This window comes from Methylobacterium sp. E-065, assembly GCF_022829605.1.
In the GTDB taxonomy this organism is placed as follows: Bacteria; Pseudomonadota; Alphaproteobacteria; order Rhizobiales; family Beijerinckiaceae; genus Methylobacterium.
On the sequence record NZ_JAKSYD010000114.1, the window covers coordinates 280,066 to 335,779 of the forward strand.

Annotated in this window: 55 protein-coding genes and 1 tRNA gene (2 of these 56 running past the window's edge); 18 read left to right on the plus strand and 38 right to left on the minus strand. The window is 69.1% G+C overall.

Features of this window, described 5'->3' with window-relative positions; all coding sequences use genetic code 11:
* A protein-coding gene (locus MKK84_RS15560) for an alpha/beta hydrolase (RefSeq protein WP_243921138.1) crosses the window boundary here: on the minus strand, positions 1–258 show its beginning. Its footprint begins 750 nt before the window's first position; the window shows 258 of its 1,008 coding nt (coding positions 1–258); the start codon lies at positions 256–258; its stop codon lies beyond the left edge, outside the window.
* Positions 259–337: 79 nt separating this feature from the next.
* Positions 338–1,699, minus strand: a complete 1,362-nt coding sequence (locus MKK84_RS15565) for an RsmB/NOP family class I SAM-dependent RNA methyltransferase (protein ID WP_409566509.1) — start codon at positions 1,697–1,699, stop codon at positions 338–340.
* Between the two features lie 151 nt (positions 1,700–1,850).
* On the opposite strand from MKK84_RS15565, the gene MKK84_RS15570 reads away from it, so the two are divergent.
* A complete protein-coding gene (locus MKK84_RS15570; protein WP_243921140.1) occupies positions 1,851–2,036 on the plus strand; it encodes a hypothetical protein in 186 nt (61 codons plus the stop codon).
* A gap of 11 nt (positions 2,037–2,047) precedes the next feature.
* On the opposite strand, the gene panE is transcribed toward MKK84_RS15570, so the two are convergent.
* The 3 genes from panE to MKK84_RS15585 all read right to left on the minus strand — a co-directional run bounded on the left by panE (position 2,048) and on the right by MKK84_RS15585 (position 5,550).
* On the minus strand, positions 2,048–2,992 hold the full coding sequence (gene panE / locus MKK84_RS15575; protein WP_243921142.1) for a 2-dehydropantoate 2-reductase: 945 nt from the start codon (positions 2,990–2,992) through the stop codon (positions 2,048–2,050).
* 7 nt (positions 2,993–2,999) lie between these two features.
* A complete protein-coding gene (gene guaB / locus MKK84_RS15580; RefSeq protein ID WP_243921144.1) occupies positions 3,000–4,493 on the minus strand; it encodes an IMP dehydrogenase in 1,494 nt (497 codons plus the stop codon).
* 166 nt (positions 4,494–4,659) lie between these two features.
* Positions 4,660–5,550: a DUF3313 domain-containing protein gene (locus MKK84_RS15585; protein ID WP_243921146.1), complete on the minus strand. Its 891-nt coding sequence runs from the start codon at positions 5,548–5,550 to the stop codon at positions 4,660–4,662.
* A 217-nt stretch (positions 5,551–5,767) separates the two neighbouring features.
* Between MKK84_RS15585 and MKK84_RS15590 the strand changes: the two genes are divergently transcribed.
* Positions 5,768–7,216, plus strand: coding sequence for an MFS transporter (locus tag MKK84_RS15590; RefSeq protein WP_243921148.1), 1,449 nt, complete (start codon positions 5,768–5,770; stop codon positions 7,214–7,216).
* Positions 7,217–7,231: 15 nt separating this feature from the next.
* Here MKK84_RS15590 and MKK84_RS15595 read toward each other — a convergent pair whose 3' ends face one another.
* The 4 genes from MKK84_RS15595 to MKK84_RS15610 all read right to left on the minus strand — a co-directional run bounded on the left by MKK84_RS15595 (position 7,232) and on the right by MKK84_RS15610 (position 10,925).
* Entirely contained in the window at positions 7,232–7,759 is a 528-nt protein-coding gene (locus tag MKK84_RS15595) for a DoxX family protein (protein ID WP_243921150.1), read from the minus strand.
* Between the two features lie 71 nt (positions 7,760–7,830).
* Positions 7,831–9,102, minus strand: coding sequence for a multidrug effflux MFS transporter (locus MKK84_RS15600; protein WP_243921152.1), 1,272 nt, complete (start codon positions 9,100–9,102; stop codon positions 7,831–7,833).
* Positions 9,103–9,188: 86 nt separating this feature from the next.
* Positions 9,189–10,475, minus strand: a complete 1,287-nt coding sequence (locus MKK84_RS15605) for an MFS transporter (protein WP_243921154.1) — start codon at positions 10,473–10,475, stop codon at positions 9,189–9,191.
* A 30-nt stretch (positions 10,476–10,505) separates the two neighbouring features.
* Entirely contained in the window at positions 10,506–10,925 is a 420-nt protein-coding gene (locus MKK84_RS15610; RefSeq protein WP_243921156.1) for a MarR family winged helix-turn-helix transcriptional regulator, read from the minus strand.
* A 248-nt stretch (positions 10,926–11,173) separates the two neighbouring features.
* Between MKK84_RS15610 and MKK84_RS15615 the strand changes: the two genes are divergently transcribed.
* The gene (locus MKK84_RS15615; protein ID WP_243921158.1) at positions 11,174–16,018 is read left to right on the plus strand and encodes an NAD-glutamate dehydrogenase; all 4,845 of its coding nucleotides are present in this window, start codon (positions 11,174–11,176) and stop codon (positions 16,016–16,018) included.
* Positions 16,019–16,125: 107 nt separating this feature from the next.
* Here the strand turns inward: MKK84_RS15615 and MKK84_RS15620 are convergent, their stop codons facing one another.
* Together MKK84_RS15620 and MKK84_RS15625 are read right to left on the minus strand one after the other, a co-directional pair.
* On the minus strand, positions 16,126–17,301 hold the full coding sequence (locus tag MKK84_RS15620; RefSeq protein WP_243921160.1) for an MFS transporter: 1,176 nt from the start codon (positions 17,299–17,301) through the stop codon (positions 16,126–16,128).
* Between the two features lie 230 nt (positions 17,302–17,531).
* The gene (locus MKK84_RS15625; RefSeq protein WP_243921162.1) at positions 17,532–18,056 is read right to left on the minus strand and encodes a MucR family transcriptional regulator; all 525 of its coding nucleotides are present in this window, start codon (positions 18,054–18,056) and stop codon (positions 17,532–17,534) included.
* Positions 18,057–18,338: 282 nt separating this feature from the next.
* On the opposite strand from MKK84_RS15625, the gene MKK84_RS15630 reads away from it, so the two are divergent.
* Positions 18,339–20,180: an outer membrane beta-barrel protein gene (locus MKK84_RS15630; RefSeq protein ID WP_243921164.1), complete on the plus strand. Its 1,842-nt coding sequence runs from the start codon at positions 18,339–18,341 to the stop codon at positions 20,178–20,180.
* Between the two features lie 6 nt (positions 20,181–20,186).
* Here the strand turns inward: MKK84_RS15630 and MKK84_RS15635 are convergent, their stop codons facing one another.
* Both MKK84_RS15635 and MKK84_RS15640 read right to left on the minus strand, forming a co-directional pair.
* Positions 20,187–20,891, minus strand: coding sequence for an SDR family NAD(P)-dependent oxidoreductase (locus tag MKK84_RS15635; protein WP_243921166.1), 705 nt, complete (start codon positions 20,889–20,891; stop codon positions 20,187–20,189).
* 49 nt (positions 20,892–20,940) lie between these two features.
* Positions 20,941–21,414: a nucleoside deaminase gene (locus MKK84_RS15640; RefSeq protein ID WP_243921167.1), complete on the minus strand. Its 474-nt coding sequence runs from the start codon at positions 21,412–21,414 to the stop codon at positions 20,941–20,943.
* Between the two features lie 141 nt (positions 21,415–21,555).
* Between MKK84_RS15640 and MKK84_RS15645 the strand changes: the two genes are divergently transcribed.
* The 4 genes from MKK84_RS15645 (at position 21,556) to rsmD (ending at position 24,663) form a co-directional block, all read left to right on the plus strand.
* A complete protein-coding gene (locus tag MKK84_RS15645; RefSeq protein ID WP_243921169.1) occupies positions 21,556–21,747 on the plus strand; it encodes a CsbD family protein in 192 nt (63 codons plus the stop codon).
* Positions 21,748–21,825: 78 nt separating this feature from the next.
* Positions 21,826–22,002 carry a DUF1328 domain-containing protein gene (locus tag MKK84_RS15650; protein WP_010683547.1) on the plus strand — a complete coding sequence of 59 codons (177 nt, stop codon included), beginning with the start codon at positions 21,826–21,828 and terminating at the stop codon, positions 22,000–22,002.
* Positions 22,003–22,159: 157 nt separating this feature from the next.
* Positions 22,160–24,109 (plus strand): pseudouridine synthase, encoded by a 1,950-nt coding sequence (locus MKK84_RS15655; protein WP_243921171.1) that lies wholly within the window; start codon positions 22,160–22,162, stop codon positions 24,107–24,109.
* Positions 24,106–24,663, plus strand: coding sequence for a 16S rRNA (guanine(966)-N(2))-methyltransferase RsmD (rsmD, locus tag MKK84_RS15660; protein WP_243921173.1), 558 nt, complete (start codon positions 24,106–24,108; stop codon positions 24,661–24,663). Before MKK84_RS15655 ends, rsmD begins: the two co-directional genes overlap by 4 nt.
* Positions 24,664–24,667: 4 nt before the next feature.
* Here the strand turns inward: rsmD and MKK84_RS15665 are convergent, their stop codons facing one another.
* The 4 genes from MKK84_RS15665 to MKK84_RS15680 all read right to left on the minus strand — a co-directional run bounded on the left by MKK84_RS15665 (position 24,668) and on the right by MKK84_RS15680 (position 27,408).
* Positions 24,668–25,006: a cupin domain-containing protein gene (locus tag MKK84_RS15665; protein WP_279599556.1), complete on the minus strand. Its 339-nt coding sequence runs from the start codon at positions 25,004–25,006 to the stop codon at positions 24,668–24,670.
* A gap of 80 nt (positions 25,007–25,086) precedes the next feature.
* A complete protein-coding gene (locus MKK84_RS15670) occupies positions 25,087–25,530 on the minus strand; it encodes a helix-turn-helix domain-containing protein (protein ID WP_243921175.1) in 444 nt (147 codons plus the stop codon).
* Between the two features lie 388 nt (positions 25,531–25,918).
* Positions 25,919–26,866 (minus strand): alpha/beta fold hydrolase, encoded by a 948-nt coding sequence (locus MKK84_RS15675; protein ID WP_243921177.1) that lies wholly within the window; start codon positions 26,864–26,866, stop codon positions 25,919–25,921.
* A complete protein-coding gene (locus tag MKK84_RS15680; RefSeq protein WP_243921179.1) occupies positions 26,863–27,408 on the minus strand; it encodes a phasin family protein in 546 nt (181 codons plus the stop codon). Before MKK84_RS15680 ends, MKK84_RS15675 begins: the two co-directional genes overlap by 4 nt.
* 200 nt (positions 27,409–27,608) lie before the next feature.
* On the opposite strand from MKK84_RS15680, the gene MKK84_RS15685 reads away from it, so the two are divergent.
* Positions 27,609–29,273, plus strand: a complete 1,665-nt coding sequence (locus MKK84_RS15685) for an AMP-binding protein (RefSeq protein WP_243921181.1) — start codon at positions 27,609–27,611, stop codon at positions 29,271–29,273.
* 20 nt (positions 29,274–29,293) lie between these two features.
* Here the strand turns inward: MKK84_RS15685 and MKK84_RS15690 are convergent, their stop codons facing one another.
* The 12 genes from MKK84_RS15690 to MKK84_RS15745 form a co-directional block, all read right to left on the minus strand.
* Positions 29,294–29,617 (minus strand): DUF6285 domain-containing protein, encoded by a 324-nt coding sequence (locus MKK84_RS15690; RefSeq protein WP_243921183.1) that lies wholly within the window; start codon positions 29,615–29,617, stop codon positions 29,294–29,296.
* 2 nt (positions 29,618–29,619) lie between these two features.
* Positions 29,620–30,630 carry a phosphotransferase family protein gene (locus MKK84_RS15695; protein WP_243921184.1) on the minus strand — a complete coding sequence of 337 codons (1,011 nt, stop codon included), beginning with the start codon at positions 30,628–30,630 and terminating at the stop codon, positions 29,620–29,622.
* A gap of 3 nt (positions 30,631–30,633) precedes the next feature.
* Entirely contained in the window at positions 30,634–31,401 is a 768-nt protein-coding gene (locus MKK84_RS15700; protein ID WP_243921186.1) for an SDR family NAD(P)-dependent oxidoreductase, read from the minus strand.
* A 1-nt stretch (position 31,402) separates the two neighbouring features.
* Entirely contained in the window at positions 31,403–32,581 is a 1,179-nt protein-coding gene (locus MKK84_RS15705; RefSeq protein ID WP_243921188.1) for an acetyl-CoA C-acyltransferase family protein, read from the minus strand.
* Positions 32,582–32,597: 16 nt separating this feature from the next.
* A complete protein-coding gene (locus MKK84_RS15710) occupies positions 32,598–33,803 on the minus strand; it encodes an acyl-CoA dehydrogenase family protein (RefSeq protein WP_243921190.1) in 1,206 nt (401 codons plus the stop codon).
* 163 nt (positions 33,804–33,966) lie between these two features.
* Entirely contained in the window at positions 33,967–35,916 is a 1,950-nt protein-coding gene (gene mutL / locus MKK84_RS15715; RefSeq protein WP_243921192.1) for a DNA mismatch repair endonuclease MutL, read from the minus strand.
* Between the two features lie 50 nt (positions 35,917–35,966).
* Positions 35,967–36,320, minus strand: a complete 354-nt coding sequence (locus MKK84_RS15720; protein ID WP_243921194.1) for a hypothetical protein — start codon at positions 36,318–36,320, stop codon at positions 35,967–35,969.
* A gap of 94 nt (positions 36,321–36,414) precedes the next feature.
* Positions 36,415–37,401, minus strand: a complete 987-nt coding sequence (locus MKK84_RS15725; protein ID WP_243921196.1) for a branched-chain amino acid ABC transporter permease — start codon at positions 37,399–37,401, stop codon at positions 36,415–36,417.
* 22 nt (positions 37,402–37,423) lie between these two features.
* On the minus strand, positions 37,424–38,311 hold the full coding sequence (locus MKK84_RS15730; protein WP_243921198.1) for a branched-chain amino acid ABC transporter permease: 888 nt from the start codon (positions 38,309–38,311) through the stop codon (positions 37,424–37,426).
* A 28-nt stretch (positions 38,312–38,339) separates the two neighbouring features.
* A complete protein-coding gene (locus tag MKK84_RS15735; RefSeq protein WP_243921200.1) occupies positions 38,340–39,557 on the minus strand; it encodes an ABC transporter substrate-binding protein in 1,218 nt (405 codons plus the stop codon).
* 93 nt (positions 39,558–39,650) lie between these two features.
* Positions 39,651–40,394, minus strand: a complete 744-nt coding sequence (locus MKK84_RS15740) for an ABC transporter ATP-binding protein (protein ID WP_243921202.1) — start codon at positions 40,392–40,394, stop codon at positions 39,651–39,653.
* On the minus strand, positions 40,387–41,145 hold the full coding sequence (locus MKK84_RS15745; protein ID WP_243921204.1) for an ABC transporter ATP-binding protein: 759 nt from the start codon (positions 41,143–41,145) through the stop codon (positions 40,387–40,389). Before MKK84_RS15745 ends, MKK84_RS15740 begins: the two co-directional genes overlap by 8 nt.
* A 215-nt stretch (positions 41,146–41,360) precedes the next feature.
* On the opposite strand from MKK84_RS15745, the gene MKK84_RS15750 reads away from it, so the two are divergent.
* The 3 genes from MKK84_RS15750 to MKK84_RS15760 all read left to right on the plus strand — a co-directional run bounded on the left by MKK84_RS15750 (position 41,361) and on the right by MKK84_RS15760 (position 44,137).
* Entirely contained in the window at positions 41,361–42,239 is an 879-nt protein-coding gene (locus MKK84_RS15750) for a 2-dehydro-3-deoxygalactonokinase (protein WP_243921206.1), read from the plus strand.
* Positions 42,236–42,871 carry a 2-dehydro-3-deoxy-6-phosphogalactonate aldolase gene (locus tag MKK84_RS15755; protein WP_243921208.1) on the plus strand — a complete coding sequence of 212 codons (636 nt, stop codon included), beginning with the start codon at positions 42,236–42,238 and terminating at the stop codon, positions 42,869–42,871. Before MKK84_RS15750 ends, MKK84_RS15755 begins: the two co-directional genes overlap by 4 nt.
* 99 nt (positions 42,872–42,970) lie before the next feature.
* Entirely contained in the window at positions 42,971–44,137 is a 1,167-nt protein-coding gene (locus tag MKK84_RS15760) for an alanine racemase (RefSeq protein WP_243921210.1), read from the plus strand.
* 34 nt (positions 44,138–44,171) lie between these two features.
* Here the strand turns inward: MKK84_RS15760 and MKK84_RS15765 are convergent, their stop codons facing one another.
* The 4 genes from MKK84_RS15765 to MKK84_RS15780 form a co-directional block, all read right to left on the minus strand.
* Positions 44,172–44,345 (minus strand): hypothetical protein, encoded by a 174-nt coding sequence (locus MKK84_RS15765; RefSeq protein ID WP_243921212.1) that lies wholly within the window; start codon positions 44,343–44,345, stop codon positions 44,172–44,174.
* A gap of 166 nt (positions 44,346–44,511) precedes the next feature.
* Entirely contained in the window at positions 44,512–45,438 is a 927-nt protein-coding gene (locus tag MKK84_RS15770; protein ID WP_243921214.1) for a histone deacetylase, read from the minus strand.
* A complete protein-coding gene (locus MKK84_RS15775) occupies positions 45,435–46,376 on the minus strand; it encodes an NAD(P)/FAD-dependent oxidoreductase (RefSeq protein ID WP_243921216.1) in 942 nt (313 codons plus the stop codon). Before MKK84_RS15775 ends, MKK84_RS15770 begins: the two co-directional genes overlap by 4 nt.
* 187 nt (positions 46,377–46,563) lie before the next feature.
* Positions 46,564–46,648, minus strand: a tRNA-Leu gene (locus tag MKK84_RS15780).
* A gap of 126 nt (positions 46,649–46,774) precedes the next feature.
* Here MKK84_RS15780 and MKK84_RS15785 point away from each other — a divergent pair.
* Together MKK84_RS15785 and MKK84_RS15790 are read left to right on the plus strand one after the other, a co-directional pair.
* Entirely contained in the window at positions 46,775–47,356 is a 582-nt protein-coding gene (locus MKK84_RS15785) for a YqaA family protein (RefSeq protein ID WP_243921218.1), read from the plus strand.
* Positions 47,357–47,358: 2 nt separating this feature from the next.
* On the plus strand, positions 47,359–47,847 hold the full coding sequence (locus tag MKK84_RS15790) for a disulfide bond formation protein B (RefSeq protein ID WP_243921220.1): 489 nt from the start codon (positions 47,359–47,361) through the stop codon (positions 47,845–47,847).
* A gap of 52 nt (positions 47,848–47,899) precedes the next feature.
* On the opposite strand, the gene MKK84_RS15795 is transcribed toward MKK84_RS15790, so the two are convergent.
* The 4 genes from MKK84_RS15795 to cpdR form a co-directional block, all read right to left on the minus strand.
* The gene (locus tag MKK84_RS15795; RefSeq protein WP_243921222.1) at positions 47,900–48,349 is read right to left on the minus strand and encodes a DUF1178 family protein; all 450 of its coding nucleotides are present in this window, start codon (positions 48,347–48,349) and stop codon (positions 47,900–47,902) included.
* 17 nt (positions 48,350–48,366) lie between these two features.
* Positions 48,367–49,224 carry a carbon-nitrogen hydrolase family protein gene (locus MKK84_RS15800; RefSeq protein ID WP_243921225.1) on the minus strand — a complete coding sequence of 286 codons (858 nt, stop codon included), beginning with the start codon at positions 49,222–49,224 and terminating at the stop codon, positions 48,367–48,369.
* On the minus strand, positions 49,217–49,486 hold the full coding sequence (gene grxC, locus MKK84_RS15805; RefSeq protein ID WP_243921227.1) for a glutaredoxin 3: 270 nt from the start codon (positions 49,484–49,486) through the stop codon (positions 49,217–49,219). Before grxC ends, MKK84_RS15800 begins: the two co-directional genes overlap by 8 nt.
* A 122-nt stretch (positions 49,487–49,608) precedes the next feature.
* The gene (cpdR, locus tag MKK84_RS15810) at positions 49,609–49,965 is read right to left on the minus strand and encodes a cell cycle two-component system response regulator CpdR (protein WP_003603128.1); all 357 of its coding nucleotides are present in this window, start codon (positions 49,963–49,965) and stop codon (positions 49,609–49,611) included.
* A 206-nt stretch (positions 49,966–50,171) separates the two neighbouring features.
* Between cpdR and MKK84_RS15815 the strand changes: the two genes are divergently transcribed.
* Positions 50,172–51,074, plus strand: coding sequence for an N-formylglutamate amidohydrolase (locus tag MKK84_RS15815; protein WP_243921229.1), 903 nt, complete (start codon positions 50,172–50,174; stop codon positions 51,072–51,074).
* A 272-nt stretch (positions 51,075–51,346) separates the two neighbouring features.
* Here the strand turns inward: MKK84_RS15815 and MKK84_RS15820 are convergent, their stop codons facing one another.
* Positions 51,347–52,216 carry a UTP--glucose-1-phosphate uridylyltransferase gene (locus MKK84_RS15820; RefSeq protein ID WP_243921231.1) on the minus strand — a complete coding sequence of 290 codons (870 nt, stop codon included), beginning with the start codon at positions 52,214–52,216 and terminating at the stop codon, positions 51,347–51,349.
* A 331-nt stretch (positions 52,217–52,547) separates the two neighbouring features.
* Between MKK84_RS15820 and galE the strand changes: the two genes are divergently transcribed.
* From galE to MKK84_RS15835, 3 genes are all read left to right on the plus strand, one after another.
* Positions 52,548–53,540 carry a UDP-glucose 4-epimerase GalE gene (gene galE / locus MKK84_RS15825; protein ID WP_243921233.1) on the plus strand — a complete coding sequence of 331 codons (993 nt, stop codon included), beginning with the start codon at positions 52,548–52,550 and terminating at the stop codon, positions 53,538–53,540.
* A 4-nt stretch (positions 53,541–53,544) separates the two neighbouring features.
* Positions 53,545–54,732, plus strand: a complete 1,188-nt coding sequence (locus MKK84_RS15830) for a lytic murein transglycosylase (protein WP_243921235.1) — start codon at positions 53,545–53,547, stop codon at positions 54,730–54,732.
* 105 nt (positions 54,733–54,837) lie between these two features.
* A protein-coding gene (locus MKK84_RS15835; protein ID WP_243921237.1) for a DUF459 domain-containing protein crosses the window boundary here: on the plus strand, positions 54,838–55,714 show its 5' portion. The gene runs 548 nt beyond the window's last position; only the first 877 of its 1,425 coding nucleotides appear in the window; its start codon is at positions 54,838–54,840; the stop codon falls past the right edge of the window.

A 55,714-nucleotide genomic window follows, 5' to 3' on the forward strand; every position in this document is an offset into this window, starting at 1 on the left:
CCGCGCCACCCGCGTGATGTCGCCGACGGCGCCCTCGACGTAACGGTATCCATCCGCATCGGGTCCCGGGCCGCCGCCCGGGAGATCACCCGGCCAGAGATCGATCACCTCGAGATCCGCGCCGGGCAGGGAACGCGGCAGGGCCTTGATCGCCTCGTGCGGCGCGGGCTCCGGCGGCCCGTCCGTCGCGGCCGTTGCGGGTTTCAGGCCGACGAGGCTCCCGAGGCCGGCGAGCAGGAGACGGCGGTCCAGGTGCAAGGGCGACTCCTGGCGGTGGGATCGATCGAGCCGCGGTTCCAACGCGGCCGGGCGCAATGGGGTCCCGCGACCGCGCGACTCAGGCGTTCCGGGCGATTACCGCAACGTAGAAGCCGTCCGTGCCGGTCCGGTGCGGGCTCAGCTGGATCCCGTGGGTCGTGATCCGGACCGCCTCCCGCAACGAGGCCGGGCCCGCAGCGAGGACCTCGGTCGCCGCAATCACGGTGAACCGCCCGCGCCAGCGCGACAGCAGGCCGTCAACGGCCGCATCGTTCTCGACGGACAGGAGCGAGCAGGTCACGTAGACGATGCGCCCGCCCGGCCTGACCAGCCGCGCCGCCCGGTCGAGAACCTGGGTCTGTTCGGCCGTGCGAAGCGCGAGGCTGCCCGGGCGCAGGCGCCACTTGGCATCGGGATTCCGTCGCCATGTGCCCGATCCGGTGCAGGGCGCATCGACCAGCACGCGGTCGACGGTGCCGTCGAGATCCTCCAGCACGTCGATACGCGCCCGTCCGCCCCGCGGCGAACGCACCTCGGCCCCGGCGCCCGATCGGCGCAGGCGTTCATGGATCGGCGCGAGGCGCCGCGGATCGCCGTCGGTGGCGATCAGGTGAGCGCCGTTCCCGGTCTCGGCCGCGAGCGCCAGGGTCTTGCCGCCGCCGCCCGCGCAGAGATCGACGATGGTCTCGCCGGACTGCGGTGCGGCGAGCAAAGCCGCGAGCTGTGAGCCCTCGTCCTGGATTTCGTACCAGCCTTCCAGGAACTCGGCCTCGACATGGAGCGCCGGACCGCGCCCGTCCGCACCGATCGGGATCCGCAGGCCCTGGGGTGCGTGCGGCGTCGGCTCCGCGCCGAAGGCCGCGAGCGCCGGTAGGATCTCGTCCCGCGGGCCGCGCAGGGTGTTGACGCGGATGTCGAGCGGCGCGCGGCGCGCAAGCGCCTTGAGCTCCGGAATCAGGTCGTCGCCGAGCGTGACCGCAAGGTCCGACAGCACGAAGGCGGGGGCATCGCCGGCAACCTCGGGCGGTGCGTCCTGAAGCGTCGCGGTGTCGAGCCGCGCGCGCTCGTCGTCGGTCAGGGGCTCCGGTGCGAAGCGCTCGCCCGAGAAGAGCGCCGCGACCGAGGCTGCGGCGAGGCCCTGCTGCAGCCGCAACGCTCCGATCAGCACCGCACGCGGCGAATCGGAACCCATGATCCAGGCCGCCGAGGAACGGCGCCGCAGGGCGTCGTAGACGAGGCTGGCGATCCCGGCCCGATCTCCCGAGCCGGCGAACCGATGGGCGAGGCCCCAATCCTTCAAAGCATCGGCGGCCGGCCGGCGGCGCTCGGCGATGTCGGTGAGTACCTCGATGGCGGCGGAGCAGCGGGCGGCGGGTGTCAGCGGTCTGATCCTTTGGAATGAGTCGACGGCGTCGCGAAACGGCCACGCTTGCCCCGCGATGCCGCCATCTTACGGCCGAGCTTCAGGCGCGATCCCGGTCCAGACCACGCGACGTGCGGTCCGCTAGCGGCCTGCAGCGTGTCCTATGGCATCCATCGGCGGCGGACCAGGGTGGTTCGACGCCAGTTGCGTTCCGGAAGGCCCCCAGCCCATGTCGTCGTCCGTCTCGTCCGCCGTTCGTCTCGCCCTCGCAGGCCTGGTCGCGGCGTCGCTCGCTGCCTGCGCCAGCGCCCCCGCCGCCCAGCCCGATTTCTCGCCGCCGCCGCGCCGGCCCGTCGATGCCAAGACGCAGCTCGAATACGGCAACCCGCCCGCGCCGCCGCCCGGCCGTTACTAAGAGGCGGCGGCTCAGGCCGCCTCCCGCCCCCGCCGCGCCTCGTAGGCCTTGAGGCCGGTATAGACGAGCGTGAGCAGGGGGAAGGCCGTCTCCGGCGTGAGCCGGCGGCCGCGGGCGATCAGGTCGCCGATCACGTGATCGGCCTCGATCCGCCCGCCATTCTCGATGTCGCGCAACATCGAGGCCGTGAAGGTCGATCCCGCCGCCGTGAGCTGCGCCCGCGCCCGCTCCGCAACTGCGGCTCGTGGTGCGTAACCGCTCGCGGTGGCGACGGTCGTGCATTCGGTATGAAGTGCCGCCATCAGATCTGCGCCACGGGGCGCCGCCACGATGTCGCCGACCGCGGCGCGCATCAGGGTTGTGGCCCCGGCAAGCGTCGCCAGGAAGACCCACTTCTCCCACATCTCCAACAGGATCGATTCGCTGAGGCGCGGCTGGAACTTCAGACCGCGCATCAGGGTGTCGACCGCCTCGATCCGGGCCGAGCGCGACCCGTCCCGCTCGCCATAGGTGATGCTGCACAACTCGCTCATGTGGCGGATCGTGCCGTCGGGGGTCAGCGTCGCCGCGATGGCACAAGAGCCGCCGAGCACGCGCTCGGCCCCGAACCGAGCATCGAGTGCGTCCAAATGGGCGAGGCCATTCAGCAGGGGCAGGATCGCCGTCCCCGCACCGACAGCGGGCGCAAGGTCCGAGATAGCGCTGTCGAGGTCGTAGGCCTTGCAGGACAGAACGATCAGATCGAACCCACCGGCCTCGGCCAGCCGGTCGGCCGTGACGGTCGGCGGGCGCGGGATGTGCAGGTCGCCGAGCGGTGAGCGAAGGTTCAGCCCGTCCGCGGCGAGCTTCGCCGCCCGGGCCGGCCTCACGAGGAACGTGACATCGGCGCCGGATTCAGCGAGCCGCGCGCCGTAATAGCCGCCGGTCGCACCGGCTCCGACGATCAGCGTGCGCATCAGATCCTCAAGTCCGCGACGGATAGTTCGGGCTCTCCCGCGTGATCGTCACGTCGTGGACGTGGCTCTCGCGCAGGCCGGCATTGGTGATGCGGATGAAGCGGGCGCGCTCCTGGAATTCCGGAATGGTCGCGCCGCCGACATAGCCCATGGCGGCGCGCAGGCCGCCGGCCAACTGGTGCAGGACGTTCCCCACCGGCCCCTTGTAGGGCACCTGACCCTCGATGCCCTCCGGCACGAGCTTGTGGGTGTCGTTGACCTCGGCCTGGAAATAGCGGTCGGCCGAGCCCCGGGCCATGGCGCCGACCGAGCCCATACCCCGGTACGACTTGTACGAGCGGCCTTGATACAAAAAGACCTCGCCGGGCGCCTCATCGGTGCCGGCGAGCAGCGAGCCGAGCATCGCCACGGAGGCGCCGGCCGCGATCGCCTTGGCGAGGTCGCCGGAATACTTGATGCCGCCGTCGGCGATCACCGGGATGTCGGCCTCGCCCGCGGCTTCGACGGCCTCGATCAGGGCCGTGAGCTGGGGGACGCCGACGCCCGCCACGATCCGGGTCGTGCAGATCGACCCCGGGCCGATGCCGACCTTGATGGCGTCCGCCCCGGCATCGATCAGCGCCTGCGCGCCCTCGCGGGTGGCGACGTTGCCGGCCACGACCTGTACGGCGTTGGAGAGCTGCTTCACCCGGGCGACGGCGTCGAGCACCTTGATCGAGTGGCCGTGGGCCGTATCGACCACGATCACGTCGCAGCCGGCATCGATCAGGCGTTCGGCCCGCTCGAAGCCGCTGTCACCCGTGGTCGTGGCGGCGGCGACCCGCAGGCGGCCCTGCTCGTCCTTGACGGCGAACGGGTAGGTGACGCGCTTCTCGATGTCCTTGACGGTGATCAGGCCGATGCAGCGGTAATGATCGTCGACGACCAGGAGCTTCTCGATCCGGAACTGGTGCAGCAGGCGCTTCGCCTCGTCCTGAGTCACGCCCTCGCGGACGGTGATCAGGCGATCCCGGGTCATCAGTTCGGCAACCGGCTGGGCGGAGTTGGTGGCGAAGCGCACGTCCCGATTGGTCAGGATACCGACGAGCTTGCCCCGCGAGCCGTTCGGCCCCCGCTCGACCACCGGAATGCCGGAGATGCGGTTGCGCTTCATCACCTCGAAGGCGTCGGCCAGGGTCTCGTCCGGGTGGATGGTGATCGGGTTCATCACCATGCCGGACTCGTACTTCTTGACGAGCCGGACCTGCTCGGCCTGCTCGGCCGGCTCGAGGTTGCGGTGGATGACGCCCATGCCACCATTGGCCGCCATGGCGATGGCCATGGGCGCCTCGGTCACAGTGTCCATCGCGGAGGCGAGGATCGGCAGGTTGAGCGGGATGCTGCGGGTGAGCCGGGAGGCGACGTTGACCTCGGTCGGCATCACCGAGGAGGCGGCAGGCCGCAAGAGCACGTCGTCGAAGGTCAGACCCTCGATGATCGATGCGGTTTCAATACGGGCCATGCCAACTTTCCTCGGACGGCGGCGCTACGGGTCGCGCTGCGGGATCGGGTTGGCAAGTGCCAGTATCACGGGCTCCCCGATGGCGCCAATGCGCGCATGCCGCGGCGCAACGCGAAAACACGCATGGCTCACGGGTATTTTCGGGCTGCCGGGATGCGCCGCCGGCTCAGCGTACCGCGGGGGCGCGGGGTCCCTTGTCGGTGTATTCGGGCGGCAGGCCGATATAATCGCCAAGGATGCCGTCGATCCCGGGCGCCCGGCCGAAGGCCTCGCAATCCGGATCGAGGGGGGCCTCGCCGAGCGTCGTGATGCGGATGCGGTCCCAGGTCGGCAGGGTGTTGGGCGCCGTGAACGGATCGTCACCGGTCGCCAGCATGTAGCCGAAATCCTGCCCGAACTCGCCCGCGAGATCGTAGGCGTCGCTCGCACGGGAGAAGCGCGGCTGGCTGGTGAAGGAATTCGCGGCCCCGCCCCACACCATGGCGGCACGCTGCTCACGGCGCCGGTCGAGCGCCTCGGCCTCCACCGTCAGGCTCCCGAGCCCGATCGGAATGCGCGGGATCGGGATGCGCCCAATCCCCTCGGCGACGCTCAAGCCGAACTGCGAGGCGACCGTTACGCCGGCCGAGCCCGCGATGGTCGCGCCGGCCCCGAGGAGGTCGGTCGGATCGACCCGCGTCACCTGCGCCCGGACGGTCAGGTCCGCGTCGCGGCCCGACACGATGTCGTACTTCAGGGACAGATCGTAGCAGAGCGCCCGGTCGGCGGCGTTGGCGATCAGGCGCCGCTCGGCTGGCGTGAGTGGGCCTGCTCCGGCTACGTCAGCGTGGAACGCTGTCGGGATGATGCGCACCGTCCGCACCCGGGTGAGCGCTGGCCGGTCCACGTAGATCCGCGACGCGGAGGCGACCTGATCGCTCGCCTTCAGACGGTCGTAGCGCGTCAGCGAGCCGCGATCGTTGAGCAGAACGGTGCCGCAGGCCGCCACCATCGAGAACAGGGCGACGCCGACGGCGATCCGCGGCAGGAAGCGGGCCTTGCTGGGGCTGGACGGCATCGAACTCCTCGCGGCCCGTCCCGGGGACGAAACCTCTTCACAGACCGATCTCACGGCCGCGTGAAACAAACGTAGCCATTAGGCCCCGCTTACAAAAGGTGCCGTCGCTTACCGACACAACTTCTGTGGCAAGATAGATACATTCGCGAAACACCCGGATGCGAGTTCCGCGCCGCCATCGTGCAACCGGCACGGCGTGATGCGCGTCTGCCCTCCGATGTCCTCCCCCACTCAAAGACCGTTCTGGATCGTCCCGCTGACGGTCGCCACCGCCCTGTTCATGGAGAACACCGATTCGACGGTGATCGCCACGGCGCTGCCCAGTATCGCGGCGAGCCTGAACGAGGATCCGATCGCCCTGAAGCTTGCCCTGACGTCCTATCTGGTCAGCCTCGCGATCTTCATCCCGGTGAGCGGCTGGATGGCCGACCGCTACGGCGCACGCACCGTTTTCCGCGCGGCCCTGGTCGTGTTCATGGCGGGCTCCCTCGCCTGTGCGGCTGCCAACGGGCTGGCGTGGTTCGTCGCCGCGCGGTTCCTGCAGGGCATGGGCGGCGCCATGATGGTGCCGGTCGGGCGGCTGGTCGTGCTGCGCAGCGTGCCGAAATCGCAGCTCGTCACGGCACTGGCCTACCTGACGTTCCCCGCCCTCGTGGGCCCCGTGCTCGGGCCGCCCGTCGGAGGGCTGATCACCACGTGGTTCGACTGGCGTTGGATCTTCTTCATCAACCTGCCGATCGGCTGCGCCGGCATCGTGCTGGCCACTCTCTACTTCGAGGATGTCCGCGAGGCGGAGCGGCCCCCTCTCGACATCCTGGGCTTCCTGCTGCTCGGCTCGGGGCTCGCCGCGCTGATGCTCGGCCTCGCCTCGATGGGTCGTCACCTGCTGCCCGCCACGGTCTCGTGGGGCTGCCTCGCGGGCGGTGCGATCCTGCTGCCGCTCTACTGGGCCCATGCGCGGCGGGTCGCCAACCCGATCGTGCGGCTCGACCTGATGGAGCGGCCGACCTTCCGGGTCGCCATACTCGGCGGCAGCCTGTTCCGGATCGGCACCGGGGCGATCCCGTTCCTGCTGCCGCTGATGTTGCAGGTCGGGTTCGGGCTCGACGCCCTGCATTCGGGGCTGATCACCTTCGCGGCGGCCGCCGGCGCGATGTTCGTGAAGACGTTGGCGCCGAAGATCCTGCGCCGCACGGGTTTTCGGACTTTGATGACGTGGAACGCGCTGGCGGCGGCGGCCTTCCTGGCGGTGAACGCTTTCTACACGGCGCAGACTTCGCACTGGATCATGGTGGCGCTGCTGTTCGTCGGCGGCTGCTCACGCTCGATCCAGTTCACCTGCGTCAACGCCATCGCGTATGCCGATCTCGAATCGCGCGAGATGAGTGCGGCGACGAGTTTTGCGAGTGTCTGCCAGCAGCTCTCCTTGAGCCTCGGCGTGACGCTGGGCGCCCTGGCCCTTGAGGGGACTGCCGGCCTGCATGGCCGGACCCAGATCGAGGCGGGCGATTTCGGGCCGGCCTTCTTCGCGGTGGCAGTGATTTCGGCGGCGTCCGTCTTGGCCTTCCGCAACCTGTCGCCGGATGCCGGTTCCGAAATCTCCGGCCGCCGGATGGTCGCCCAGACGCCGCCGGCCGCGACCGAGATGCAGCCGCGGCACGGTTGAGGCGCGTTCCGGCGATCAGGCCGCCGCGCGGGCGGGTGTCCGGCCGGCAGAGCGTTTCCCGCCGCTCCGCGCCGCCGAGGCCTTAGGGGCAGCCTTTCCGGCAACGGGCTTTGCTCTGGGCGCTTCCGCCCCTACGCCGGCACGCCAACCCTGCCAGCTCCAGGCACCGGGGCCTGCAAGGGCATACATGAGGAAACCGCCCGCGAGGCCGAGATCGGCCAGCAGCAACGTGCGTTCGGCGACCGCCGCCGGGCCGACATAGTGCCAGAAGGCATGGAGCACGAAGGCGGTCAGCGTCGCGAAGATGGCCAGCGCCAGCCCGGTGAGCCGGGGTAGCACGCCGAGGATCAGGGCCAGCGGCCCGAAGACCTGCACCACCACCGCGCCCGTCGCGACGGCGTTGGGGAACGGCACCCCGCCGCCCGCGAGCGTCAACGCGAAGCCCGAGACGTTGAGCGCCCGCGCGATCCCGGTGGGCAGGAGCGCGGCGGCGAGCAGCAGCCGCGCGGCGAGAAGCGTTCCGTTCTGGGCGCGGTCGAGCATCGGGTATCCGGTCGGTTGGGAGACCTCGGAAGCTTGGCCCGCGCCGCTGAAGACCCGGTTAAGCCCGACGCTCAGCCGGACACGCCGCCCCGGAACAAACGACCGCGCTCGGTCCAGATGACGACGAGGAGCGCCAAGCCGCCCAGCGCGGCATAGCTGATCCCCACCGGCAGCACCGTCCCGTCGAACGCCTGGCCGATCAGGAAGCCACACAGGGCGCCGAGGATGGTCGTGTAGAAGCCCAGGAACGAGGAGGCCGTGCCGGCGATCGCGCCGAGCGGCTCCAGCGCCAGGGCATTGAAGTTCGGCATCGCGAAGCTGATCAGGAACTGATTGAGCGCCAGGATCGCCAGGAACAGACCCAGCGGCGGGTGTCCGTCATAGGCGAGCCCGACGCCGACCTGCATCAGGCCGACCAGCGTGAAGGCGATCACGCCGGCATGCGACAGGGTCCGCATCCCGAGCCGCCGCACGGCCCGGGCGTTGATCAGCGTCGCCGTCCCCATCGCCCCCGCCACCAGCCCGAAGGCCAGGGGGAAGAGCGGGCCGAGATGGTACAGGCCGGTGTCGAAGACCTGCTGGGCCGAGCCGACATAACCCATGATGCAGCCGGTCAGCAGTCCGAGCGCGGTGGTGTAGCCGATCGCAACCCGGGACCTCAGCGTCAGGCGTATCGCCGCCCAGGTCGCGGCCGGCGAGAGCGGGCGCCGGTATTCCGGATGGAGAGTCTCCGGCATGCGCCAGGAGAACCAGACGGTCAGCCAGAAGGCCAGGACCAGCATCGACACGAAGACGTAGACCCAGGATCCGAGCGCCAGCATCATGCCGCCGATCGCCGGCGCGATCATCGGCACGATAAGGAATACCATCATGGTGAACGACATCACGCTCGCCATCTCGCGGCCGGCGAAGCGGTCGCGCACGATCGCCACCGACAGCACCCGGCCGCCGGCCGCGCCGATCCCCTGGATGATCCGAGCCGCGAGCAGCCATTCGAAGCTCGGCGCAACCATGGCGAGGCCGCAGCCGATCACGTAGACGGCGAGGCTCGCCAGCAGCACCGGCCGGCGCCCGATCGTATCCGAGACCGGCCCGTACACGATCTGCGCGAAGCCGAATCCGATCATGTAGACGTAGACGAGCAGCTGCAGCCGGTTCGGGTCCGCGACCGCGAAGCGCGCCTCGATCGCCGGGAAGGCCGGCAGCAGGTTGTCGATCGAGATCGCCGTCACCGCCATCATCAGGGCGATGATGGCGACGAACTCGGCGAAGCCCGGACCGGACCAGGCGCGCGACGGGCGTACTTCCTGGGCTGGCGGCACGGGCCGGACTGCGATGGTCAAGGCGGGCCTCGGTCTGCGCGGGAACGGTTCGTTCAGGGCGCCCCCATCGCGGCACGCTTATGACAACCGCGCCCGTCCGGCGCAGTTCAGGCCGGCAGCGGGCGCAGGGCCGGCTCCTGCGGCCTGCGTCCTACGAAGGTCGCCATCAGCGCCGCCACGAGGCAGAGCAGACCGGCCGAGACGAAGGCGCCGAAATAGGTGCCGGTATCGGTCCGGACCATGCCAGCGAGCCACGCCGCTGAAGCCGCGCCGATCTGGTGCGCGGCGGCGATCCAGCCGAACATCAGCGCGGCGTTCTCTTCACCGAAGGATTTGCCGGCAAGCTGAACGGTCGGCGGCACCGTGGCGATCCAGTCGAGCCCGTAGAACACCGCGAACAGCGAAAGGCCGTAGAAGCTGAGATCGAACGAATAGGGCAGGAAGATCAGCGAGAGGCCGCGCAACCCGTAATACCACACCAGCAGCTTGCGGGAGTCGAATCGGTCGGTAAGCCAGCCCGAGGCTGTGGTGCCGACGAGGTCGCAGATACCCATCAGCGCCAGCAGGCCCGCGGCTGTCACCTCGGCGATGCCGTGGTCGATGCAGGCGGGGATCAGGTGGGTGCCGACCAGACCATTGGTCGAGGCGCCGCAAATGAAAAAGGTGCCGGCGAGCAACCAGAAATCCTTCGAGCGCAGGCCGATCCGCAGGCCACGCAGCGCCCGCACAGCCGGATTCTCGGTCAGCACGGGTGTCGGCGTCACGACGGTCTCGCCATAGCGGGGCAGGCCGAGATCGGCCGGCCGGTCGCGCAGGAAGAAGGCCGCAAGCGGGATCAGCGCCAGCGTCACCGCAGCGACCACCAGGGAGACCGAGCGCCAGCCCTGCCCCACCGCGAGGGAGGCGAGCACCGGCAGGAAGACCAGCTGCCCCGTGGCGCTGCTTGCCGTGAGCATTCCGATCACCAGCCCGCGCCGCTTGGCGAACCAGCGTCCGGCGACCGTTGCGCCGAGCACGTTGGCGACCATGCCGGAGCCTGAGCCGACCACGATGCCCCAGAGCAGAACCATCTGCCATGGCGCGGTCATCAAGCTCGTGGCCGCGGTACCGATCGCCAGGATCAGCAGTGCCGTACAGACGGAGCGTCGCAGGCCGAACCGCTCGATGATGGCCACCGCGAACGGGCCGATCATGCCGTACAGGAAGATGTTGAGCGCGATCCCGACCCCGATCGTCGCCGCGGTCCAGCCGAACTCACGCTCCCAGGGCACGATCAGCACGCTCGGCGTGGCGCGCACGCCGGCACCGATGAGCAGGACCAGGAAGGTCACCGCGGCGACGACCCAGGCATAGTGCAGACGTGGCGCAGAACTCTTCGCGGTAGGGGCTGACATGGGCGGGCTCCGGGGGCGAAAACGGGTCAATCAGGAAGCGGAGGCCAGCGCCTCAGCCAGGGCGGCGACGGCCCCGGGCTCGACCCGGGCGTTGATGCGGGCCTGCGCGGCGCGCCAATGAGGAATCGCCGCCGTGATGGCTCCTTCACCCGCCTCGGTGAGAGCGACCACGCGCTCGCGGCCATCCGCTTCGCCGGCCGCGATTCGCACGAGGCCGCGCCGTTCCAGCGGATCGAGGTTGCGGCCCATCGTGGTCCGTTCGAGTGCGGCTTCTGCAGCGAGTCGTGTCACCGAAGTCGGGCCCAGGCGCTGTAGGAGGCGCAGGATCGCGAACTGTGTCACCCGCAGCCCGACGGGCTTCAGCGCGCTGTCGTACGCCGTCGTGACGGCGCGGGTCGCACGCCGCAGGGCGGAGCAGGTGCAGGGCTCGAGCGGAGCAGCCTCGGTCATAATACGTGCATATACACGTTTTTGCTCAGGCTCAAGCCAACCCTGACGGTTCGGGCCGATCGACACCCGGTGCCCCCAAACCTGTGCCGCCTGTCATCGACACGGCGGGTCACCCTGCTATCGCTAGGGTGCGCCGCTTGGGACGTCGGTCCTCCTGGTGAGCGCATCAGATCCACGGCCGTGTGCCGCTCCCGCGTCCAACGCGATCGGGGGGCCTGGGGCCGGCGACCCGGTTCTGGAGAAGCGCGATGACACTCGAAACCGCGACGGCCCTGTCCTCCTCGGAGCAGAAATCCGCACGCACGGGGTTGATCGAGGCGGCCGCCGAGATCGTCGGGCAGCAGGGCGGGCCCGGTGGCTTCGTGCGCGACCTGTTCGGCCGCGTGACGCCGGAGGATCTGGCGCCCTATCCGGCCGATGCGCTGGCTGACCTCGCCGCCACGGCCCGGGCGTTTCTGGCCGGTCCCCGTCGGTCGGGCGACCCGGCCCGGATACGCCTGAGCGACGTCGAGCTCGTGCGGGACGGGAGACGGCGCGAGGCGACCATCCTCGAAGTCGTCAACGACAACCGCCCGTTCCTGCTCGATTCGACTCTGGCCGAACTCGCTGAGTACGGCCTGTCGCCCGATCTCGTCGCGCACCCGATCCTGGGGGTCGAGCGCGATGCCGGGGGCGCCCTCATCCGCGTGGTCGGCGAGACCACCGCGGATGCCCATGGCAGCCTCGCGCGCGAGAGCTTCATCCACATCCATCTCGACCGGATCGAGGCCGAGGCCGGCGCACGGCTTCAGGAGTCCCTGGCGGCGGTCTACCGCGACGTGGCGCTGGCGAGCGACGACCACGACGCCATGCTGGCCCGCCTCACCGACCTCGCCGGGCAGCTCGGCCGTTCGCCCTCACCGATGCCCGAGCACGAGACCGAGGAGGCGCGCGCCTTCCTGGCATGGCTGATCGACGGCCAGTTCCTGCTGCTCGGGATGCAGCAGCACGGGATCGACGGCGAGGCCCATCCCCTCGTGCCAGGGTCGAGCCTTGGCGTGTTGCGCGATCCCGGCGCCACCCCGCTGCGCCGGGGCCGGACTCCGGTCGACTACACCCCGGAGATCCTGGCTTTCCTGGAAGAGCCGCAGCCGCTCATTATCACCAAGGCGAGCGTGAAGTCCCGCGTCCACCGCTCGGCCTATCTCGACTATGTCGGGGTCAAGCTGTTCTCGGGTGCGGGCAAGCTCTCCGGCGAGGTGCGGATCGTCGGCCTGTTCACCGCCACCGCCTACACAAGCCCCGCCCGAGAGGTGCCGGTCCTGCGCCGGAAGGTCGAAGCCGTCGTGGCGCGGGCCGGGCTCGACCCGACCAGCCATGCCGGCCGTAGCCTGCTGGCGGTGCTGGAGAGCTATCCGCGCGACGAGCTGTTCCAGATCGATATCGAGCGGCTCTATCGCTTCACCCTGGCCATCGCCAACCTCGCCGACCGGCCGCGAATCCGCTTGTTGTCGCGGCCGGATCGCTTCGGCCGCTTCGTGTCGCTCCTCGTCTACGTCCCGAAAGACCGTTACGATTCCACGGTGCGCGCGCGGATCGGCGCCTACCTCGCCGAGGCCTATGGCGGACGGCTCAGCGCCGCTTACCCGGATTTCCCCGAAGGACCCCTCGCCCGCACCCACTACATCGTCGGCCTGCCCGATCAGGGTGCGCCCGAAATCGACCCGGCGAGCCTCGAAGCCGGCATCGGCACACTGGTCCGGACCTGGGGCGACGCCCTGCGGGCCGCCCTCGCAGACCGCCAGGGCGGCGACCGCGCGCGCCTGCTCGCCGCGCGGTACGCGGAGGCGTTCTCGGCAGCCTATCGGGACAATTTCCAGCCGGATGTCGCCGTCGACGATATCGCGATCCTGGAGAGCCTGGGCGAGGCCCAGCCGCGGGCGGTGCATCTGGGCCGGCGCGGCTCGGACGCGGACGCACAGGTGCGCCTGAAAGTTTTTTCGCGCGGCACCGCGATCGCGCTGTCCGACCGGGTGCCGGTGCTGGAGAATCTCGGCTTCCGCGTCATCAACGAGCGCACCTACCGGGTCGTGCCGGCAGGCGCCGGCGAAGCGGATCGGGTCTGGCTGCACGACATGCTGCTCGAACGCGCCAGCGGTGCGCCGGTCGCGCTGGCCGATCTCGAACAGCCCCTCGAAGCAGCGCTGCTCGCCATCGCGGACGGGGCGGCCGAATCCGACGGCTACAACCGCCTCATCCTGGAAGCCGGCCTGGACTGGCGGGAGGCGGCGCTGCTGCGCGCATTCGGGCGCTACCTGCGCCAGCTGCGCATCCGTTACGGCCAGGATTACCTAGCCGGCACACTGAGCCGGCATCCCGGCATCGCCCGGGCGATCGTGAACCTGTTGCGTGTCCGGTTCGACCCCGCCACCGATGGCGACCGGACGGCCCGGACCGCGGAGGTCCGCGCCGGCATCGAGGATGCGCTTGCCGACGTCACCAGCCTCGACGACGACCGGATCCTGCGCCGCTTCGTCAACCTCGTCGAGGCGGCGTTGCGGACCAACTTCTTCCAAACCGGCGCGGAGGGTAAGCCGCGGGAGACGATCAGCTTCAAGTTCGCCTGCGCGAAGGTAGCGGCGATGCCGCTGCCCCGGCCGTTGTTCGAGATCTTCGTCTATTCCCCCCGGGTCGAGGGCGTGCACCTGCGCTTCGGCTATGTGGCGCGCGGCGGCCTGCGCTGGTCCGACCGGCCGGAGGATTTCCGCACCGAGATTCTGGGCCTCGTGAAGGCCCAGCAGGTGAAGAACGCCGTGATCGTGCCGGTCGGCGCCAAGGGCGGCTTCTTTCCGAAGCGCCTGCCGCCGCCCACGGACCGCGCCGCCTGGATGCAGGAGGGCACCGAGAGCTACCGGATCTTCATCCGCACGCTGCTGGAACTCACCGACAACATCGTCGACAACGCGATCGTGCCCCCGCCCGACACGGTCCGGCACGACCCGGACGACGCCTATCTCGTTGTCGCCGCCGACAAGGGCACCGCGACCTTTTCGGACATCGCCAACGCCCTCTCGCTGGAGAAGGGCCACTGGCTGGGCGACGCCTTCGCGTCCGGCGGCAGCCAGGGCTACGACCACAAGGGCATGGGCATCACGGCCCGGGGCGCCTGGGAGGCGGTGCGCCGCCATTTCCGCGAGATCGATGTGGACGTGCAGGCCGACCCGATCACCGTGGTTGGCGTCGGCGACATGTCGGGTGACGTGTTCGGCAACGGCATGCTGCTGTCGCGGAGCCTCCGGCTGATCGCGGCGTTCGACCATCGGGACATCTTCCTCGATCCGAACCCCGACGCTGCGGCGAGCTTTGCTGAAAGGCAGCGGCTGTTCGACCTCGGCCGCTCCTCGTGGGCGGATTACGACCGAGGTCTGATCTCACAGGGCGGCGGCGTGTTTCCGCGCAGCCTGAAGACCATTCCGCTTTCCGGAGAGGTCCGGGCCGCCCTGGGCTTCGACCGCCCCGAGGCGACGCCCGCCGAGCTGATGCAGGCGATCCTGAAGGCGCCAGCCGACCTGCTGTGGTTCGGCGGTATCGGCACCTATGTCCGCGCCACCACCGAGACCGACGAGGATGCCGGCGACCGGGCCAACGACGCCGTGCGCATCACCGGGCCGGAGTTGCGCGCCAAGGTCGTCGGCGAGGGTGCCAATCTCGGCCTGACCCAGCGCGGGCGCATCGAGGCGGGCCGGGCAGGCGTCCGGCTCAACACCGACGCGATCGACAATTCCGCCGGCGTGAACACCTCGGATGTCGAGGTGAACATCAAGATCGCCCTGATGACGCCCGAGCGCGACGGGCGGTTGAGCTACGAGGCCCGCAACACCCTGCTGGCCACGATGACCGAGGAGGTCGGCCACCTCGTCCTGCGCAACAACGCGTTGCAGACTCTGGCGCTCTCGCTGGCCCAGCGCGGCGGCCTCGGCGAGACGGGCTTCGCCATGCGGACCATGCAGGCGCTGGAGGCGGAGAGGCGCCTCGATCGGGCGGTGGAATATCTGCCCGACGACGCGGCGCTGACCGAGCGCCTGCGCCGGAACGAAGGACTGACCCGGCCGGAATACGCGGTGCTGCTCGCCTACGCCAAGCTGTCGCTGCACGACGCGATTCTCGACAGCGCCGTGCCGAACGACCCGTATTTCGAGCGGGAATTGCAGCGCTACTTCCCGAAAGCCCTGCGCGAGCAGTTTCCGGACGCCGTGAAGGGGCACCGGCTGCGTCGCGAGATCATCTCCACGGCGCTCGCCAACATCATCGTCAACCGAGGCGGCCCATCCCTGGTGACCCGCCTCGTCGACGGTACCGGCGCCGACGCCGCCACCATCGCCAAGGCCTATGCGGTGACGCGGGATGCGTTCGGCCTGATGGAGTTGAACCTCGCCATCGATGGTGTGGCGGGCCGGATCTCCGGCCAGGGCCAGCTTGGTCTCTACGCCGAGGTGCAGGAGCTGCTGATGAACCGGATCGTCTGGTTCATCCGCAACCTCGATCTCACCGGCGGCCTCGCCCCGGTGGTCGCGCGCTACCGAGACGGCATCGCGGCGGTCGAGGCGGCGCTACCGAAGGCCCTCGACGAGACCGCGCGGGCGGCGATCGATGCGCGCGCCACGGAACTCGGCGGCCTTGGCATGGCGCCGGCCCAGGCGCGGCGGCTCGCCTCCCTCACGGCGCTGATCTCGGCTCCGGACATCGTGCGGGTGGCCGAGACGAGCGGCCGGCCGGTCGAGGAGGTGGCGGCGACGCATTTTGCCCTGGAACATGCCTTCCGCCTCGACGACCTCGCCGCGGCGGCGCGCACCGTCCCGGTAGCCGACACGTTCGACCGGGTCGCCCTGGAGCGCGCCGTGGCCGGCATCGCCGCCGCCCATCGCAAGCTGACCGCCGAAGTCGTGGCCGACCTGGGCGCAGGACCCAACGCGGTCGAGGCCTGGGCGAAGGCCCGCGGCGCGTCGCTCGCGCGGATCCGCGACGCAGTGGACGCGATCCGGACCTCCGGCCTGACGGTCTCCAAGGCGACGGTGGCGGCGAGTCTTCTCGGCGATCTCGTCCGGGCGGATTAAGCGGCGCAGAGCCCGAATGGACGGGAGATTGAAAGTAGGGTCGCCCGTTTGTGAGATGCGCGGGGAGAGGAGACCGTTCGCCGTGCGCGGGCCGCTCCCCCGCGGGCTCAAGCCCCCTTCGCGGAGGATGAAAGGATCCGCCGGCCGGAGCGGCTGACGGCCGACACCGTGAGGCCGAGGCCGACCAGCGAGACCGCGGCCGCGATCAGCGGCAGCTCGCCGTAACCGATCCCGAACGTCAACGCCGTTCCGCCGATCCAGGCGCCGGTGGCGTTGCCCAGGTTGAACGCCCCCTGATTCAACGTCGAAGCGAGATTGGGCGCGTCACTGGCGGCCTCGACCACCCAGATTTGTAACGGCGAGACCAGGGCGAAGACCAGCCCGGACCACAGAACCAGCACCGCGATGGTCGCGATCGCATGATGCGCGACGACCGTCAGTACCAGCAGCACCGTCACGATGCCCAGGAAGCTGCCGATGATCGTCGCCATCTGACCCCGGTCGGCGAAATGGCCGCCCGCGAGGTTGCCGATGGTCAGGCCGATCCCGGCGGCGAATAGCACGAGGGTCACCCCGTGGGGCGTGAATCCGCTGACATTGGTCAGGAACGGCGTGATGTAGGTGAACACCGTGAAGAAGCTGACCGACGACAGGGTCGAGATCAGCATCGGCCGGAGCACCGGCCAGCGGCCGAGGGCCCGGAACTCGCTGACTAGGCGCGCACGCGTGCCGGGCAGCCCAGCGGGCACGCAGAGCTGGATCGCGAGGGCCGCCGCGAGCCCGATCCCGACCACCGCCCAGAATGTCGAACGCCATCCTGCTTCCTGCCCGAGGGCGGTGCCGAGGGGAACGCCGAGGACGTTGGCGAGCGTGAGCCCGGTGAACATCAGCGCGACCGCCTGCGTGCGCTTTTCGCGCGGCACGAGATCCCGTGCCACCACGGCGCCGATGCCGAAGAACGCTCCGTGCGCGAACGCCGTGAGAATCCGCGCCGCCATGAGCAGACCGTAAGTCGGCGCCACCGCGCAGCCGAGGTTTCCGGCCAGGAACACACCGATCAGGGCGAGCAGCGCGGTTTTGCGCGGGAGGCGCGCCGTCGCGATCGCCACGACTGGGGCGCCCACGACCACCCCCATCGCATAACCGGACACGAGGTAGCCCGCCTGCGGAATGGTGACGCCGAAGCTCTGCGCCACCTCCGGCAGCAGGCCCATGATCACGAATTCCGTGGTGCCGATCCCGAAGGACGCGACGGCGAGGGCGAGGATCGGCAACGGCGGCACGGCAACTCTCTCCGGCGCAGGGTGAACGCGATTGTGCGAAGCAACATGCGCAGGATGGCAGCATCGCGCCGCCTGCCTAGCCGCGATGACGCGGCGCACGGTTGCGCGCGGCGCAACCGGACGAGGCCATAGAAGCGCGCCGGCGGAGGCCGCGTGCTTACCGGTACGGGGCTCCGGGAGCGCGAAGCGCCTGAGCGGCTCTCACACGCGCACCGGCCCGTCGAACGCAATCAAGCCGGAGTCTTCTTGCGGCCCCGCGCCTTTGCTGTGGGCGTAGCCGGCGCTTCCTTCGCGGCCACTTGCACCAGCTCCTTCACCGCCGCTCCACTCGCACCGTTGTACTTGCGGCGCTGCTGACCCAGCCCGAGTGCCCGCGCCAATTCGGACCGCTGCTCGGAATAGCTGGCCGCCGTCATCGGATAGTCCCGCGGCAATCCCCACTTCGCCCGGTAGGCCTCGGGCGACAATCCGCGAAGCGTGAGATGCCGGCGGAGCGTCTTGTAGGGCTTCCCATCTTCGAAGCTGACGATGTGATCTCGGGTAATCGATTTGCGGATCTGCGCCGGAGTCAGCTTCTCGACCGGTCCATTCGAGCTCTGTCCCGTGGTGACAAGATGGCTCAGGGCCGTGTGGACGACGTCGATCAGCCCGGGAAGTTCGGTGGAGGGCACCGAATTGTTCGACACATAAGCCGCAACGATATCGACCGCGAGCTCGACGCGCCCCGAATGTTCGCTTTCTACATTCCCAATCATGATCGACCCCTGTTCTGCCGAATATCCAGATCGGACAAACCGAACTAGACACGATCGAAGTCTGTAGGATCCTAGCGGATTGCGATGCAAATCTCAATCGGACGGTTGTTACGCGTGTCACAGTCCACGGCGGCGCTCGAATGCTGGCCAGGCTCGCCGTTGACGGCACATTAACCACGCTCCGCTAGCCTGAATTAACCATGTCGATGGCCCATTCGGCTGCCATCTGGACGATGAATTTCGGCGCTTAACGGCCGAGATATTTGTGGAGACCGGGATCAAGTGCGGACGGCGCGGCCTGATCGACGGGAACGGCACGAGAAACGGCTCGCTTATGCGGCCCTGACGCTGGCGCTCGCCGCGTCGCCGACGGCGGCCCAACGCTTCGATGCAGCGAGCCCCGTGACCGGGCAGCCCGACAATCCAGGGGTTGGTCTCGAAGCGGGACCGAACGGGCTGCCAGCCTTACAACGACGCTTGCCGAACGGTCTGTCGCAGGACAATGGCCGCGGCTCGCCGACCGGAGACGCACTGGGCGGTGATCAGACCGGCGGCGACAGCCTGCGCTCGCCCCTCTCGCCCCCAGTTCCGGCGCAGGGGCAGACCCAGCCGGGCGCATCGCAGCTCGATACCCGCGTCACAAGTGGTGGCCGGCGTACCGGGGGCTCCTCGACGGCACCGAGCAACCTGGCACCCTCGGCCCTGCTCCGATCGCGGGCCGCACCGCCGCGCCGGCTCGGTTCCGCGACCCGGAGGATCACCCAGGACATCACCCAGGTGCCGAGCCCGGCGATCAAGCTCACACCGATCATCCAGCAGCCGGTGGTCGGCATGCCGCTGCCGCAGGCGCAGACCCAGCTTCGACCGATCCTCCCGCTGCTTGCCAACACGTCCGCCCTGGGCCTGCTGACGCCGGGCTTCATCCTGGGAACCGACCTCGCGCGGCCGATCCCCACGGATCCCGCCTACGCACCAATCGGCTACCAAGTCGGCACCTTCACGGTTCTGCCGAGCTTCGCCCAGAGCCTCGGCTACGATTCGAATCCTGACCAGACCTCGCGGCAATTCGCGCGGGGATCGGTGGCGCTGCGCACCGACGCTGCTGTCGACTTCCAGAGCAACTGGGCCTCCAGCTCGCTGCAGGGCTCCCTGCGCGGCGCCTATCTCGAAACGCCGCAGAACGAAGCCGCCAGCCGGCCAGCCGCGGACGGCGTCGTGCGCTGGCGCCTCGACGCGAATCGCGATCTGCACATTGACGCAGAGGGGCGCTTCCTGGTCGACACCCAACGGACCGGAAACCCCAACCTGCAGCTGGGCACCGCCAATCTTCAGGCCGCTTCGGCCACCACGCGGCCGCTGCTCGCGGTCTACGGCGCGTCCCTCGGCGCCACCGAGACGTTCAACCGTCTGTCCTTCACCCTACGCGGCTCGATCGACCGCTCGGAGTTCGACAATGCCCGCCTCTCGGACGGGACGATCATCAATCAGGCCGATCGCAATCTCAACCAGTACAGTTTGCAGTTACGCACGGCTTACGAGGTCAATCCGGATTTCAGCCCGTTCATCGATATCTTGGGCGATACGCGCGTCTACGATCTGCAGCGGGACCAGAATGGGATCCGGCGCGACTCGAATGGCATCTCGTTCCTGGTCGGCGCCAGCTTCGGACTGTTGCGCTCGCTGACCGGCGAGATCTCGGCGGGCATCCAGCATCGCGAATACGTGGATCCGACCCTGCGCGCCATCGATGCACCGCTGGTCAACGCCGCTCTGGTCTGGTCGATGAGCCCGCTGACCACGGTTCGCCTCACCGCCGCCACCGGCATTACCGAGACGACGATTCCGGGCTCGAGCGGCATCCTCACGGATGTCGCGACGCTCGAAGTCCAGCACGACCTGTTCCGCAATCTGTCGATCGTGGTCGGCGGCTCGTTCCTGAAGAACACCTACCAGGGCAGCACGATCCGCGAGAATGGCGTCTCGGCAACCGCGCGGCTCGATTACCACCTCACCCGCTGGCTCACCCTGCGCGGCACTTACATCTACCAGCAGATCAACAGCACGGCGGCAGGTGCGAGTTTCAGCGACAACACCTTCCTGCTCGGCTTGCGGGTGAACCCCTAGGGGCGTTCAGAACCGCTCCGTCCAGGGGCGCAGTTCCAGCTCCGTCGTCCAGGCACTCCGATCCTGACGCAGCAGATCCCGATAGGCCCGCGCGATGGCATCGGGATCGAGATGGCTGTCCGGCGCGTCCGCCGGCTCGCCGCCGCGGGCTGGATTGCGGATGGCGCCGTCGATGACGATGTGCGCCACATGGATGCCCTGCGGTTGCAACTCGCGGGCGAGGCTCTGACCGAGGCCGCGCAGGGCGAACTTCCCCATGGCGAACGGCGCCGAACCGGCGAAGCCCTTCACGCTCGCCGAGGCGCCGGTCAGGAGGATCGCCCCGTGGCGATGGGGCAGCATGCGCCGGGTCGCGGCCTGAACCACGAGGAACCCCCCATACGCGCTGACCATCAGCGCCTCGGCGACCGCGGCCGGATCGAGATCGGCCACCGGGCCGCGCAACCGACCACTCGCGTTGTAGACCACCACGTCGGGCGCCCCCCCGAGGACGGCCTCCATCTGCGCGAACAGTGCTTTGACCTGCTCCGGCCGGCTCGCGTCGCAGGCATGGATTGCGGCGTCTGTTTCCGCGGCCAGACCGGCGAGCTTTCCGACGTTGCGCGCGGCGAGGCCGATCCGCAGCCCATCCGCCGCGAGGAGCCGAGCCAGGGACGCGCTGAGGCCGGAGCCGGCGCCGACGATCAGGGCGCGGGAATAGGCTGGAACCATGGCGGTGTCCTCCGGCTCGGGCTGCGGCCTTGGGCGGTTATCTCGCCGATCATACCCGCTTCGACGCGAAGAAGTCCCGCAGGAGCATCCCCGCCTCACGCTCGCGGAAACCGCTATAGACCTCCGGCGCGTGGTGGCAGGTCGGCTGGTTGAAAACGCGCGGGCCGTGCTCGACGCCGCCGCCCTTGGGGTCCGACGCCCCGTAGTAAAGACGCCGGATCCGCGCGAACGAGATCGCGCCGGCACACATCGGGCACGGTTCGAGGGTCACGTAGAGGTCGCAGCCGGTCAGCCGCTCATCGCCGATCGCCGCACAGGCCGCCCGGATCGCCAGGATCTCCGCGTGTGCGGTCGGATCCTGGAGGGCCCTGGGACGATTGTGGGCGACGGCGAGCACGGTCCCGTCCCGGACCACGACGGCGCCCACCGGCACCTCCCCGTCCTCCGCAGCCTGCCGGGCCGCCGCGAAAGCCTGATCGAACGCCGTCGCGATGCCCCCGGGGACCGTCGTGTCAACCGTCATGACACCGCCCCGCCGCGCCACGAACGGATGCGCCGGATGTCTTGATCCAGAGCAATGTTAAGCCTTGGAACATTCGCCCGACCCTGGCCGTTCTTAGCGTCTCGTGCGGCGCCGCCGCCGGCCTTTGTAAAGGACACTCCCATGAGCAGCACCACGGACAAGATCAAGGGCGCCGCCAACGAGGCTCTCGGCAAGGCCAAGCAGGGCATCGGCGACGTCACCGGCAGCGACAAGCTGAAGGCTGAGGGTGCGGCTCAGGAGCTGAAGGGCAAGACCCAGAGCACTGTCGGCGACGCCAAGGACACCGTGAAGTCGGCCACCGACAAGCTCTGATCGTCACGCGCTGACCGGAACGGGACCCGCCACAGGCGGGTTCCCACTCCAGATCGGCACGAACACCGCGAGGATGCCATGATCGGTTGGGCTGTCACGTTTCTCGTCGTCGCGCTCATCGCGGCTCTGCTCGGTTTCGGCGGAATCGCCGGCACGGCCATGGAGGCCGCGAAGATCGTCTTCTTCGTCGCGATCGCCCTGTTTCTGATCTCGGCCGTATTCGGCGTGATGCGCGGTCGTTCACCCCGACTTTGATCCGCGTTCGTCCCGCGGCGGACGGCGCTTTTGCGTCTGGCAACCACTGACGTACGAAAAGGGCGTTCCTCAAGGGACGCCCTTTCGCGTTGTCATCCGGCCAAGCGGTTTGAAAGACTGTCTCGCCTGCCGGTGCCGGCTCTGGTAAGGCCCGGGCATGAACGACTTGCCGAACGACGACACAGCCGGGGGTTCCGACCGCCCGGACCCCGAGCGCACACGAGCCGAGGCTTGGAGCCCGACAACCGACGCCAATCGCGACGGCGATCCGGCCGGCGTGGTCCCCAAGCCAGGTCAGGCGGAACCACGCGCTGATCAGCCTGCCCCTGCGCTGGCCGCCGAAGAGCCACCTGCCGACAAGCCACCCGCCATCGAGGCCGCCGAGCAGACGCCTCCCGGGGAGCGCATCGCGAAGGCCATGGCGCGCGCCGGGATCGCGTCCCGGCGCGAGGCCGAGACGATCATCCTGGCGGGTCGGGTGAGCGTCAACGGCGAGACGCTGACCTCGCCGGCGCGGAACGTCACCGACGACGACACGATCTTGATCGACGGCGAGCCCATGCCGTTGCGGGAACGCAGCCGCCTGTGGATCTTCCACAAGCCGCGCGGCGTCGTGACCACGGCGCGCGATCCCGAAGGACGGCAGACGGTCTTCGATATCCTGCCCGAGGAGCTGCCCCGGGTCGTCTCGATTGGGCGCCTGGACATCAACACCGAGGGGTTGCTGCTTCTCACCAACGATGGCGGCCTCGCCAAGGTCATCGCCCATCCCGAGACTGGCTGGCTCCGTCGCTACCGCGTCCGCGCCCATGGCGACATCGATCAGGCGCAGCTCGATCGGCTCTCGAAGGGCGTTACCATCGACGAGATGGAATACGGCCCCGTCGAGGCCACGCTGGATCGGGTCCAGGGCGACAACGTGTGGCTGACGCTGGGTTTGCGCGAAGGCAAGAATCGCGAGGTCAAGCGCATCCTCGAGTATCTCGGGCTGTCGGTGAACCGATTGATCCGCCTGTCGTTCGGGCCGTTCCAGCTGGGCGACCTCGAGGTCGGCCTGGTTGAAGAGATCCGGACCCGTGTGCTGAAGGACCAGCTGGGCAAGTCGTTGGCCGAACAGGCGGGCGTGGATTTCGACAGTCCGGTGCGGGACCCGATCTCACCGTTCGGCGAGTCGAAGGCCGCAGATCGCGGAGCGAAATCGGCACAGGGGCATGGAGGCGGCGGAGACGCCCCCCGGCGCAATGCAGCCCGTCCTGCGCCCGCACCGCGCGTCGCGACGGGTGGGTCCGGATCGGCGCCACGCAAGGCCGCGTGGCGGGACGAGGATGAGTCGAAGCCGCGGGGCACGCGTATCCCCCGCCGCGGCGCCGATCCGCGCGCCGCACAGGCCGCTTCGGCCGAGCGCGGGCGCGAGCGCGTGGGCTCGATCAGGACCGGCGACCGCCGGGTCGTGGTGGAGCGCCTCGCGGCCAGCCCGGTCGAGGTTGAACAGCCGCCCAAGGCACGCCGCCGCTATGCCGATGACGGTCCGCCCGGTGCGCAGCGCGGGGCGGGCGCGCGCGCCCCCGGCCGGAGTGGCGGCTTCGGGCAGGAGCGCGGGTCCGCCGCACCGCGCGGCGAACGGAACGGAGCATCGCGCGGCGCTGATGCACAGGGCGAACGGCCGCGCCGGCCGCCCGCGCGCGGTGCCGAGTCGGGTTGGGGTGAGGGACGGTCGGATGCGCGTCCGCCAAACAGGGCGGGCGGGCGGCAGGACCGGCCCTTCGACAGGGATTCGGCTCAGGGTGCGCCGCGCGGGAAAGCCGGCTTCGGGAGCCAGGACCGCAGGCCGGGCGGCGGCAAGCCTGCCTTCGGTGATGGAAAGCCTGCCTTCGGCGGTGGCAAGCCTGCCTTCGGCGGTGGCAAGCCGGCCTTCGGCGGCGCGAAAGCCGGTGGTGCGCGGCCCGGCGGCAAAGCCGGCGGCTTCCCGGGCAAGGGCTTCGGTGGTGGTGGGGGTGGCGGCGCCGGGGGCGGTGGCCGTCCTGGCGGGCGGCCTGGTGGTCGCCCCGGCGGCGCACCGGGCGGCGGCAAGCCCGGCGGTGGCCGCCCACCCCGCGGCACGCGATGAGGATCGTCGGCGGCGCTTGGCGCGGCCGACGCCTCGCAGCTCCGAGCACCGATGCTATCCGGCCGACCTCGGATCGCCTGCGGGAGGCGCTCTTCAATGTGCTGACACACGCCTACGACGAGGCTGTCACGGGCGCCCGGGTGCTCGATCTGTTCGCCGGCACCGGCGCGCTCGCCTTCGAGGCGCTGTCGCGCGGCGCGGCCTACGCGCTCCTCGTCGATGACGGGACCGAGGCGCGCGGCGTGATCCGATCGAACATCGAGGCCCTCGGCGCCGAGGGCGTGACGCGTCTCTTCCGACGCGACGCGACCAAGCTCGGCCCCGCCGGCACAGCGGGACTGTTCTCGCTGGTCTTCTGCGACCCGCCCTATGGCCGCGATCTCGCGCCCCGGGCCCTGGTGAGCGCGGCCACCGGCAGCTGGCTGGCACCGGGCGCCCTCGTGGTGGTGGAGGAAGCCGAGATGGTGCGGCTCGCCTGGCCGGACGGTTTCAGAGAGCACGAGCGGCGCGTCTACGGCGACACAGCGATCGCGCTCGCGCGTTACGAACCCTGACGCCTTAGACTCTAAGCTCGGGGCCGAAGTGAATCGCCAGCCACACGGTCGGCGAATCCGTCCAATCAACCCGATGGCGACGGTGGGGCGCGATCAGTACCGCATCGCCAGCAGCAAGACGCCGAGATTCAGCCTCGTCGGCAAACCGCAGGTCGGCCGAACCGGCCAGCACGACAACCCATTCGGCGTGGGGCTGATCGTAGTGAAAGCCCGGCGGGCTCGCCTGCCCGGTCGATACGATGCGCTCCACCCGCAATCCCGGGACCGTCAGCAGCACGGACACGTCTTCGTCCGTCCCGCATGAGGGCAGATCGGCGAGCAGATGGATGATGTCTGCCGGCAGCACGCGAGATTGCCTCCGTTGCGGTTCCTGCCTTGGGCGTTGCCCGTTGCAGCCGCGCCGTCAACAGATGGCGACCGGTTTCAGGCGCCCGGCAGCGCGTCGCGAACCGCCACCTGCTCCGCCGCTGCAGCCGTGCGGCCCTGTCCGATACGCGCCGCCGACTTTACGAGGCTGAGCACATCGCGGCGCATCTGATCGTCGGCGATCTGATTGTAGGCGCGTAGAAGCTCGACGGCGCCGCTGATACGCAGCAGCGAGGGTCCATTCTCGGTCGTGCTCTCGGGCTCAGGATCGAAGAAGCTCGAAACCGGGACACCGAGCCGTTCGGCGATCGCCTGCAGACGGCCCGCCCCGACGCGGTTCTTGCCGGTCTCGTACTTCTGGACCTGCTGAAAGCTCACCCCAAGGGCGCTGGCCAGCGCCGATTGGCTCAGTCCGTTCGCCGCACGCAGGAACGCGATGCGGCTGCCGACACCATGATCGATCGCCGTGGTCTGCTTCGGCTTGGGGCTGGGCTTGGCCATCGTGGGTGTCCGAACGTCGTCTCTAGTTGGCGGGTGTGCGCAACTGCAACCCGAGCCGCCGACTACAACTCAATGCTGCGTGATCGCACGGCACAGATTCTAGCCTGCGCGCAATAGATGCCACAGCCACGCCCGGTGCGCAACGAAAGGTCACGCTCGCGACATTTAAGATACCGAAAATGGTCTCCCGACCTGAGCGTCGACCGCGCGCGATCCAGCAGACATAGGCCGGCCGACTTATTTCATACCAATGAAACTACCCGGAACCTGCGTACGGAATATTTGCGCGGATGCGCAATACGGACGCTCTTCATCAATGCGCGTAGAAAATCGACTGTCGAATCGCCTGCCTCAGCGGTATCCGCGGCAACCGGGCTGCGCACGGGCGTTACGCCCGCGCCGGTGGCCCGAGCCAGCGAATTACAATCGAGAGTTGTTGATCGTCCAGGAGCGCGGGGGCATGGCCGCAATCGGGTATCTCGACGCGCTCCGTCGGCGGCCCGCGCCGGGTCATCTCGTCGGCCGTGGAGGCGAGCAGCAGTTCCGAGTGCTCGCCGCGCAGCAACAGGACCGGGCACCGGATCGCGTCCCAGTCGCGCCACATGCTGACGCTGTAGACACGCCCGGGCCGGAAGGCGTCGCCGATCCCGGGGTCGTAATGAGGCCGCCAGCCGCCGTTCGGTGCCGGGAAGAAGCTGTGCTTGGCGATGTGCCGCCACTGCTCGTCGGTCAGCGGCCCGAACGCCGCGAGCACGGTGCGCAACCGCGACTCCCCCGAGGCGAGGTTGTGGTGCAGGCGCGGTGCATCGCGCAGGCGTGAGCCAATATGGCGGATCGGCGCCCAGGGCAGGAACGGGCCGATGTCGTTGATTACCATCCGGCGGATCGGCGTGTTGGTCGCGGCGGCCAGCACCATGCCGGTGAGCCCGCCCAGCGACGTGCCGACCCAATCGATCTTACCGGGAATCCGCAGGTGCGCGATGAGCGACGCCATGTCGGCGGCGTATTGCGGTAGGCCGTAGAGTTCCGGGTCCTTGAGCCATCCGCTTAGGCCGCGCCCCGGAAGGTCCGGGCAGATCACGCGGTAGCCCATCTTGGCCAGGAGATAGCCCAGCGGATCGAAATCCCGGCCCTGGCGGCTCAGGCCGTGCACGCAGATGACCACATGCGGAGAGTCCGGATCGCCCCACTCGACGTAGGCGATGCGGTGGAAGTCGTGCGGCGCGTAGGCGAGGAAGTCGCCGGTCCGGAACGGCACGTCGGCGCGGCTGAGATCGTCGAGCCGCGGCATCGGGGCCGTCAGGGCGGCCATGTCGACGGTCACGTCGACGGTCACGGCGTTTCGGTACGCACGGCCGCCTCGCGGGCGAGCCGGCTCGTGGTCTGATGGAGGTCGACCATCTGGTCGGTGAGCCGGCGCGCCTGTTCCTGCAGGAAGGTGACGTTGAGGGAAGCGACCTCCCGGGCATCGGCAGCCTGTGCGATGCGCTCCGCGAAATCCAGGTTGGCGCGGATGTTCGTGTCGGAGGCGACCAAGACTCGGTGCCCGATCTCGCGCATCGCCGCCAGCGTGTGGGCGGCGTTGTCCTCGAACGCATTGTAGAGCCGCGCCCCGGCGGCCTCCCATTGCTCGCGCATCCTGCGGGCTCCGGCCACGTTGCTCTCGCTCAGCTGGTGGGCGGTCTCCCGGCTGGAGCCCATCACGGAGCGCCAGCCCTGAAAGGTTTCGGACATCGAGGTCTCGAAGGCGTTGAGCGCCATCTCGCCGGCTTCGGCAAAGCGCTCATAGGCCTCGCGCGCCCGCGCCACGCTGCTCTCGGCCATGGCCCGTCCCGCCTGAACGGGCACCATCGGCAGGTTGTCGTTCCCCACGGTCACCGTCCCTCCGCCGGCCCGGATGGGCCGAGTCCAGAATATGGGCATCCGCCACGGCCGACGCGCCGTCAACCACGCGTCGTGACAGAAGCCGGCTGCGGCACCGGCCGAGTGCAGATCGGCGATTGACAGCAGGAGCCGGCGCGAAATCATCCCATCGCGGAGCGAACGCCACGCCCGCCGCCCGGTCAGAAGGCAAAATCATGACGGAGATTGATCCGCACCCTGCGCCATCCGGCGAATCCGGCCGCCATCCGTTCGAGAGCGATCTCGATCGGAATCCTGCCAATTACGTGCCGTTGACGCCGGTGAGCCTTCTGGCGCGCGCCGCATCGGCCGCCGGGGCCCGGATCGCGGTGATCGATGGCGACCGGTACCTAAGCTACAGCGATCTCTATACGCGCTGCCGCCGCCTCGCCTCCGGTCTCGCGGCCCATGGCGTCGCGCGCCTCGACACCGTGGCGATCCTGGCCCCGAACATCCCTGAAATGATCGAGGCCCATTTCGCCGTGCCGATGCTCGGCGCCGTCCTCAATCCGCTGAACACGCGCCTCGATCCCGCGTCCATCGCGTTCTCCCTGGCGCATGGCGGCGCCCGCGCGCTGATCGTCGAAGCCGAATCTGCAGCGCTCGCCACGCAGGCCCTCGCGGAACTGTGGCGGCCCCTGCTGGTGGTGACGATCGGCAAGGCCGATATCGCCGACGCCCTCCCCTACGAAGCTGTCCTCGACGCGGGCAATCCCGATTACGCCTGGGCGGGCCCCGCCGACGAGTGGCAGTCGCTCTGCCTGCTCTACACCTCCGGCACGACCGGTGATCCGAAGGGCGCGGTCTACAGCCATCGTGGCGCCTACCTTCAAGCGCTCGGCAACGCCGTCACCTTCGGGCTCACCGCCGAGAGCGTGTATCTCTGGACGCTGCCGATGTTCCATTGCAGCGGCTGGTCTTACCCGTGGGCGAGCGTGGCCGCCTGCGCGACCCAGATCTGCCTGCGCAAGGTCGAACCGGCGGCGATCTTCCGGCTGATCGCGGCGCATGGCGTGACGCATCTCTGCGGCGCGCCGATCGTGCTCTCCATGATCGCGCACGCGCCGGCCTCGGAGCGCGTCGCCTTTCCGCAACGTGTGCGGTGCGCAGTCGGCGGGGCGGCCCCGTCCTCGACGATCATCCGCACCATGGAGGAACTGGGCTTCCAGGTGCTGCACCTGTACGGCGCGACCGAGAGTTACGGCCCCGCCACGGTCTGCCTTGCGCAGCCCGACTGGACGGACCTGGCCGACGCCGAACGCTACACCCGCATGGCGCGGCAGGGTGTGCCACTCGCAACCCTCGAAGCCGCCGCGGTGGTGGATCCTGCGACAGACCGGCCGGTGCCACAGGACGGCACCACCGTCGGCGAGATCCGGCTCCGCGGAAACACCGTGATGAAGGGCTATCTCGGCAATCCCGGCGCCACCGCGCAGGCGCTGGCCGGGGGCTGGTACCAGACCGGCGACCTCGCGGTCTGGCATCCGGACGGGTCGGTCGAGATCAAGGACCGGGCGAAGGACATCATCATCTCGGGCGGCGAGAACATCTCCAGCCTGGAGGTTGAGGAGGTGCTGATGCGCCATCCCGCGGTGATGCTGGCCGCCGTGGTGGCGCGGCCCGATTCGACCTGGGGTGAGAGCCCGTGCGCGTTCCTAGAGGTCAAGCCGGGGGCGGAGCCGCCTTCGGATCAGGAACTGATCGCCTTCTGCCGTGAGCGGATGGCGCGCTTCAAGGTGCCGAAGACCGTGCTGTACGGGCCGCTGCCGAAGACCTCGACGGGGAAGATCCAGAAGTTCGTGCTGCGGGACCGCGCGCGAGGGCTGTCGGAGTCCTCGTAATAGTCGTGCCTCCGGAAGGCTCAGCCGCCCGACGCGCCGGGCTTCCAGACCTGCGCAGAGACCGCCGCGGCCGCCTCCAGGGCCGCGTGCAGGTCCGGATCGGCGTCGCGCGCACCGGCTCGGATCGCCTTGATCAGAGTCTCGACCGGCTCGGCAGCTAGGACATCCGCACCGGTCGCCGACAGGCGATCGGCCTCGGTGATCTCGCGGGACGCGATGCCGATCGCGTTCGCCACCATCAAGGCGACGTAGCGAGCGCGGCCGGTGAGGCCAGGCACGACCTCCTCGGTCAGGGCCCGACGCGCGGCGTCGAGGAGATACGCGCCGGAGGGATCGTCCCGCATGCTCATTGCCACGCCGCCGGAGCCGTCGCCCGCAGGATCGCCCGTTCCAGGTCGGGCACCATCCGGCCGGTGAGGGCCAGTTCGAGGGAGAACTCGCGGCCAGAGACGTGGCGTGCGCCCTGCTCCAGGGCGATCACCGCCCAGCGCAGATGCGCCAGCACCTCCCAATAGGCCACACGTGCGGGGTTGATCGCCCGTCCGCCTGCCTCCGCGTAGCCCCGGTAGAACGCCGCGCGGGAGCCGATGCCGCCGGCTTCCAGTTCGGGCCGGCCGAAGCGCCAGCAGGTGGCGCAGAACCAGCCGAGATCCTGCGCCGGGTCGCCCCAGCCGGCGAATTCCCAATCCAGCACGGCCGTGAGACCCTCGGCGTCGACCATGTAGTTGCCGGTGCGGAAATCCCGATGCACGAGGGTCAACGCCGGGCATGCGGGAGCGCGAAGCTCGCCCCAGCGCAGACCCCACTCGATCGCCGGGCGGCGGGCACCGATCCCGTCGAGGCTGGCGCGCAGCCGCGCGATCTCGGCCCGCGCCGGGTCTGGGTCCGGCGCGCCCAGGAAGGCCAGCGATGCGGGCAGCGCCCCGGGATCAACGGCGGCATGGATCCGCGCGAGTTCGCGGCCTAGGGATTCGGTCAGACGCTCACGGTCGCCGCCCAGCGTCAGGTCCTTTGCGATGCGCGGCCCGAGCCCGACGCCCTCGACGAGCCCCATCAGCGCGAACGGCGCACCGATCACCGCGGGGTCGTCGCAGAAGCCGACCGGCTCGGGCACGCGCACGCCGGCGGCCCAGACCGTCTCCAGAATGCGGAACTCCTCGGCGCGGGATCGGCTCGACGCGATCGTGGCGGCGGCATCCATGCGCAGCACGAAGGCCCGCTTCTCCCCGGAAAGACGACAGCAGACGAGACGATTCTCCTGGATCGAGCCGCCGCCGAGGGGCCGTGTCTCCTCGATGACGAGATCCGGGCAGCCGAGATGCCCGGCGATCCAGGCGCGCAGTCGGTCGTGATCCATCCGCTACAGGCCCGAGACAAGATGGCCACCATCGACCGCGAGGACGCTGCCGGTCATGTAGGCGCCGGCCCCGGAGGCCAGCAGCAGGAGCGGCCCGTCGAGCTCGGCCGGCGCGCCGAGCCGGCGCTGCGGCACACGCTTGATCAAGGCCTTACCGGGCTCGGATTCGAAGAACGCATCGTTGAGTTCGGTCTTGATGTAGCCGGGCGCCAGAGCGTTGACCCGGATCCCGTGGCGCGCCCATTCGAGGGCTAGGCTTTTGGTGAGCTGGACGACACCGGCTTTCGAGGCGGCATAGGGTGCGAGCCCGCCGGTCACGCGTAACCCCAAGATCGACGCGATATTGACGATGCTGCCGCCATCGCCGTGCCGGACCATGCGCTTTCCCGTGGCCTGAGCGACAAGCCAAACGCCCTTCAGGTTGGTGTCGAGCACCGCGTCCCACTCCGCCTCGTCGAGGTCGAGGGCGGGCTTGGTCGCGGTGACGCCGGCATTGTTGATCAGGACCCAGATCGGCCCGAACCGATCCTCGGCCTCGTCCAGCGCCCGCTCGACGCTACCAAGATCGGTCACGTCCATGACGACGGCATGGGCCTGGCCGCCCGCCCGCGTCACGGCGGCGACCGTGTCCGCCAGGGCGTCGGCCCGGCGCGCGCACAGCGTCAGCCGCGCGCCCGCACGCGCCAGCGTCCCGGCGAAGTGGCGGCCGAGCCCGCTGGAGGCCCCGGTCACCAGCACGTGCTGACCGGTCAGGTCGAACAGATCCGTCATGTCAGTGCAGCCGCTCGAACGCCACCGCGATCCCCTGCCCGCCACCGATGCACATGGTCGCCAGCCCGTAGCGTCCGCCGGTGCGTGTCAGCTCGTAAAGGGTCTTCACGGCGTTGATCGCACCGGAAGCGCCGATCGGGTGACCGAGTGCGATGGCGCCGCCATTCGGGTTCACCCGGGCGGGGTCGAGGTCGAGGGCCCGTGAGACCGCACAGGCCTGGGCCGCGAACGCCTCGTTCGACTCGATCACGTCGAAATCCGCAGGCCGCAGGCCCGTCCGGTCGAGCAGCCGGCGCACCGCGGGGACCGGCCCCATGCCCATCTCGGACGGGTCGACGCCCGCATGGGCGTAGCCGACGATCCGGGCCAGGGGCTTGGCGCCCGAGCGCTCGGCCTCCGCCGCACTCGACAGGACGAGGGCGGCGGCGCCGTCGTTCAGGCCTGAAGCGTTGCCGGCGGTGACGCTGCCGGTCTTGGAGAAGGCCGGGCGCAACTTGGCGAGATCCTCGACGCTGGTCGCCTTGGGATGCTCGTCCGTGTCGAACGCCATCGTCTCGCGCTTGCGCTGGACCGCGACGGGCAGGATCTGATCGCGGAACCGACCTTCCTGGATCGCCCGGGCGGCCCGGGCCTGGCTCTCGGCCGCGAACGCATCCTGCTGGCCACGGGAGATGCCGTAGCGTTCCGCGATGTTCTCCGCGGTCACGCCCATATGGCCGGCGCCGAAGGGGTCGGTCAGCACGCCGATCATGTAATCGACCAGGGTGGCATCGCCCATCCGCTGGCCGGTGCGGCCGCTCGTCAGAATATGCGGCGAACGGCTCATGTTCTCGGCGCCACCGGCGACCGCGATCTCGGCATCGCCGAGCAGGATCGATTGCGCCGCCGAGACGATCGCCTGAAGGCCGCTGCCGCAGAGCCGGTTGACGGTGAGCGCCGGCACCTCCTGCGGGACACCGCCTTCGATGGCGGCGACGCGGGCGATGTAGGCGTCCCGCGGCTCGGTCGGGATCACGTGGCCGAACACCACGTGGCCGACCCGCTCCGGCGCCGTGCCGGACCGCCTAAGCGCCTCCGCCACGCACAGCGCCCCGAGCGCGGAGGGCGGCGTGCCCGCGAGCGCGCCGCCGAAGGTGCCGATCGCGGTCCGCACCGCGCCTGTGATCACGACATCGGTCATCGTCACGCTCTCCACCTCAAGCGCCCACCGGCCAGGACCAGAACGCATCGCCCTCGGCCTCCAGGTTGCGGTTGAGCACCATCTTGTGGACCTCGTCCGCCCCGTCCACCAGCCGCGCCTGCCGGGCGTAGCGGTAGATCCACTCCAGCGGCGTATCGGTGGAATAGCCCCGGGCGCCGTTGATCTGGATCGCGACGTCGGCGGCGGCGTGGATCAGATTGGCCACGTGCACCTTGGCCATCGAGACTTCCTTGCGGGCGAAGCTCCCCTGGTCGAGCGCCCAAGCGGCCTTCATCACCAGCAGGCGGCCGATCTCGATCCGCATGGCAAGGTCTCCCAGCATCAGCTGGATGCTCTCGCGGTCGGCCAGCCGGATGCCGAAGCCGTGGCGCTCGCCCGCATAGGCCCGGGCGATCTCGACGCAGCGCTTCGACAGGCCGAGCCAGCGCATGCAATGGGTCAGACGCGCCGGGCCGAGGCGGATCTGCGTCAGCTTCAGGCCGTCGCCCTCGTTCATCAGGACGTTCTCGGCCGGGATCTCGAGCCCGTCGAACTGAAGCTCGCAATGCCCGCCATGCTCCTCCGGCCCCATGATCGGGATGCGCCGCAGGATCTCCCAGCCGGGCTGGTCCCGGTGGAACAGGAAGGCGGTCAGGCCTTTTCGCGCGTCGTCGGAGGTGCGGGCCATCAGGATGAAGTGGGCAGCCTCCTCGGCACCGGTGATGTACCATTTACGACCGGTGACCACGTAGGTGTCGCCGCGCCGCTCGGCCCGGGTCTGGATCATGCCGGGATCGGAGCCGCCGCCAGGGTGGGGCTCGGTCATGGCGAAGGCCGAGCGTACGTCGCCCGCCACGATCGGTGCCAGCCAGCGCGCTTTCTGCTCCGGGGTGGCGACCTTCTCCAGCACCATCATGTTGCCATCGTCCGGCGCCGCCGAATTGAACACGACCGGACCGAAGATCGAGCGGTTCATCGCCTCGTAGCAGACCGCCATGCCGACCTTGTCGAGGCCGGCGCCCCCGGTCTCCGGCTTCAGCTGAAGGCACCAGAGCCCCTGCTCCCGCGCCAGACCGCGCAGCCGGGCGAGTTCCGATAGCGCGATGTTGCCGTGGCCGTCATAGGCGGACGGCTCGGATTCGAGCGGCAGGATATGGGCATCCACGAAGGCCGCGATCCGCGCGCGGTATTCCTCCACGCGGGGCGAGATGGTGAAATCCATGGGTCGCGGCCTCTGGCGAATGCCTGTGCGCGGTCTTGAAGAGCGCCTGCCACTCGGCCTGGCACCCTCGGCTGTTCTCTCTACGATCTGGACTTGTCCAGGCAACCGCGAGGTGAGACGAAGTACGGTAGCTGTTCGGCGCCCTACAGCCGAGAGTGACAGGTCACCGCCGGCCGAACAGCCGCTCGATGTCCGACAACTTCAGCTCGATCGAGGTCGGGCGGCCGTGGTTGCACTGGCCGGAATTCGGCGTCGCCTCCATCTCGCGCAGGAGCGCGTTCATCTCTTCCGGCCTCAGGCGCCGGCCGGCGCGGACGGAGCCGTGGCAGCTCATGCGCGAGAGTACCGCGTCGAGCCGCCGGCCCAGCGCACCGCCCTCCGCGGCGGCTGCGCCGCCCTCCTCGTCGCCGCTCGCTTCGAGGGCGTCGAGGATGTCGGTGACGAGATCGCGCACCGACGCCCGGATCAGCGCGGCCGGCACCTCCCGGACCAGAACGGCCCCGGGGCCGAACGCCTCGATGGTCAGCCCGAGCCGGTCGAGGTCCGGCGCGGCGGCGACGAGACGGTCGGCCTCTTCGGGGCTCAACTCCACCACGTCGGGGATCAGCAGTCCCTGCCGGGCGATGCCACCCGCGGCCCGCTCGGCCTTCATCCGCTCGTAGACGAGGCGCTCATGGGCCGCGTGCTGATCGACGATCACGAGGCCATCGCGGGTCTGGGCGAGGATGTAGGTCTCGTGGATCTGCGCGCGGGCCGCCCCAAGGGGATGATCGATCGCCTCCGGCGCCTCGTCGAGCGGCCGGACATCCGCCTGCGGCGGGGCCGCCAGCTCGGGCCCTGCGAAGGCGGCTTGGGGCGCCTCCGCGAAACCACCCGCCTCGGACAAGGCATAGGCCGACTCCGCGGAGCGTGGCGCCGGTCGCCACGTCTGTGAGCCGCTGTAGCCCGCGGGCGCCGCCACTGAGGGCGCTCCGGCCGCGAACGGGCCCGGCCGCGTGGGCTGGAACAGGCTCGGCGCGGCCTGTCCGGTATGGATCGCGAGCGCCGGCCCGGCGGGACGCAGGGCGTCGAGGGTCCGCGCTGCACCCGTGGTGGCCGAGCGGACGCCGCCCCGGCGCAGGGCGTCGTGGATGGCGCTGACAATCAGCGCCCGCACCAGTCCCGGCTCGCGGAAGCGCACCTCGGTCTTGGCCGGATGGACGTTCACATCGACCCGTTCGGGATCGCACGTGATCACGAGACCGAGCACCGGGTGACGGTCCGAGGCCAGGGTGTCGGCGTAGGCGCCGCGCACGGCCCCGAGCAGCAGCCGGTCGCGCACCGGCCGGCCGTTGACCGCGAGATGGATGTGGGTCCCCGCGCCCCGGTGGTAGGTCGGCAAGCCGACCTGGCCGGTGACCGCGAAGCCCTCGCGGGCCAGCGAGACCGGCAGGGCGTTGGCGGCGAAGTCCGGTCCCAGCACCGCGGTGAGCCGGCGCAGATCCGCCTCGGGCCCGGTCTCGGCTGGCAGGACCAGGGGCTGGGCAGCATCGGCCCGCAGGGTGAAGCGGATCCCGGGCTGCGTGACGGCGAGCCGCCGCAGGGTTTCGGCAATCGCGGCGTTCTCGGCCCGGTCGGACTTGAGGAACTTCAGCCGAGCGGGGGTCGCGGCGAACAGCTCGGTCACCTCGATCCGGGTGCCGCGCTGCGCCGGCGCGGGGCGGACCGGGCCCTTCAGGCCCGCTTCGACGATCAGGCTCGCCCCCGCTTCGGCCTCCGGCGTTCGGCTTACGATGGCCAGCCGCGAGACCGCGCCGATCGAGGGCAGCGCCTCGCCGCGGAAGCCCAGCGTGTCGATCGCCGTCAGATCGCCCCCGGGGAGCTTCGAGGTGGCGTGGCGCTCGACCGCGAGGTCGAGGTCGTCCGGATTCATGCCGCGCCCGTCGTCGACCACGCGGATCAGCCGGCGGCCGCCCGCTTCGACGGTCACCTCGATCGACCGGGCGCCGGCATCGATGGCGTTCTCGACCAGTTCCTTCACGGCCGAAGCCGGGCGCTCCACCACCTCGCCCGCGGCGATGCGATCGACGAGCACGGGGTCGAGGCGGCGGACGGAGTGTACTTGGGTGGACATTGCCGGCGACGATAGACCCTCGCCGGCCTCGATCCAATCGGCGGCGTCGCTCAGGCGCGGTGCCGCGTCCCGCCGAGGGAGATCCGGCTGGCGCCGGCGCGCGTGCCGTGGCTCGGTGCCGCGTAGGGGCGGCGGGACAGGTCGTACAGGGCGTTGCCGACGACCCCGGCCGCCCGGCGCAGGGTTGCACCCTCGCATGTCGCGGCCACCCGGACACCGACCTCGTGCGTGTGGCTACGGCCGTAGAGCCACACGGCGAGCCGGGCGCGGGTCGCCTCCGGGATCCCGTCGAGCAGGAAGGCGGTGTCTTCGTGGTCGGCTTTGATCAGGCGTCCGACGGTCTCCGGTGGTACCGGGCAGTCGTGCGCAGGATCGTCGATGCTGAGGGGACGGACCTTCGTCATGGCGGACCTGACTGCTTTGATGCGTCAGGTTCACCGGTCTTGGTTAACGAAGACTGACCAGAATCAGAAACCGGCGGGCGGGCGCCGGCCCAATTTACAACGGCCGTCGCACCACGCGGGCGATCAGACCCACGATCCCCTCCCGGAACAGCAGCACGCACAGCACGAAGACGCAGCCCTGAATGATCGTCACCCAGGCGCCGAACTGGGCGAGGTAGGTCTCCATGGTGACGATCACCAAAGCGCCGACGATCGGCCCGAACACGGTGCCCATGCCGCCGACCAGGGTCATCAGCACCACCTCGCCCGACATCGACCAGTGGACGTCGGTGAGCGAGGCGAGCTGGAACACGATTGCCTTGGTGGAGCCAGCGAGCCCTGCCAGCGTCGCCGAGAGCACGAACACCGCAAGCTTGTACTGGCTCGCCCGGTAGCCCAGCGAGATCGCCCGGGGCTCGTTGTCGCGGATCGCCTTCAACACCTGCCCGAACGGCGAATGGATGATGCGGTAGATCAGCAGCATCCCGGCCATGAAGATCACGCAGACGAGGCCGTACATCGCCCGGTCGTCCGCGAGGCTGATCACGCCGAACAGATTGCCGCGGGGCACCGCCTGGATACCGTCCTCGCCGCCGGTGAACTTCGCCTGCAGGGAGAAGAAGAACGCCATCTGGGCGAGCGCGAGCGTGATCATCGAGAAGTAGATGCCCTGGCGACGAATCGCCAACGCGCCGAAGACGAGCCCGAACAGGGCCGCCGTGGCGGTTCCGCTGAGGATCGCGAGTTCGGGCGTGAAGCCGAGCTGCTTGGCCGTGTAGGCGCACAGGTAGCTCGCCATGCCGAAATAGGCGGCGTGTCCGAAGGAGAGCAGGCCGCCGTAGCCAAGCAGCAGGTTGAAGGCGAGCGCGAACAGCGCGAAGCACAGCACCTTCATCAGGTAGACGGGGTAGAGCACCAGCGGCGCCACGATCAGCAGCACGGCGATGCCGATGAAGATCAGGCGGTGAAGCGCCTTGTCGTCCCGGGTCGTCGGCAAGGCTGCGGCGATCGGGGCGGCGTCGATGGCGGCGGTGTCGGCCATGGGTGTCGAGCCTCTTCGCGGGTCAGGCCGTGCGCCCGAACAGGCCGGCGGGTTTGACGAGCAGCACCAGCACCATGATCACGAAGATCACGGTGGCCGACGCCTCCGGGTAGAACACCTTGGTCAGCCCCTCAACGAGGCCGAGGGCGAAGCCCGTGATCACCGAACCGATGATCGAGCCCATGCCGCCGATCACCACCACGGCGAACACCACGATGATGATGTCGGCGCCCATGTTGGGGTTCACCGAGTAGATCGGCGCGGCGAGCACGCCCGCGAAGCCCGCCAGCGCGACGCCGAACCCGTAGGTCAGCGTCAGGAACAGCGGCACGTTCACGCCGAAGGCCTGGACCAGGGTCGGGTTCTCGGTGGCGGCGCGTAGATAGGCGCCGAGCTTCGTCTTCTCGATCACGAGCCAGGTGGCGATGCAGACGGTGAGCGACGCCACGACCACCCAGGCCCGGTAGTTCGGCAGGAACATGAACGGCAGGCGCTGGCCGCCCGACAGCTCGGGCGGGATCGCGTAGGGCAGGCCCGAGACGCCGTACTGGTTGCGGAACAGGCCCTGGATGATCAGCGCCAGCCCGAAGGTCAGGAGCAGGCCGTAGAGGTGGTCGAGCTTGTAGAGCCGGGCGATCAGCAGCCGCTCCAGCACGATCCCGAAGGCGCCGACCACGAGCGGTGCCAGCCCCAGCGCCCACCAATAGCCGAGCCCGACATAGGTGAGCAGCATCCAGGCCACGAACGCGCCCATCATGTAGAGCGCGCCGTGGGCGAAGTTGATGATGTTCAGAAGCCCGAAGATGATCGCGAGCCCGAGCGACAGGATCGCGTAGAACGAGCCGTTGATCAGGCCGAGCAGCAACTGCCCGAACAGGGCCTGCATCGGCACACCGAAGATCGTTGTCATGGCCGGTCCCCGCGCTCCGATACCATGCTCAGCCCTTAACGAGGGGGCAGTTGCCCTCGTTGAGCGGGCGGAAGACCTGATCGCCCGGGATGGTCTCGAGCTTCTTGTACAGGTCCCACTCGCTCTTCGACTCGGCGGGCTTCTTGACCTCGAACAGGTACATGTCGTGGATCTTGCGCCCGTCGGCGCGGATCACGCCCTTGCCGAACAGCGGATCGTCCGTCGGCATCGCCTTCATCTTGGCGACCGTGGCCGCACCGTCGGCGGTCGATTTCGTCTCCGCCACCGCCTTCAGGTAGTGCAGCACGTCGGAATACACGCCGGCATGGTTGGCGGTCGGCTTCGAGCCGCCCTTCATCTGCTTGGCGAAGCGGTCCGAGAAGGCGCGGGTCTGGTCGTTCAGGTCCCAGTAGAACGGCTCGGTCAGCACCAGCCCCTGGGCGACCTTGGTGCCGAGCGAATGCACGTCAGAGGAGAAGACGAGTAGTCCGGCCAGCGCCTGCCCGCCTTCGGTGATGCCGAACTCGCCCGCCTGCTTGATCGAGTTGATCGTGTCGGTGCCGGCATTGGCGAGCCCGATCACCTTCGCGCCCGACCCTTGCGCCTGGAGCAGGAAGGACGAGAAGTCCGAGGTCGGGAACGGGGTCTTCACCGAGCCCAGGACCTTGCCGCCGTTCTTGGTGATCACCGCGCTGGTGTCGCGCTGGAGCGTCTGGCCGAACACGTAATCGGCGGTGAGGAAGAACCACGTGGTGCCGCCGCGCTTCACCATGGCGCCGCCCGTGCCGTTGGCGAGCGCCACGGTGTCGTAGACCCAGTGGATCGTGTTCGGCGTGCATTGCGGGCCGGTGAGGTCGGCGGTGCCGGCGCCGGTGTCAATGAAGACCTTGTTCTTCTCCTTGGTGACCTGGCTGATCGCCAAAGCCACCGAGGAGGTCACACCGTCCGTGATCATGTCGACGGCGTCGCGGTCGTACCATTGCCGGGCGATGGCCGCCCCGACATCCGGCTTGTTCTGGTGGTCGGCCGAGACGATCTCGACCTTCAGCCCGTGCTGCTCCGGCTTGAAATCCTCGACCGCGAGCTTGGCGGCCACGACCGAGCCCTCGCCGCTGATGTCCGAATAGGCGCCCGAGCGGTCACCGAGGATGCCGATCTTCACGGTGGTCTGCGCCGCTGCGGTGCCCATCATCAGGGCGCCCGCGAGGGCCGCGAGGGTGACGGGCCGGGCGATACGTCCGAACATACGCGTTTCCATCCACTATCGGCTTGACGATTGTCCGCCGGCCTGAATTCGGGACGCCGATCTCGGCGCTTCGACAGTATTCTTGGACAGCCTTCAGACGCCGAGATAGGCGTGCAGCTTGTCGATATTGGCGTCTAGCTCGGCGTTCGGGATCATGTCGACCACGCGCCCCTGCTCGATCACGAAATGCCGGTCCGCCAGCGTCTGGGCGAAGCGGAAGTTCTGTTCGACCAGGATGATGGTGTAACCCTGCCCCTTCAACTGCTGGATGGTCCGGCCGATCTGCTGGACGATGACCGGCGCGAGACCTTCGGTCGGCTCGTCGAGCAGGATCAGCTTGGCCCCGGTGCGCAGGATCCGGCCGATCGCCAGCATCTGCTGCTCGCCGCCCGAGAGCTTGGTGCCCTGGCTGCCGGCCCGCTCCTTCAGATTCGGGAACAGCGTGTGGATCTCGGCGACCGTCATGCCGCCGGGCTTCACCCGCGGCGGCAGCATCAGGTTCTCGTGGACCGTGAGGCTCGCGAAGATGCCGCGCTCCTCCGGCACGTAGCCGATGCCGAGGCGGGCGATGTTGCGCGAGGCCATCCGGACCGTCTCGACACCGTCGTAGACGATCGAGCCGGCGCGCTTGCCGAGGATGCCGATGATCGCCCGCAGCGTCGTGGTCTTGCCGGCGCCGTTGCGGCCGAGCAGCGTGATCACCTCGCCGGTCCGGACATCGATATCGATGCCGTGGAGCACGTGGCTCTCGCCGTACCAGCCCTCCAGGCCGCGGACGGTGAGGAGTGCGCCGGCTGCCACGGCGGGCGTGTATGCCTTCGCGGTCGCCTCAAGCATGTCCGGCCCCGATATAAGCCTCGATCACGCGGGAATCCTTGGAGACGGTGGCGTAATCGCCCTCGGCGAGCACCTGCCCGCGGGCCAGCACGGTGATACGATCCGACAGGGACGCCACCACCGACAGGTTGTGCTCCACCATCAGGATGGTTCGGCTTTTGGAGACCCGGCGGATGAGCTGCGCCGTGCGCTCGACGTCCTCGTGGCCCATGCCGGCCATCGGCTCGTCAAGCAGCAGCATCTCGGGATCAAGGGCCAGCGTCGTGGCAATCTCCAGCGCGCGCTTGCGGCCATAGGACAGTTCCACAGCGGGCACGTCAGCAAATTCGGACAGGCCGACATCCTCGACCAGCGCCAACGCCTCGCCGTTCAGCGCCCGGAGCACCCGCTCGGGCCGCCAGAAATCGAAGGAATCGCCGCGCCGCCGCCGCTGCAGGGCGATGCGGACGTTTTCCATCACGGTCAAATGGGGGAAGACGGCCGAGATCTGAAACGACCGCACGAGGCCCAGCCGGGCCACGTCGGCGGCCCTCAGGCCGGTGATGTCGCGATCCTTGTAGCGGATCGTGCCAGCAGTCGGGATCAGGAACTTGGTCAGCAGGTTGAAGCAGGTGGTCTTACCGGCCCCGTTCGGCCCGATGAGCGCGTGGATCGTCCCGCGCTCCACCTGCAGCGCCACGCCGTTCACGGCGCGGAAGCCGCGGAATTCCATCGTCAGGCCGTCGGTCGCCAGGATCACGTCCCGTGCCAAGCACGTTCCTCCCAAGGTGTGATTCTTGTTTTGAATCTTGCCGCCATATCGCCGAAGCGCAGCGGGTCCGTCCATCGCAAACGCGCGGCACGGCGCGACAATCCCCGGCTGGTATATCGGTGTCGCGTGTCGGGGACAGAACCAGCCGAAGCTTGACCACGCCGGGGAGGCTTTATAACTCAGACAAATTCGCCGCTTTAGCGGGAGGAAAACGCATGGCCCGTCACGCGGCCTATATCGCGGTCGACTGGGGCACCACCAACCGGCGCGCCTACGCGATGGCACCGGATGGGACGGTGCTGGAATCCCTGCGGGACGATCGCGGCGTGCTGAGCCTCGCGCGGGACGCGTACCCGGCCGAGATCGCGGCGTTGCGGGCGCGCCTGGGCGCGGAGCCGGTCATCGCGGTGGGCATGGTGGGATCGAGCCGCGGCTGGTGCGAGGCGCCCTACGTCGATGCGCCCGCCACGCTGGACCGGCTGGCCGCATCCTGCCGGGAAGCCGCGCCCGGCGTGCGCATCGTTCCCGGTGTCGCCCTGCGGGACGGCCGACGCCCCGACGTGATGCGGGGCGAGGAGATCCAGGTGCTCGGCGCGATCCACGCGGGCGCCGCACCGGCGACCGCGCTGTTCTGTCAGCCCGGCACACACAACAAGTGGATCGAGACGATCGACGGCGCCATCACGACTTTCACCACTGTGATGACCGGCGAACTCTTCGCACTGCTGCGCAGTCACGGAATCTTGGCCAGCATGCTTGATGGCGTTGTTTCGGACGGAGCCCCGTTCCGTCGCGGGCTTCACCGGGGGATCGCGTCCGGCAATCTCGCCGCGACCCTGTTCGAGGTCCGGGCCGGGCTGCTGCTCGACCGGCTCGAAGCGTCCGAGGCGGCGGCCTATGCCAGCGGCGTGCTGATCGGCGCGGATGTCGCGACCCGGGACGACCTGAGCCGCCGGCCGGTCCATCTGCTGGGCGGTGGCGCCCTGGCCGAGCTCTATGGTTTCGCGATCGCGGAGTTGGGTGGGACGTCCGTCATCGTGCCGGGCGGATCGACCACGGCCGGTATCCATGCCCTCTGGAGCCTGAACGCATGACGGTCCCCGAACGATTCGAAGCGGCCTTCGCCGCCTGTCCGCTGGTCGCGATCCTGCGGGGTTTGACGCCGGAGGAGGCGCCCGCGGTGGGCGATGCCCTCGTGGATGCGGGCTTCACGCTGATCGAGGTGCCGCTCAACTCGCCCGATCCGCTGCGCAGCATCGCACTCCTCGCCGAGCGCCTGGCCGGGCGCGCCCTTGTCGGGGCCGGAACGGTCCTTCAGCCCGCGCAGGTCGAGGCGGTCGGTGCGGCGGGTGGACGCCTGATCGTCTCGCCCAACGTGGACCCGGCGGTGATCCGCGCGACCCGCGCGCTCAGCCTGGTCTCCCTGCCCGGCTACCAGACGCCGACCGAGGCCTTCACGGCGCTCGCGGCCGGCGCAACTGCGCTAAAGCTGTTCCCGGCGGATGTCGCCTCGACGGCAGCGTTGCGGGCCCACCGGGCCGTGCTGCCCTCCGGAACCCGTGTCCTCGCCGTGGGCGGCGTGACGCCGGAGGGCATCGCCGCTTGGCGCGCGGCGAGCGCGGATGGCTTCGGCCTCGGCTCGAGCCTCTACCGTCCCGGCAAGGCGGCGGCCGATGTCGCGCGCGACGCGGCGGCTTTCGTGGCGGCGGTGCGAACATCCGCCTGAGGCGTTCTGCCCGGTGCGAGGTCCACGGCCAGCCCATCTTGGACCCGCGCCGGCAAACGCCTATCAGACAGCCGTCCCTGGACAATCGGGAGCGGCGTGATGGCGGACGAGATCGCGGTATCGGCCGAGGATGACGGGCTCGACCTCATCGAGACGCCCTGCCTCCTGCTCGACGCCGATCGGCTGGAAGCCAACGTCGCCACTCTGCGTGCGCGGCTCGACGGGCTCGGCGTGGCCCTGCGGCCGCATCTCAAGACCGCCAAGTCCCGCGACGTCGCCCGGATCGCCATGGCGAGCGAGGCGGGTCCCGCGACCGTCTCCACGCTTCGCGAGGCCGAGTACTTCGCCGAAGGCGGCGTCCGCGACATGATCTACGCCGTCGGGATCGCGCCGCAGAAACTCGAACGTGTCGGCTGGATCCGGCGGCATTGGCAGACCGATCTGGCGATCATCCTCGACTCGCTCGAGCAGGCGGAGGCCGTGGCGGCCTGGAACCGCCGCACCGGCGACCGCCTCCCGGTGCTGATCGAGGTCGACGCGGATGGCCACCGCTCCGGTGTGAAGCCGCAGGATTCGGAAACGCTCGTGGCGATCGGTCGCGTCCTTGCTGGGGAGGCCAGCCTGCGCGGCGTTCTGCTGCACGCCGGCGACAGCTATGGGCTGAGCGAGCCGGACGCGCTCCGGGCTGCCGCCGAGGCCGAGCGCGTGGCCGCGGTAATGGCGGCGGGATCGCTCCGGGACGCCGGCCTGCCCTGTCCGGTAGTCAGCGTCGGCTCCACCCCGACGGCGCGTTACGCCGAGACTCTGGACGGCATCACCGAGGTCCGCGCCGGCGTCTTCATGATCGGAGACCTGTTCCAGGCCGGCGTCGGCTCCTGCGCGGTGGCGGACATCGCACTCACCGTCCTGGCCACGGTGATCGGCCACCAGCGGGAGAAGGGCTGGATCATCACCGATGCCGGCTGGATGGCGTTGTCGCGCGACCGGGGCACGGCCCGGCAGGCGGTCGACCAGGGCTACGGCCTTGCGTGCGACCGCACCGGCCAGCCCTATCCAGACCTGATCGTCGCCGACGCCAATCAGGAGCACGGAATCCTGGCCCTGCGGAAAGGCTCGACGGCCGTCCTGCCCGATCTTCCGATCGGCGCGCGCCTGCGCATCCTGCCCAATCACGCCTGCGCCACGGGGGCGCAGCATGACCGCTACCATGCCATGGCGAGCGGCCGTCTCACCGGCGCGATCTGGCCGCGGATCAACGGCTGGTAGGGCTGATCGCCCCTCAAACCAACGTGACTGTCGTTCAGGGGTGCGCGCCGGGCGCGATGGCGCCCGTGATCACCGGTTCGCCGGCCACGACGGCGATCGCCGGTTGCGCCCGCTGCCGGTCGAGCTTGTCGGCCGATACGAGGGCGGCGGCGATCAGGGCCGCCACCGCCAGTGTCGCCTTCAGCACGTCCCAGACCCGCGCAAGCATGGACCCAACCTCAACGGCAACCGATTGCAGGGTGCGGATGCGTGGCGCAGGCCATCCGCAGTTCTGGCAGCCTGTGCTGCGAGGCTTGCGCAAACCTTACCAAGTCATCGGATCACCCCGGTTCATCCAACACTGATGCGGCGGCGCATCATTCTGGTGGAAGAACTCAGCGCCCTGCACCGGCCGAGGCGCTTGCGGCCTCGGCGGCCAGCGCTTCGAAGACCAGAGTGTGGCGCCGCGCCAGGGCCTCGACATCCGTCGCGTAGCCGCCGCCGATCACCGCCACGAGGGGGATTCCGCGGGCTCGGGCCTGAGCCACGACGAACCGGTCCCGGGCCAGCAGGCCCTCGTCGCTGAGGCAGAGTCGGCCCAACCGGTCATCCCGGTGCGGGTCGACGCCAGCGTTGTAGAAGACGAGATCCGGTCTTAACGCGTCGAGCAGCTGCGGCAGGCGGGCGCGCAGCACGGCGAGGTACGCGTCGTCACCGAGCCTGTCCGGCAGGCCGATATCCAGATCGCCGGCAATCTTCTGGGACGGGTAGTTGTTCTCGCAGTGAATGGAGAGCGTGAACAGGTCGGGGCACAGGGCCAGGCAATCGGCCGTGCCGTCGCCCTGATGGACGTCGAGGTCGACCACCAAAGCGCGCCGCACCAGCCCCTCGGCCTGAAGCGTCCGAGCCGCGACCGCCACATCGTTGAGCACGCAGAAGCCGGCTCCCTGCTGCCGGCGGGCGTGGTGGCTGCCGCCCGCGGCGCTGCCCGCGAGCCCCTCCGCAAGCGCCAGTCGGGCGGCCAGCAAGGTCCCGCCCACGGAGCTGCGCGAGCGCCGGACGACCGCAGCGTCGACCGGCAGCCCGATCGCCTTCTCGATGTCCCGGGACACGGTGCAGGTGATGACCGCCTCCACGTAAGCCGGATCGTGGGCGCGCAGCAGGATCTCCGCAGTGGCCGGCTCGGGCGTCACGAAGCCCAGTGGCGCGAGCCCCCTGGCGATCAGCGTCTCGGCCAGCAATCCGTATTTCCGCATCGGGAAGCGGTGACCCGCGGGCAGGCTGGCCTCGTAGGCAGGGTGGAAGGCAATCGGCGGAATCATGCCCCGGCGCCGAGATCGGCCAGGATGGCCCCGGCCAGCGCCGATCCGCTGTCATAGGCGGCCTCGATCCGCGCCCCGAGGCACCAGTCGCCGGCCGCGCCGAGCCGCAGGGCCGGATCGTAAAGGTTGCGCACCCCCAGGGGGCGCTCGACCTGGGCGTAGCGCCAGCGGTGGGCCTCCGCGTAAACCGGACGCAAGGCCGTGCCGAGATGACGTTCGGCCGCTTGGAGCAGCGCGGCGATGATTGCTTCCTTCGGCTCCTCGAGATGGTCGCGTGACCAATCGGCCGTCGCATGGATCGTCAGCCGTTCGCCCCCGGAGCGGCCCGGCTTCGACCCGTCGGCCGCGATCAGCCCGATCGGATCCGCCCGCGGTTCGATCAGGGCCTCCGTCACGGCGCCTTTCGCGGCGATCATCAGCGACCAGCACGGGGCGTAGGCCGCGCGCTCGGCGCCCGGAAGGGCGTATCCGGATGCGTCCAGCAGGGCTTCCACCTGCGGCGCGGGAAAGGTGATCGCCACGGCGTCGAAGGGACCATGGATCGCCTCCGCGGCAGCCTCGACCTGCCACGTCGTTCCGCTTCGGCAGATCCGGGTGATCGTCGTCTCGCTCGCGACGGGAAGCCCGGCCAGGAGATCCCTCACCGGCGCCGTCATAGCGGGCACGCCGACGTAACGCCCGGCGCCCACCCAGGGCGCCGCGATGCCGCGTCGCTCCCACTCGTTCAGCTGAGCCTCGAAGGCGGGCCCGTGCGCCCGCATGAACTGAGCGCCATGGTCGAACTGCATCGACCCGTGCCGGCGGGTCGCCATTCGTCCGCCGATGGCGCGTCCCTTGTCGAACACCTGCACGGTCAGTCCGGCTTGCGACAGCCTGCGGGCCGCCGCGGCTCCGGCCATGCCGGCCCCCAGGATCGCCACACTTCGACGGTCGCTCACGGCCCTGCCCTGGCTGCGGGGCGGCCTGGCTGGCCGCGTCTCGGTCCAGATAGGGCGGCCCCGATCGGGGACAGCGCGACGCTGCGTCCCGGAGCGACAGACGAGTCCGAACACCCGGTAGGTGGTGCATCACTCAGGACGCGCCGGCTTGGCTGGATCCGTGTTGGGAAGCGCACGTTCGGTCGGCTGGTGCGGGTAGAGGGAATCGAACCCCCACGCCTTGCGGCTGGCGATTTTGAGTCGCCCGCGTCTACCAATTCCGCCATACCCGCATGCACGGCGCTCATCGCACAGGTCCCATGCGCCGGCCAAGCGTATTTTTCGCGCGCGCCGGCGATCTGGCCAAGGCGTGGCACCTATGCTCAAAGGGCATCCGCTTCTTCAGTTCGGGAGATCGAATGCTCCGCCGGCTCTATGCGTGGATCCTGGCCCTCAGCGTCAGGCCCTCCGCGCCCTACGCGCTCGGCGCCGTGGCCTTCGCCGAAAGTTCGTTCTTCCCCGTACCGCCGGACGCGATGCTGGTACCGATGGCGGTCAGCCGACCCGATCGGGTCTGGCTCTACGCCACCATCGCGACCGTGGCGTCGGTCCTCGGCGGCCTCGTCGGCTACGCGATCGGCGCCCTGCTGTTCGATTCCGTCGGGGAATGGCTGATCCGCCTCTACGGGCTGCAGAATTCGGCCGCGACCTTCCAGGATTCCTACGCCCGATACGGGCATTGGGTGATCCTGCTGAAGGGGCTCACGCCGATCCCCTACAAGCTCGTCACGATCACGTCGGGCTTCGCCCATTACTCTCTGTTCTGGTTTTTCGTCCTGTCGGTCATCACCCGTGGCGCCCGATTCTTCATCCTGGCCGGTCTGCTCGGTCGCTACGGTGTCCAGATCCGCGGCGTCCTCGATCGGCATCTCAACGCGGTGGTGGCGATCTCCGTCGCTCTGATCGTCCTCGGGTTCCTGCTGTTCAAGGTGATCCTGTAGCCATGAATACGGCGGCCGCGCTTCGTCTCAAAACCGCCAGCCTATGGCTGGTGATTATTTCCGCCGCGACCCTCGGGGCCGTGTTGGTGATGCAGTACGGATACGGTTATTCGCCCTGCAAGCTGTGCCTGACCGAACGCCTGCCGTATTACGCGGCCGTACCGCTCGGTCTCATCGCGCTGTTTGCCCCGGAGCGCATCGCCCGGATGGCCCTCGGGCTCGCCGCCCTGGGCCTGCTCTACGGTGCCGGCATCGGCGTCTATCACGCGGGCGCCGAATGGGGCTTCTGGCCGGGGCCAACCGATTGCGGCGGGGGAACGGGTGCCAACCCCGGCCAGGTCGGCGACTTCCTGAACACCCTGCAGACCACCAAGGTGGTGGATTGCTCGGTGGCGGCCCTTCGGGTGCTTGGGGTCTCACTGGCCGGCTGGAACGCGCTTCTGGCGTTCCTGCTGGCCTCCCTGGCGGGAACCGCCGCGGTGCGGCGCTGAACGAATCGAAGTCGCGGTCGCCGATCCGGTTCTTGCCCGTCGGGCAAAGGTCCTAGTTGCGATCGTCCGGCAGGATCGGGATCGCGGCGACTTCGATTCCCTCATCGATCAGGGCACGCGCCTCGGCGGGGCTGGCCTCCCCGTAGATCGAGCGGCCTTCCGCCTCGCCGTAATGGATCTTACGCGCCTCCTCGGGGAAGCGTGGGCCGACATGCTCGGAATTCGACACGACGTGCTCGCGCAGGGCCTTCAACATCGCCCGGACCTGCCGCTCGGGCTCGGCGATCAGGGCCACGGGAGCCTCGGCCTGCGCCGGACGCGCGACCGGTCCCCGGTCGGTACGCGCGATGCTCGGCACCATCAGGGCCTTGCCGACCGCGGTGCTGTCGCAGACTGGGCAGGCCACGAGGCCGCGCGCCACTTGGGTGTCGAAGGAATCGGAGGACGGGAACCAGCTCTCGAAGCCGTGTCCGGCCTCGCAGACGAGACTGTACCGGATCATTCTTTTTCTTCGGGTGTCTACTGTGCGGCTTCGACCGGCCGGCCGACCCGCTCGACGGTGAATGCGCGCCCGTGCTTCAGCGACGGAATCCGCGCGCGCGCATCTGCGACCTGCGCCAAGTCGATCTCCGCCAGGATGAGGCCGGGCTCGTCCCCGCCCGCATCGGCGAGGATACGTCCCCAGGGATCGACGATGAGCGAGTGTCCGAAGGTCTCGCGCCCATCCTCGTGGACACCGCCCTGCGCCGCCGAGATCACGAAGGCGCCGGTTTCGATCGCCCGTGCCCGCTGCAAGACGTGCCAGTGCGCCGCCCCCGTCTGACGGGTGAAACAGGCCGGCGCGGTCAACACCTCGGCCCCCGCCTCCGCGAGGGCGCGGTACAGGCCAGGGAAGCGGATGTCGTAGCAGATCGTCAGGCCGATCGTGGCCAGCGACGTTTCGGCGGCCACCGCGCAGGCGCCGGCCGTATACGTCGCTGATTCGCGCCAGCGTTCACCGCTGGGTAGATCGACATCGAACAGATGCAGCTTGTCATAAGCCGCGACGATCGCGCCCTCGGCATCGATTAGGTAGGCGCGGTTGGCAATCTTATCGCCAGACCGCACCGCGATGGAGCCGACCTGCACCACCGTACTGGTCTCCCGCGCGGCCTCGCGCAAAGCTGCCAGCGTCGGATCCCGATCCTCGGTGGTGACGTTCGCGAACAGACGCTCGCGGCTGCGCTCCACCAGGGACGTCATTTCGGGCGTCTGCACGTAGGCCGCGCCCCGGGCGGCCGCATCGCGCACGCCCGCGACAGCCGCGTCACGGTTGGCGCCCGGGTCGCGGCCCGAGCGCATCTGGATGCAGGCGGCCGTGAACCGGGCCTCACGCATCGGCTGTGTCTTTCAGGAGGGGATCGAGCTTGCCGGCCCGGTCGAGGGCATAGAGGTCATCGCAACCGCCGACATGCGTGGCGCCCACGAAGATCTGAGGCACGCTGGTCCGGCCACCGGCCTTGCCGACCATCGTGGCGCGGGCGCCCTGAACGCGCTCGACATCGATCTCCTGGAAGGAGACGTCCTTCTGCTTCAGCAGGCTCTTGGCCGCCGAACAATAGGGACACCACGCCGTGGTGTAGATGGTGACCGGCTGCATGGCGTTCGAAGTCCCGCGCGTGACCACCCGACATATAGGTGAGCGCAGGCCGAATTGCCTATGTCCGCTTGGTCACAGGCTTAATCCGTCTCGACCGGACATCCGGCCGATCCGGGTATCCGTCAGGCCGCGAGAAGCTTCTCGACCTCGTTGACGAGGTCGCGCAGATGGAACGGCTTCGACAGGACCTTCGCGTCCTTCGGCGCCTTGGAATCGGGGTTCAGCGCCACGGCCGCGAAACCGGTGATGAACATGACCTTGATGTCGGGATCGAGCTCGGTGGCGCGCCGCGCCAACTCGATGCCGTCCATCTCGGGCATCACGATATCGGTCAGCAGCAGCTCGAACGGCTCCTCACGCAGCCGGTTGTAGGCCGAGAGGCCGTTGTCGAAGGACAGGACGTCGTAGCCCGCATTCTGCAACGCCTTCGCCAGAAACCGGCGCATGTCGTTGTCGTCTTCCGCCAGCAGGATTTTCATCGGCCGGATCCGAGCCTTCGTATCGTGGTGTTGATCCCATAAAGGGACGGGATGGTAAACAAGGTGTTAGGATTGTCGGCGAACCGCACGCTGCCTGTGTCGCCGATGGCAAGACAGACCGACGGCGCGGAGTGGACAGGCGAGCGAACGCGCACCACAGTGCGGATCTGCTGTGCTCCTTCCACCGCCGGGTTGTCCACGCATCGATGAGCGCTCCCGAATCGGTCAAGCCAGACGCCTTCGGATTCGCGCCACCCTTTGCAGTGGACGAACCCGCGACGCATATCCTGCCCTTCGTCTTCAATACCGGCCATTCCGGGGCCGTCTACCCCCCGCATTTCATCGCCGCGTCGCGCCTCGATGCCCTGGCCCTGCGCCGGTCGGAGGACGCGCATGTCGAGCGCCTGTTCGCACACGTGGTCGAACTCGGTGCGCCGCTGCTGCGGGCCAATTTCCCGCGCGCCTTCCTGGATGTGAATCGCGAGCCGTTCGAGCTCGACCCGCGGATGTTCGACGGGCGGCTGCCGCCCTTCGCCAACACCCGCTCGATGCGGGTTGCCGGCGGCCTGGGGACGGTTCCGCGCGTCGTCGCCGACGGTCAGGAGATCTATGCCCGGCGGCTCCCGGTCGAGGAGGCGACGGCGCGGATCGAGGGACTGTACAAGCCGTATCACCGGCTGCTGCGCAGCCTGCTCCAGCGCACCGCCAAGCACCACGGTCATTGCGTGCTGATCGACTGCCATTCCATGCCGTCATCGAGCCTGGGGCGCGACGCGGAGATGAAGGCCGACGTCGTGCTCGGGGACCGTTTCGGCACCGCCTGCGCGCCCGCGCTCATCGACGGGTTCGAAGCCGCCTTCCGCGCACGGGGCTTCCGCGTGGTGCGCAACAAGCCCTACGCGGGCGGCTTCATCACCGAGCATTACGGCGAGCCGAACCTCGGGCGTCATGCGCTGCAGATCGAGCTCAATCGCGCGCTCTACATGAATGAGAACAGCCTCGCGACGCATGCCGGGTTTCAGGGGCTGGTGGAGTCGCTGCGGGCCATCATCATGGACGTCGCATCCGATCTCGGTGATCTGACACCCCGCCGGATGGCAGCCGAATAACGCGCGCTCCCTCGGCAGCGCGACGATCCGTCAGCACGAAAGCCTGGGTAAAACAAAAAAGGCCACTCCCGAAGGAGCGGCCCGAAGTCTAGGGAGGAAACGCCCAAGAAGGGCTGCGGGACCGCGACGCCATCGCGATCTCGCAATGCACAAAATAAAGTGCGGCGCACAAGACGCAAGGATAAAATCGCGGACCGGGCCGCATCCGACGCATACCTGCCTCCCGCGACAGGCCGGGAACCGGATCGCGGTAGAGCCGATGCGGCACTCGGTCAGCCATGTTCCTTCAGCAGCTTGGCGATCTCGGCCTTGAGCGGATTAACCAAATCCTTGCGCTCCAGGGCATAGGCGAGGTTCGCAACCAGGAAGCCGAGTTTGGATCCGGTGTCGTAGGTCCGGCCCTCGTAACGCATGCCGTAGAAGTCCTGCGTTCCCATCAGGTCGATCATGGCATCCGTGAGCTGAATTTCGCCGCCCGCGCCCTTCTTGCCGTGCTCGAGAATGCCGAAGATCTCAGGCTGCAGGATGTAGCGCCCGGAGATGATGTAGTTCGATGGCGCGGTGCCCTGCTTGGGCTTCTCGACCATGCCGGTAATTTGGAAGGACTGGCCGAAGGTCTCGCCGACGCTGACGATCCCGTACTGATGCGTCTCCTCCGGGGCGACTTCCTCAACCGCGATGACGTTGCCGCCGTGGCGCTCGTAGGTCGCCAGCATCTGCTGCATGCAGCCGCGGCTGAGCATGTCCGGCAGCAGCACCGCGAAGGGTTCGTCACCGATGATCTCGCGGGCGCACCACACCGCGTGGCCCAACCCGAGTGGGGCCTGCTGGCGGGTGAAGCTCGTCTGCCCCGCCTTCGGCAAATCCTTCTTGAGGTCCTCGTAGGCGGCGGTCTTTCCGCGCTCCTGGAGGGTGTGGTCGAGCTCGTAGGCGATGTCGAAATGATCTTCGATGACCGCCTTGCCGCGTCCCGTCACGAAGACGAAATGCTCGATGCCGGCCTCCCGGGCCTCATCGACGACGTGCTGAACGACCGGCCGGTCGACGACCGTAAGCATTTCCTTCGGGACCGCCTTGGTCGCTGGCAGGAAGCGCGTGCCCAGGCCCGCGACGGGCAGGACGGCCTTGCGGATCGGTTTCATCGATCGGTAACCCCAAGGACTGAATGAAACGACGTGAACAACGATAAAGAACGACTGGCTGGACGCGCCCCATGCCGGAGCGGGCCCACATTTCCGGCGGGCGCCGCAGTGAGACAGGCTAATGCGGCGCGTCGCAAGACCCCAATGTGGATAGTATGGGGCAGTGTGCCGTAAATATAGCGTCTGCAACCACGTAAGCAGGCTTAAAGGGCTCTCCGCCAAAGTGGACGCCGGTTGGGCGCAAGAGCGCGTCAAAACAGAGGTTAAGAGCCGCGCGTGATTGCAATGCGATCGAGTACGGCCCTAATGGCGGCGGCATCGAGGGGGTGACATGGCGGTCCTAGTAACGGGCGGTGCCGGATATATCGGCAGCCATATGGTTTTGGCGCTGCTCGACGCCGGCCACGAGGAGGTCGTGGTTCTCGACGATCTCTCGACCGGCTTCGACTGGGCCGTGCCGGAAGGCGTCAAGCTCGTGGTGGGCGACGTGGCGGACCAAGCCCTCGTCACCCAGACCATCCTGCAGCATCGCATCGACGCGCTGGCCCATTTCGCCGCCAAGATCGTGGTCCCCGAATCCGTGTCGGACCCGCTCGGCTACTACCTCGCCAACACCGTAAAGACCCGCTCGCTGATCGAGGCCGCGGTCCGCGCCGGCGTGCGCCACGTGATCTTCTCCTCGACGGCGGCGGTCTACGGCGAGCCGGAGGTCGTGCCGGTCCCCGAGGATCTGCCGCTGAAGCCGATCAACCCCTATGGCCGCTCGAAGCTGATGAGCGAGTGGATGATCGCCGACGCGGCAGCGGCCCACGACTTCACCTATGTGATCCTGCGCTATTTCAACGTCGCGGGCGCCGACCCCCAGGGCCGGTCCGGGCAGTCGACGCCGAACGCGACCCATCTGATCAAGGTCGCCACGCAGGCGGCGCTCGGCCAGCGCGAGCGGCTCGACGTCTACGGCACCGACTACCCGACGCCCGACGGCTCGTGCCTGCGCGACTACATCCAGGTCTCGGACCTCGCCGAGGCGCACCGGGTCGCGCTCGATCATCTGCGCTCGGGCGGCGACAGCCTGACGCTGAATTGCGGTTACGGGCGCGGCTACTCGGTGCTCGACGTCATCGAGGTGGTGAAGCGGATTTCCGGTCGCGACTTCGCGGTGCGGCTGTGTCCGCGGCGGCCCGGCGATCCGGCCCAGATCGTGGCCGAGGCGGGGTTGATCCGGGACCGTCTGGGCTGGCGTCCGCAACACGACGATCTCGACGCGATCGTGGGTCAGGCGCTCGCCTGGGAGGACCGCCTCGCCAAGCGCAACCGGATCTGACCGGGTGCTGTCGCGGAGGGCGTTGCTCGCGGCCAGCCTGTGCCTTCCGGGGGTTGCGCGGGCGAAGGACGGTGCGGGCGCCGACAGTGCCTTCCGGGCCTTCGTCACCGCCCTGCGCCCCGATGCGGCAGCTCGCGGCGTGACACCTCAGACCTTCGATGCAGCCTTTCGCGGGATCGTGGCTCCAGATGCTGCGATCCTGGCGCGGACGCGTCGGCAGAGCGAGTTCGTCCGGCCAGTCTGGGATTATCTGGTCAATGCGGCCTCGGCCGGCCGGATTGCTCGGGGCCGTGCGCGTGCCGCCGCGCTGGGCTCGACGCTCCGGGGGATCGAGACGCGGTACGGCCTGCCTGGCCCGGTGGTGCTGGCGATCTGGGGCATTGAATCCGATTTCGGCGCCAGTGCGGGCGATGTCCCGACGATCCGCGCCCTCGCGACGCTGGCGCAAGCGGGCCACCGGGGTACCCTGTTCCGCGACGAGCTGCTGGCGGCTCTCACCATCCTGCAGCGGGGCGACATCACACCGGCGCGGATGAGCGGAAGCTGGGCGGGGGCCATGGGTCAGGTCCAGTTCCTGCCCTCCACCTATCTCGCGCACGCGGTCGATTTCGATGGCGACGGCCATCGCGACATCTGGACCAGCGCCCCCGACTCGCTCGCCTCCATCGCAGCCTATCTCAAGGATCTCGGCTGGAATCCGGCCCTGTCCTGGGGATACGAGGTGCGCCTGCCGGAGGGCTTCGATCTGGCGCGCTACACCGACGACCTTTCGGCCTTCGCCGACCGGGGCGTTCGACGCACGGATGGCAGTCCGCTGCCGGCACGGGGGCGTGCCAGCCTGTTTCTGCCGGGCGGGCTCGGGGCGCCGGTCTTTCTGATCACCGACAATTTCGAGGTGATCCGGGGCTACAACACCTCGGATTCCTACGCACTGGCCGTAGGCCATCTCGCCGACCGCCTCGGGGGCGGCCCGGCGCTGGCCGCGTCCTGGCCTGCGGGGCCGAGCCTCGACGGGTCGGGATTGCGCGCGCTTCAGGCCGGCCTCGCCGCGGGAGGCTTCTATGATGGTCCGGCGGATGGCCGTGCCGGGCCCAAGCTCCGCGAGGCGGTGCGGCGCTATCAGATCAGCGTGGGCCTGCCCGCGGACGGCTACGCGACCGCTGCCCTTCTCGCCCGCGTCGCCGGTCGATGAACGCGCCGGCTCCGCCCGCGAGCACATTTAGACCCGGCAACCACTTCGCCCTATAGTGCAGCGGTTTCGGACGGCTCCGTTCGTTGTGAAGAGTGCGGGATACGCATGAACGTCGCTGGTCGCTGCGGCTCAAGACGGCCGGTGCATCTGGGTCTCGCCACTGCGCTCTGGCTCTGTGCCCTTCCGCTGCTCGGCGGCGCCCCCGCCTTCGCGCAATGGGGCGACGGCTATCAGCAGCCCGGCAATGGCACCTACTATGAGGCGCCCCCACGCCGTCGCCCCCGGGACGCCTATTACCGGGATGACGGAAGCTATGGGCGCCAGCCCCGCGCCGCGCCGCCGCAGGAGGCGCCGCGCCAGTTCTACTGGCCCTGGGAGGACCGGCCGCAACCCGTCGCGCCCCCGCCCGAGCGGACCTACCGGGCCCCGCGTCCCCGCAACAGCTACAGTCCCGCCGAGGCCCAGCGGCCAATACCCGCGATCAAACGCCGGGTGCGCCCCGCCCGGGCTCCGACGCCACCGAAGCCCGCCATCGCCAAGACCGAGCCTCATGTGCAGATCGCCGTGTTCGGCGATTCCCTGGCGGATCATCTGGCGAAGGGCCTCGACGACGTCTTCGAGGACAACGCCGATGTCGCTGTGATCGACCGCGCCAAGGGCGACAGCGGGCTCGTCCGCCAGGACGTGATCGACTGGCCGAAGGTGGCCCAGGATTACCTCCAGACGAACCCAAAGGTTCGCTACGCCCTTGTGATGCTGGGCGCCAACGACCGGCAGCCGATCCGAGACGGCGAAGAGACCGTCGATCCTCTAACCGATCGCTGGCGCACCCTGTACCGGGCGCGGGTCGATGCGCTCATCAAGGTGTTCACCGACCGCAAGCTGCCGCTGGTCTGGGTCGGGCTGCCGCCCGTGCAGAGCGAGTCGCTGAGCCGCGATTTGGCTGCGATCAACGACATCGTGCGCGACAGCGTGACCAAGG

Bases quoted from the DNA above. Each gene is read 5' to 3' on its own strand.
- MKK84_RS15720 (WP_243921194.1), bottom strand. From the start codon at position 36,320: ATGACGAAGGTCCGTCCCCTCAGCATCGACGATCCTGCGCACGACTGC.
- MKK84_RS15790 (WP_243921220.1), top strand. From the start codon at position 47,359: ATGAATACGGCGGCCGCGCTTCGTCTCAAAACCGCCAGCCTATGGCTG.
- MKK84_RS15615 (WP_243921158.1), top strand. From the start codon at position 11,174: ATGACACTCGAAACCGCGACGGCCCTGTCCTCCTCGGAGCAGAAATCC.
- galE (WP_243921233.1), top strand. From the start codon at position 52,548: ATGGCGGTCCTAGTAACGGGCGGTGCCGGATATATCGGCAGCCATATG.
- MKK84_RS15585 (WP_243921146.1), bottom strand. From the start codon at position 5,550: ATGCCGTCCAGCCCCAGCAAGGCCCGCTTCCTGCCGCGGATCGCCGTC.
- MKK84_RS15635 (WP_243921166.1), bottom strand. From the start codon at position 20,891: ATGGTTCCAGCCTATTCCCGCGCCCTGATCGTCGGCGCCGGCTCCGGC.
- MKK84_RS15760 (WP_243921210.1), top strand. From the start codon at position 42,971: ATGGCGGACGAGATCGCGGTATCGGCCGAGGATGACGGGCTCGACCTC.
- MKK84_RS15595 (WP_243921150.1), bottom strand. From the start codon at position 7,759: ATGCTCGACCGCGCCCAGAACGGAACGCTTCTCGCCGCGCGGCTGCTG.
- MKK84_RS15725 (WP_243921196.1), bottom strand. From the start codon at position 37,401: ATGGCCGACACCGCCGCCATCGACGCCGCCCCGATCGCCGCAGCCTTG.
- cpdR (WP_003603128.1), bottom strand. From the start codon at position 49,965: ATGAAAATCCTGCTGGCGGAAGACGACAACGACATGCGCCGGTTTCTG.
- panE (WP_243921142.1), bottom strand. From the start codon at position 2,992: ATGCGCACGCTGATCGTCGGAGCCGGTGCGACCGGCGGCTATTACGGC.
- rsmD (WP_243921173.1), top strand. From the start codon at position 24,106: ATGAGGATCGTCGGCGGCGCTTGGCGCGGCCGACGCCTCGCAGCTCCG.
- MKK84_RS15820 (WP_243921231.1), bottom strand. From the start codon at position 52,216: ATGAAACCGATCCGCAAGGCCGTCCTGCCCGTCGCGGGCCTGGGCACG.
- grxC (WP_243921227.1), bottom strand. From the start codon at position 49,486: ATGCAGCCGGTCACCATCTACACCACGGCGTGGTGTCCCTATTGTTCG.
- MKK84_RS15700 (WP_243921186.1), bottom strand. From the start codon at position 31,401: ATGACGGATCTGTTCGACCTGACCGGTCAGCACGTGCTGGTGACCGGG.
- MKK84_RS15640 (WP_243921167.1), bottom strand. From the start codon at position 21,414: ATGACGGTTGACACGACGGTCCCCGGGGGCATCGCGACGGCGTTCGAT.
- MKK84_RS15690 (WP_243921183.1), bottom strand. From the start codon at position 29,617: ATGCGGGACGATCCCTCCGGCGCGTATCTCCTCGACGCCGCGCGTCGG.
- MKK84_RS15695 (WP_243921184.1), bottom strand. From the start codon at position 30,630: ATGGATCACGACCGACTGCGCGCCTGGATCGCCGGGCATCTCGGCTGC.
- MKK84_RS15750 (WP_243921206.1), top strand. From the start codon at position 41,361: ATGGCCCGTCACGCGGCCTATATCGCGGTCGACTGGGGCACCACCAAC.
- MKK84_RS15685 (WP_243921181.1), top strand. From the start codon at position 27,609: ATGACGGAGATTGATCCGCACCCTGCGCCATCCGGCGAATCCGGCCGC.
- MKK84_RS15765 (WP_243921212.1), bottom strand. From the start codon at position 44,345: ATGCTTGCGCGGGTCTGGGACGTGCTGAAGGCGACACTGGCGGTGGCG.
- MKK84_RS15795 (WP_243921222.1), bottom strand. From the start codon at position 48,349: ATGATCCGGTACAGTCTCGTCTGCGAGGCCGGACACGGCTTCGAGAGC.
- MKK84_RS15610 (WP_243921156.1), bottom strand. From the start codon at position 10,925: ATGACCGAGGCTGCTCCGCTCGAGCCCTGCACCTGCTCCGCCCTGCGG.
- MKK84_RS15570 (WP_243921140.1), top strand. From the start codon at position 1,851: ATGTCGTCGTCCGTCTCGTCCGCCGTTCGTCTCGCCCTCGCAGGCCTG.
- MKK84_RS15645 (WP_243921169.1), top strand. From the start codon at position 21,556: ATGAGCAGCACCACGGACAAGATCAAGGGCGCCGCCAACGAGGCTCTC.
- MKK84_RS15735 (WP_243921200.1), bottom strand. From the start codon at position 39,557: ATGTTCGGACGTATCGCCCGGCCCGTCACCCTCGCGGCCCTCGCGGGC.
- MKK84_RS15650 (WP_010683547.1), top strand. From the start codon at position 21,826: ATGATCGGTTGGGCTGTCACGTTTCTCGTCGTCGCGCTCATCGCGGCT.
- MKK84_RS15670 (WP_243921175.1), bottom strand. From the start codon at position 25,530: ATGGCCAAGCCCAGCCCCAAGCCGAAGCAGACCACGGCGATCGATCAT.
- MKK84_RS15655 (WP_243921171.1), top strand. From the start codon at position 22,160: ATGAACGACTTGCCGAACGACGACACAGCCGGGGGTTCCGACCGCCCG.
- MKK84_RS15710 (WP_243921190.1), bottom strand. From the start codon at position 33,803: ATGGATTTCACCATCTCGCCCCGCGTGGAGGAATACCGCGCGCGGATC.
- MKK84_RS15730 (WP_243921198.1), bottom strand. From the start codon at position 38,311: ATGACAACGATCTTCGGTGTGCCGATGCAGGCCCTGTTCGGGCAGTTG.
- MKK84_RS15815 (WP_243921229.1), top strand. From the start codon at position 50,172: ATGAGCGCTCCCGAATCGGTCAAGCCAGACGCCTTCGGATTCGCGCCA.
- guaB (WP_243921144.1), bottom strand. From the start codon at position 4,493: ATGGCCCGTATTGAAACCGCATCGATCATCGAGGGTCTGACCTTCGAC.
- MKK84_RS15770 (WP_243921214.1), bottom strand. From the start codon at position 45,438: ATGATTCCGCCGATTGCCTTCCACCCTGCCTACGAGGCCAGCCTGCCC.
- MKK84_RS15625 (WP_243921162.1), bottom strand. From the start codon at position 18,056: ATGATTGGGAATGTAGAAAGCGAACATTCGGGGCGCGTCGAGCTCGCG.
- MKK84_RS15590 (WP_243921148.1), top strand. From the start codon at position 5,768: ATGTCCTCCCCCACTCAAAGACCGTTCTGGATCGTCCCGCTGACGGTC.
- mutL (WP_243921192.1), bottom strand. From the start codon at position 35,916: ATGTCCACCCAAGTACACTCCGTCCGCCGCCTCGACCCCGTGCTCGTC.
- MKK84_RS15605 (WP_243921154.1), bottom strand. From the start codon at position 10,475: ATGTCAGCCCCTACCGCGAAGAGTTCTGCGCCACGTCTGCACTATGCC.
- MKK84_RS15755 (WP_243921208.1), top strand. From the start codon at position 42,236: ATGACGGTCCCCGAACGATTCGAAGCGGCCTTCGCCGCCTGTCCGCTG.
- MKK84_RS15785 (WP_243921218.1), top strand. From the start codon at position 46,775: ATGCTCCGCCGGCTCTATGCGTGGATCCTGGCCCTCAGCGTCAGGCCC.
- MKK84_RS15800 (WP_243921225.1), bottom strand. From the start codon at position 49,224: ATGCGTGAGGCCCGGTTCACGGCCGCCTGCATCCAGATGCGCTCGGGC.
- MKK84_RS15740 (WP_243921202.1), bottom strand. From the start codon at position 40,394: ATGCTTGAGGCGACCGCGAAGGCATACACGCCCGCCGTGGCAGCCGGC.
- MKK84_RS15705 (WP_243921188.1), bottom strand. From the start codon at position 32,581: ATGACCGATGTCGTGATCACAGGCGCGGTGCGGACCGCGATCGGCACC.